Raw genomic sequence first — 57,671 nt, 5'->3', positions numbered from 1 at the left:
GACCCGGGGCCGGCACCGGCAGGGGGCGCAAGCGCTGGTGCCCGTCCCGGCTTCGGGGCGCCCGGTCCGGCGCGTCCTCTCCTCGCTCCGGCCGAGTGGAACGCGCTCACCCGCCCGGGAGCCGCTGCCCGGTCACTGGGACGATGTCGTCTCGCAGGTCGGGATGGGAGTCTCGGAATGAAAAAGGCCATGGCACTGTTGGGGGGAAGAACAACCGTAGTGATTGACCGACCAACGGAGTCCCCGTGTCGTTGCCACCCCTGGTCGAGCCGGCCGCCGAGCTCACCGTAGACGAGGTCCGCAGGTACTCCCGCCACCTGATCATCCCCGACGTGGGGATGGCCGGGCAGAAGCGGCTGAAGAACGCCAAGGTGCTGTTCGTCGGCGCCGGTGGCCTGGGTTCGCCGGGGCTGATGTACCTGGCCGCGGCGGGCGTGGGCACGCTCGGCATCGTGGAGTTCGACGAGGTCGACGAGTCGAACCTGCAGCGGCAGATCATCCACAGCCAGGCCGACATCGGCCGGCCCAAGGCCGAGTCCGCGCGCGACACGATCAAGGGCATCAACCCCTACGTGAACGTGGTCCTCCACGAGGAGCGCCTCGAGGCCGACAACGTGATGGGTCTCTTCAGCGACTACGACCTGATCGTCGACGGCACGGACAACTTCGCGACCCGCTACCTGGTCAACGACGCGTGCGTGCTGTTGAACAAGCCCTACGTCTGGGGCTCGATCTACCGCTTCGACGGCCAGGCCTCGGTGTTCTGGTCCGAGCACGGCCCCTGCTACCGCTGCCTCTACCCGGAGCCCCCGCCCCCCGGCATGGTCCCCTCCTGCGCCGAGGGCGGCGTTCTGGGTGTGCTGTGCGCGTCCATCGGCTCCATCCAGGCCAACGAGGCCATCAAGCTCCTCGCCGGCATCGGTGAGCCGCTGGTCGGCCGCCTGATGATCTACGACGCCCTCGAGATGCAGTACCGCCAGGTCAAGGTCCGCAAGGACCCCGACTGCGCGATCTGCGGCGAGAACCCGACCGTCACCGAGCTCATCGACTACGAGGCCTTCTGCGGCGTCGTCTCCGACGAGGCCCAGGCGGCGGCGGCCGGCTCCACGATCACTCCCAAGCAGCTCAAGGAATGGATCGACGACGGCGAGAGCATCGAGATCATCGACGTCCGCGAGCCGAACGAGTTCGAGATCGTCTCCATCCCCGGCGCCCGGCTGATCCCGAAGAACGAGTTCCTCATGGGCAGCGCCCTGGAGAGCCTCCCGCAGGACAAGAAGATCGTCTTGAACTGCAAGACGGGCGTCCGCAGTGCGGAAGTCCTCGCGGTCCTGAAGTCCGCGGGCTTCGCCGACGCCGTTCACGTCGGCGGCGGCGTCGTCGGCTGGGTCAACCAGATCGAGCCGGCCAAGCCGATCTACTGACCGATCCTCGGGCAGGCCCCGGGCCCCGGGCGTTTTCGGCGGGGGCTTCGCGCACCACGGGTGCGTGAAGCCCCCGCCGTCGTCAAGAGCAGACCTTGCCGTCCTTCGGCACCGTGCCGTCCAGCAGATACGCGTTCACGGTGGAGTCGACACAGTCGCTCCCACTGCCGTACGCACCGTGGCCCTCGCCCTTCCAGGTGAGCACGGTCCCCACGCCCTCGCCCAGCTCGTCCGCCATCCGCTGCGCGCCCTCGTACGGGGTGGCGGGGTCGCCGGTGTTGCCGATCACCAGGACCGGCGCGGCACCCGGCGCGCTCACCTCCGGAGTGTCGTGCTGGCCGGGGACCGGCCAGTCGTGGCACCAGCCGGCCGTGTCCCAGCCGAGGAACGGGCCGAACACCGGTGATATCCGCTCGAACTCCGGCAGCAGTTCCTCCGTCTCGGCCACCGTCATCCGCTGCTTGTCGTCCAGGCACGAGATGGCCCGCTGCGAGTGGGTCGTCGTGCCGTACTTCCCCGACGCGTCCCGTTCGTTGTAGCCGTCGGCCAGCGCCAGCAGCTCCGAGCCGTCACCCTCCTCGGCCGCTTCCAGGGCACTGGTCAGCACCGGCCAGCTGGTCCGGCTGTACAACGGGAGGACGATGCCGGTCAGCGCCAGCGACTGGGTCAGTTCCCGCCCCTGTGAGGACGTCGGCAGCGGCTCGGCGTCGATCCGGTCCAGGAGCTCCGCTATCTCACGCGACCCCTGCTCGGGGTCCCGACCGGTGGACTTCAGATAGTTGTCCAGCGCGCGCTGGAATCCGCGCGTCTGGTTCTCGGCGTGCCCCACCGTGTCGGCGGTCGGGTCCACCACCGCGTCGAGAGTCAGCCGTCCCACCTTCTTCGGGAACAGGTGGGCGTACACGCCGCCGAGTTCGGTGCCGTAGGAGATCCCGAAGTAGTTGAGCCTGTCCTCCCCCAGAGCCTGCCGGATGCGGTCCATGTCACGGGCGGTGTCGGTGGTCGACACATGGGCCAGCAGCTCGCCGGCCGACTCCTGGCAGCCCTTCCCGAAGTCCGCCGCGTCCGCGAGGTACGCCTGCCTCTCGGCCGGGGTGTCCGGGGTGAAGTCCACCGACTCGGCCGCCTGGATCTCCTCGTCGTCCCGGCAGCGGATGCCCTCGCTGGCGGCCACCCCGCGCGGATCCCAGCTCACCAGGTCGTACCGCTCGCGCAGCTGCGAGGCGGTAGTGGCGTAGGAAGGCATCCCGGACACGCCGGAGCCACCGGGGCCGCCGAAGTTGAACAGCAGGGATCCGAGGCGGTCGTCCCCCGTGGCCTTCGCCCGGATCATCGCCAGTTCGATCGTCCTGCCGTCCGGCTCCGACCAGTCGAGCGGCACCTCGAGCGTGCCGCACTGCCATTCCCCACCGGGGGCGGGCGTGTCCCCAAAGGCCTCGCAGCGCCCCCAGTCGATCGCCGTCCCGCCGCTCCTGTCCTGGTCGTCGGAGCCGTCGTCGGAGGAGCCGCCGCTGCATCCTGCCGTCAGCAGCGCGGCACAGGCCGCCAGAGCCGTCCACCGTACGAAACGCGTCATGTGCCACATTCCCCTCGCGGGCCGTCCGCACCGTGCGGCGGATGGCGGTCAGGCCATGGTAGGCAGATCCCGCGTTCACCGCGGAAGCCTGTGGATAGCCCTCTGACCTGCTGCTTTGTGGAGCTCTTCGGTGTCTGTTCGCCGTTGCCCGCCGCAGGGCCTCCCTTACAGGGCTCCCTTGCGGGTGAGGTGGTTGAAGGCCAGCCATCCCGGGAGAACCGGCAGCCACAGGGTCAGCAGCCGGAACAGCAGTACCGCCGGCGCGGCGACCTCGCTGGGCAGGCCGACCGCGATCAGACCGACCGTCAGGGTCGCCTCGACCGCGCCCACACCACCCGGGGTGGGCGCCGCCGACCCCAGCGCGTTGCCCGCGAGGAAGACCACCGCCACGCCGGCGAGGCTGATCGACGTCGTCCCGTCGCCGAACGCCTGGACGGAGGCGTACAGACACAGCATGAAGCAGGCGGTCAGCAGCAGCATGCCACCGATGCCGGTGACCAGCTTCTGCGGGCGCTGCAGCACATCGAGCATCCGCGGCACGACACCCGCGAAGAGCGACCGCACGCGCGTGAAGAGGAACTTCCGCAGGAACGGCACCGAGGTCACCACCAGCACCAGCACCGCCACCGTCAGCAGACCCGCGATGACCGTACGGGACGGCGACAGCGAGGGCGTCTTCTCGGTACCGGTCAGATAGCCGAACGCGAGCAGCATCAGGATGTGGCAGCCCAGCCCGAACAGCTGGGACGCCCCGACGCTCGCCACCGCGAGCCCCGGCCGCACCCCGGCACGCTGGAGGAACCTGGTGTTCAGGGCGACACCGCCCACCGCCGCCGGGGCGACGATCTTCACGAAGGAACCGGCGACCTGCGCCGCCACCGTCCTGACGTACGGCACCCGCTCCGGCACGAACCCCAGCAGCGCCAGGGCGGCGGCGAAGTAGCTGGCCGCCGAGAACAGCGCGGCCGCCGCCACCCAGCCCCACTCCGCGTTGGAGATCAGTGGCCCGAACTCGATATGGGTGAGCTGCGTCAGCAGGAAGTACCCGCCGATGGCGCCCGCGATGAAACTGATCAGCGTGCGCGGACGCACCCGCTCGAGGCGGACCGGCTCGACCGGCGCCTGCGGCCTGATCCGCAGCACCTCGTGACGGATCTGCGTGAGCAGGTCCTCCTCGCGCGCCTCCTCCAGCGCCTCCTCGACCGCCCGCTTCTCGGCCCGTTGTTCGGCGCGTACGGCCTTCTTGTCGGGCTTGCCCTCGAACCGCCCGTCGGCCGTGGACCCCCCGGAGTGGTCCGCGGCCTGCTCCGTGCGCAGCAGCCGGGTCTGCCGGGAGGCCTCCAGCACCGCCTCACGTTCGCGCTCCGCCCGCTCCCGGGCGAGCCGGCGCAGCGTCGCGCGCGTGGAGCGGCTCAGCGCGATCGGCTGGAGCATCGGCAGGCAGTCCGCCACGGCGTCGGGGCCGAGCACGCTCAGCGCGGAGGCCACCGCGCGTTCGGCACCCACCCGGAGCCCCAGCGTCACCAGCAACTGGGAGACGTCCATGCGCAGCAGCACCTCGCCGGCCGCGATCTCACCGATCCGCAGATCGGTGAGGATCACCGCGCCGGAACGGTCCACCAGGATCGCGTCGCCGACCAGCCTGCGGTGCGCGATCCGGCGGGACTGCAGCGCCTGCACCTGATGCCAGGCGCCGCGCAGCAGTTCGTCGGTGATCTCCTCGTCCGGCAGCGAGTCGAGGGTGCGCCCGCCGCTGTGCTCGTAGACCAGCATCACCGCGTCGGGGCCGAGCTCGGACATCGCGATCAGCTTCGGCGCGTTGGCACCGGCCGCGATGGCCGCGTACGCCAGCAGTGCCTCCTGCTCGAGTGCCTGGCGCAAGGACTGGAGGCTGCTGCGGGTGGCGAAGCCGCGCAGGGTCAGATTGCGCCACGCACGGTAGAAGAACCCCTGTGCCTGCTGCTCGCGGTCGACCACCGTCACGTCCAGCGGCGGACCGTCCTCCAGGGTGACGAAGTACCGGCGGCCCCGGTCCCCGGCCTCGGCGGCGTCCGGCGCCTCCTGGCGGGACGCGCTCACCGGATGGAAGCCGACCGTCCGCAGGCCCGCCATCAGGGTCTGTCCGGTGGGACGCACGTTGGGCGAACCGACCGCGTAGAGCGTGCCGTACGCGACGGTCCAGCCGAGCAGCACCGTCAGGATGACCGAGAACGGAGTCGTGTACCCGGTGACCAGCATGGAGAAGGCGTCGAGGAGCAGCACGACCCACAGCACCGTGCGCCACCTGGGCCTGCGGGACATGCCGACGGCCGTCATGTAGGCGATGACGGGCGCCAGATAGCCGTGCACCGGATCGGTGAGGGCGTGGACGTTGCCGGGGGAGGGCTGGGTCAGCGCCTCCTGGATCGAGCCGGGGGCCGCCCGCGCGACCCACAGATCGGTGGCGAGTGTCACTCCGTGCGCGAGGACCGCGGCGAGCACACCGTCCGCGATCCGCAGCCCGTCCCGTTTGATCAGCCGTTCGATGGCGAAGGCGACCGGCACGAGGAGGATCGCGATGCTGGAGGCCAGACCGGCGATCTTGATGAGCAGGTCCGGCGCCTGACCGGTGCCCTTGGTGATGTCCTGTTCCAGCCCCGAGGTGGTGCCGTGGGCGAACGTGGCGATCGCCAGCAGCACCCCGATGGCGAACACGCCCACCAGGAGCCGCATGAGATCGGACGGACGGTGCACGCGCGCGGGGAGCAGGGGCTCGTCGCCCTCCACCTCGTCGACGTGCGCCGGATCGGTGCCGCTCCTGCCGTGGATGCCGTGGGCGCCCGGCTCGGCCCGCTTCCCGGTCCCGGCCGTCCCGGTGACGGCGCGCTGTGGACCGGTGTCGTGCGGATCGGTGATCCGGGGGCCCGGGCGGTCGGTACGACCGGTGTCCGGGCGCGCCGAGGCGTCAGGGGTGCCCGCCGCGTCCCCTGGGTGCGCACCCTGCTCCGTCATGGCCTCGTCTTGATCTCGTATCACCGGTTCACCGCCCGCACGATGGTGGCATGCCGTACCGCCGCACACGGGCGGCAGGGTCGACGTGCGGGGTCGCACAGTCTGCCCGACACATGGTTCCCGGGCGAGGCGTACGTACGCCCCGGTGCGCGGGACAGCGCCGGCCGTGTTGTCGGTGGGGTGGTGCAGGATGGGCAGGATGAGCCAGCAGAGCCTTCCGTCCGACACCGGCCCGGAGCACGCGGGCGCCCTGCCCGAGTACGCCGAGCGGGTCCTCGACGCGGCCGAGCGGATCCCGCCGGGCCGCGTCCTGACGTACGGCGACGTGGCCGAATGGCTGGAGGAGGGCGGCCCCCGGCAGGTCGGGCGCGTGATGGCGCTCTACGGGGGAGCCGTCCCGTGGTGGAGGGTCGTCCGCGCGGACGGGACGCTGCTGCCGGGCCACGAACTGCGAGCCCTCGACCACTACCGCGCGGAGGGCACTCCCCTGAGGGAGGCGGGCCGGGCCGCCGAGCGGCACCTGCCGCGCCTCGACATGAAGCGCGCGCGGTGGGACGGCGGCGGGTCCGCGGAGGACGGCGGCCGGTTCCCGCCGTCGGACGTACCGCCGGACGACCTGTGATCCGTACGGGGGAAACAGGGCACCTCCGGGCCATGACGTACGTTCGTGAAGCGGGTGACACGCGTGCCGCGTGTGCCGGGAGGGAAGAAGCGGACGTCCTGCTTCCGCACTCTCCGCAGGCGCGGCGTCAACCGCACGTGTCCCTCTCGCCCCCGCGGCCACCACCCTCCACCCGCGGTGGAACGGCAACCAGCACACCCACCAGGACCGGCGAACCACGTGAGCTCCTCTTTCTCCACCAACGGCCTGTCGCACCCCCAGGTGCGACGGGGGAACCCTGGCGCTCATCGACTGGTCCGTACCCCGCCGGCCCGCACATCCCCCCCTCGGTTGGACGCCGCCCAGCGTTCCGTGGTTGACCACCGGACCGGACCGATGCTCGTCCTCGCAGGTCCGGGTACCGGGAAGACGACCACACTGGTCGAGTCGGTGGCTGCGCGCATCGCCCGGGGGGGTGACCCCGAACGCATCCTCGTGCTGACGTTCAGCCGCAGGGCGGCGGTCGAGCTGCGCGACCGCATGGCCCTGCGCACAGGGGCCGCGCGCGCCCCGCGGGCGACCACGTTCCACTCGCTGTGCTACGCCCTGATCCGCGCCCACCAGGACAGCGACCTCTTCGTCGAGCCGCTGCGACTGCTGTCGGGCCCCGAGCAGGACGTCACCGTCCGTGAGCTGCTCGCCGGCCAGGTCGACCTGGAGCGCCTCGGCCTGGCGCATGTGCGCTGGCCGGACGAACTGCGCGCCTGCCTGACCACCCGCGGCTTCGCCGACGAGGTCCGCGCGGTGCTCGCCCGCAGCCGCGAGCTGGGCCTCGGCCCCGACGCCCTGGACGCCTTCGCCCGCCGCATCGGACGTCCCGACTGGCGTGCCGCGTCCGCCTTCCTCGCCGAGTATCTCGACGTCCTCGACCTGCAGGGCGTCCTCGACTACGCCGAACTGGTCCACCGCGCGGTGCTCCTCGCCCGCCGCCCCGAGACCGCCCGGCAGCTCGCCGCACGGTACGACGCCGTGTACGTGGACGAGTACCAGGACACCGACCCGGCGCAGGTACGGCTGCTGCAGGCGCTGGCCGGCGGCGGCCGCACCCTGGTCGCCCTCGGCGACCCGGACCAGTCGGTCTACGCCTTCCGGGGCGCGGACGTGAACGGCATCCTGGACTTCCCCGACGCCTTCCCCCGCGCGGACGGCCGCCCGGCCCCGGTCGAGGTGCTGCGCGTCGCGCGCCGCTCCGGCGCGGCCCTGCTGGCCGCCACCCGCCTGGTCACCCAGCGCATGCCGCTGCCCCGCCTGCCCGCCGAGAAGGTCCGCGCCCACCGGGAGCTCGTCCCGGTCCGGGACGGCGGCCGGGCCGAGGTCTACACGTATCCGACCTCCGGCACGGAGCTGGACAACATCGCCGACATCCTGCGCAGGGCCCACCTGGAGGACGGCGTCGCCTGGCGGGACATGGCCGTCCTGGTGCGGGCCGGCTCCCGCACCCTCCCCGTCGTCCGCCGCGCCCTCACCTCGGCGGGCGTCCCGGTGGACGTCGACGGCAACGACCTTCCGCTGCGCCACGAACCGGCGGTGACCCCTCTGCTCACGGCGCTGCGAGCGGTGGCGACGGCGGAGGCGGCCGGCGGGCCGGGGGAGGAGCCGGACGCCTCAGGACAGGAGAAGGAGCAGGCACAGGGGCAACGCTGCTGGCTCGACACCGAGACCGCGCTCACCCTGCTCGCCTCTCCTCTCGCCGGCATGGACACCGCCGACCTGCGCCGCCTCGGCCGGGCCCTGCGCGAGGAGGAGCGGGCCGCGGGCAACGCGCTGCCGCCGCCCTCGGACGACCTCCTCGCGCGGGCGCTGGCCGAACCCGAACGGCTGGTCGTGCACGACCCCGCGTACGCGCGCGGAGCCCAGCGGCTCGGCACGCTGCTGCGCACGGCACGCGAGCGCCTGGCGAACGGCGGCACCGCCGAGGAGGCGTTGTGGGACCTGTGGGACGGCACCCCGTGGCCGACGCGCCTGGAACGCTCCGCCCGCCGCGGCGGCGCGGCCGGACGCAACGCCGACCGGGACCTCGACGCGGTGTGCGCCCTGTTCGCGACCGCCGCCCGCGCGGAGGAACGCACCGGGGGCCGCGGCGCCCTGAACTTCCTGGAGGAGATCGACGCCGAGGACATCGCCGCCGACACCCTCACCCGCCGCGCCGTACGCCCCGACGCCGTACGCCTGATGACCGCGCACCGGGCGAAGGGCCTGGAGTGGCGGCTCGTCGTCGTGGCCGGTGTCCAGGAAGGCCTGTGGCCCGACCTGCGCCGCCGCGGCTCCCTGCTGGAGGCCGACCGCATCGGCCGCGACGGGCTCGCCGAACCGCTCACCCCCGGCGCGCTCCTCGCCGAGGAACGCCGCCTGTTCTACGTCGCCGCGACCCGCGCGCGTGAACGGCTCGTCGTGACGGCCGTGAAGGCCCCCGCCGACGACGGCGACCAGCCCTCCCGCTTCCTGACCGAACTCGGCGTCGAGCCCAAGGACGTCACCGGGCGTCCACGCCGCCCGCTGTCCGTCGCCGCGCTCGTCGCGGAGCTGCGCGCCACCACCGTCGACCCGCGCGTCTCCGGCGCCCTCAGGGAGGCCGCCGCCCGCCGGCTCGCCCGGCTCGCCGCCCTCACCGACGAGGAGGGCCGCCCCCTGGTGCCGTCCGCACACCCCTACCGCTGGTGGGGCATGTACGAGCCCACCCGGAGCAAGGTGCCGCTGCGCAGCCGCGACCAGCCCGTCGTGCTCTCCGGCAGCGCCCTCGACCAGCTCGCCAACACCTGTGCCCTGCAGTGGTTCCTCGGCCGGGAGGTGAAGGCCGACGCCCCCGCGACCGCCGCCCAGGGCTTCGGCAACGTGGTGCACGTCCTCGCCGACGAGGTGGCCTCCGGACACACCCCGGCCGACCTCGCCGTCCTCATGGAACGGCTCGACTCCGTGTGGAACGCGCTCGCCTTCGACGCACCGTGGAAGTCCCGGCAGGAGAAGCAGAACGCGCGCGTGGCCCTCGAGCGTTTCCTGAAGTGGCACGTCATGGACCGCGCCGGCCGCACCCCGGTGGCCAGCGAGCACGACTTCGACGTCCGCCTCGAAGCAGGTGACTACGAGGTCCGCATCCGCGGCCAGCTGGACCGCGTCGAAGCGGACGCCGAGGGACGCGCCTACGTCGTCGACTTCAAGACCGGCAAGCACGCCCCCAGCTCCGCCGAGGTGGCCCGCCACCCCCAGCTCGCCGTCTACCAGCTCGCCGTGCAGGAGGGAGCCGTCGACGAGGTCTTCGACGGCTCCCGCCCCGGGACGGGCGGCGCCGAACTGGTCCAGCTGCGCCGGCCCGCAGCCAAGCGGGACGGCGGAGAGACCCTGCCCAAGGTGCAGGCCCAGGAGCCGCTGGAGAGAGAGGGGGAGCAGGGCGAGTGGGTCGGCGACCTGCTCGCCACGGCCGCCGGAAAGGTCCTCGACGAACGCTTCACCCCGAGCGCGGGCCAGCACTGCACCCACTGCGCCTTCCGCGCCTCGTGCAGCGCACGTCCCGAGGGGCGGCACGTGATCGAGTGAGCGGCCCGGTGGGGGACGTCAGGCCGACGGGGACGCCCACGACCGGCGTGACGCATCGCACCGCCCGCGCCGACCTGCGGTTCTCCGGCCGACGCGGGGCGGTGCGGCCTTCTGTCGGTGGCCGCCGCTAGCCTCTGCGTGTGCATGCACGCATCAGCGATCCCGAGCAGCTCAAGGAGCTCCTCGGGATCCCCTTCACCCCCGAGCAGACGGCCTGCATCATCGCGCCGCCCGCTCCCCAGGTGATCGTGGCCGGAGCCGGTTCCGGCAAGACGACGGTGATGGCGGCACGCGTGGTGTGGCTGGTCGGCACCGGCCAGGTCGCCCCCGAACAGGTGCTCGGCCTCACCTTCACCAACAAGGCCGCCGGTGAACTCGCCGAACGCGTCCGCAAGGCGCTGGTCAAGGCAGGCGTCACCGATCCGGACGCCATCGACCCCGACAACCCGCCGGGCGAACCGGTGATCTCCACCTACCACGCCTTCGCGGGCCGCCTCCTGACCGACCACGGGCTGCGCATCGGCCTCGAGCCGACCTCCCGGCTCCTCGCCGACGCCACCCGCTACCAGCTCGCCGCGCGGGTGCTGCGCGAGGCCCCCGGCCCGTACCCCGCCCTCACCCGTTCCTTCCCCGACCTGGTCGGGGACCTCCTCACCCTCGACGGCGAGCTCTCCGAGCACCTCGTGCGGCCCGAGGACCTGCGCGGCCACGACACCGAACTGCTGCGCATCCTGGAGAACACCAAGCTCACCAACGCCGACCTGCGCAAAGTGCCCGAAGCGGCCGCCGCGCGGCGCGAACTCGCCGATCTCGTCCTGCGCTACCGGGCCGCCAAACGCGAGCGCGACCTCCTCGACTTCGGCGACCAGATCGCCCTCTCGGCGCGGCTCGGCCACATCCCCGAGGTGGGCCGCGCCCTGCGCGACGAGTTCCGCGTGGTCCTCCTCGACGAGTACCAGGACACCTCGGTCGCCCAGCGCGTCCTCCTCGCCGGCCTGTTCGGCGGCGGCACCGGCCACCCGGTGACCGCCGTGGGCGACCCCTGCCAGGCGATCTACGGCTGGCGCGGTGCCTCCGTCGCCAACCTCGACGACTTCCCCGAGCACTTCGCACGGGCCGACGGCAGCCCCGCCACCCGCCAGTCGCTCAGCGAGAACCGGCGCAGCGGCGGCCGCCTGCTGGACCTCGCCAACGGTCTCGCCGGGCCCCTGCGGGCCATGCACGCGGGCGTGGAGGCACTCCGCCCGGCCCCGGGAGCCGAACGGGACGGCACCGTGCGCTGCGCCCTGCTGCACACCCACGCCGAGGAACTCGACTGGATCGCCGACTCCATCGCCCACCTCGTACGCACCGGCACGGCGCCCGGCGAGATCGCCGTCCTGTGCCGCACGGCGACCGACTTCGCCGAGATCCAGAGCGTCCTCGTCGCCCGGGACGTCCCCGTCGAGGTCGTCGGCCTGTCCGGGCTGCTCCACCTGCCCGAGATCGCCGACCTGGTCGCCGTCTGCGAGGTCCTCCAGGACCCCGGTGCCAACGCCTCGCTCGTCCGCCTGCTGACCGGCCCGCGCTGGCGTATCGGCCCGCGCGACCTCGCCCTCCTCGGCCGCCGCGCGCGCCTGATCGTGTCCCACGCGCGCGTGGACGGCGAGGACGACCCCGACCGCCGTCTCGCCGAGGCCGTCGAGGGAACCGACCCGTCCGAGGTGATCTCGCTCGCCGACGCCCTCGACACGTTCCTGGAAACCCCGCTCGACGGCCACGGGGACGACGACGGGCTGCCCTTCTCGCCGGACGCGCGCGTACGGTTCGCCCGGCTGGCCACCGAACTGCGCGACCTGCGCCGCTCCCTGGCCGACCCGCTGATGGACGTCCTGCACCGCGTCCTCGCCGTCACCGGCCTCGAGATCGAACTGTCGGCGTCCCCGCACGCCCTGGCCGCCCGCCGCCGCGAGACCCTGTCCAACTTCCTCGACATCGCCGCCTCCTTCGCCGCCGGGGACGGCGAGGCGAGCCTGCTCGCCTTCCTCGGCTTCCTGCGCACCGCCGCCCAGTACGAGAAGGGCCTCGACAACGCGCTGCCCGGCGGCGAGAACACCGTCAAGGTGCTCACCGCGCACAAGTCCAAGGGCCTGGAGTGGGACGTCGTGGCCGTCCCCGGACTGGTCACCGGCACCTTCCCCAGCGGTCAGGGCCGCGAGAAGTGGACCGCACAGGGCAAGGTGCTGCCGCACGGGCTGCGCGGCGACGCCGACACCCTGCCCGACGTCGAGTCCTGGGACTCCCGGGGCCTGAAGGCCTTCCACGAGGCGATGAAGGACCACCAGCACACCGAGGAGCTCCGCCTCGGCTACGTCACCTTCACCCGCCCCCGCTCGCTGCTGCTCGGCTCCGGCCACTGGTGGGGGCCCTCGCAGAAGAGACCGCGCGGGCCGTCCGCGTTCCTCCAGGCCCTCCACGACCACTGCGCCGCCGGGTACGGCGAGACCGAGGCCTGGGCCGACGAGCCCGCCCAGGACGACGAGAACCCCGCCCTGCAGCGGTCCGGCCAGGACCAGATGTGGCCCCTCCCGCTGGACGACGACGCCCTCGCCCGCCGCCGCGCCGCCGCCGACACCGTCCTGGCCCACCTCGAGAGCCTCGCCGGCCGCCCCCCGGCCGTGCCCGCCCGGGACACGTACGACGACCCGGACTGGCCTTTGCCCCCGGACGACGAGGACGTCCCGCCCGACGACGTCGACCCCTTCGCCGACGACGTGGCCGACAAGGCCGACGAGGACGACTGGCACTCCTGGACCGCCGACCGCCCCACGGACGGCCTCCCCGCCGACGGCCCGCCCGCCGGCCTGCCCCTCGGCGGACTTCCGGCCGGCCGCCGTCCCACCGTCCCGCACCAGGCGACGGCCCCGGAGCCCGCCGTGCCCCACGGCACCCCGGCATCCGCTCCGCGCCCGGAACCTGCTCCGCGCCCGGATCCCGCAGCCCCCGGCCCTGAGGCCCCGGACCTCCGGGCGGAGCCCGCCGCGCCCAGCCTCACCCCGGAGGAGGCCCGTACCGTCGCCTCCTGGGACCGCGACCTCGACGCCCTCGCCGGCGAACTGCTGCGTGCCCGCGAGGGTGTCACCGAAGTCCTGCTGCCCGCGTCACTCACCGCGTCCCAGCTGCTGCGGCTGGCCGCGGACCCGGACGGCTTCGCGCGGGAACTGGCCCGCCCCATGCCACGCCCGCCGCAGCCCGCCGCCCGCCGCGGCACCCGCTTCCACGCCTGGGTCGAGGCCCGCTTCGAGGAACTGACGCTGCCCCTGCTCGAACCGGACGACCTCCCCGGCAGCGAGGCCGAGATCGCCGACGAGCACGACCTCGCCACCCTCAAGGACGCCTTCGAGCGCACCGAGTACGCCCACCGCACGCCCTACCGCGTGGAGGCCCCGTTCCAGCTGGAGATCGCCGGCCGGGTCGTCCGCGGCCGCATCGACGCCGTCTACCGGCAGGACGACAGCGATCCGGGCGAAAACGGCACCGGCGCCGGGACCACGTACGAGATCGTCGACTGGAAGACCGGCCGCGACCGCACCGCCGACCCGCTCCAGCTCGCCGTCTACCGGCTCGCGTGGGCCGAGCAGCAGGGCGTCCCCCTGGAGTCCGTCACCGCCGCCTTCCTGTACGTACGCACCGGCGAGGTCGTACACCACCACGCGCTGCCGGACCGCGCGGCCGTCGAACGACTGCTCCTGGAGGAATCCCCCGCAGACACATCGGGTGACACGTAGGGTGACACGTAGGGTGATACGCCCGGTGAGATACCGCACTCCGAGGACACCCCCGCGGGCCGATAGGCTCGAGGCCATGAGCCAGCCCGTTGACAGTGCTGTCAGCGCCGTCCGCACGTACGTCGAACAGCACAGCGCCGCCTTCCTCGACGACCTCACCGAGTGGCTGCGCAGCCCCTCGGTGTCGGCCGGCCCCGATCACGCACCCGACGTGGGCCGCGGCGCCGACTGGCTCGCCGCCGCACTCACCGCGACCGGCTCCCCGACCACCGAGGTCTGGCCGACCCCCGGCGCCCCCGCCGTCTGCGCCGAACGGCCCTCCGTCGACCCCGGGGCGCCCACCGTGTTGGTCTACGGCCGCCAGGAGGTGCAGTCCGCCGTCCGCGAGGACGTGCAGTCCGCCGTCCGCGAGGACGGCCGGCACAGCGACCCCTTCGAACCCGTCGTCCGGGACAGCCGGCTGTACGCCCGCGGGGCGGCCGACGACAAGGGTCAGGTGTTCCTCCGCACCCTCGGCGTCCGGGCCCACCTCGCCACGACCGGCCGCACCGCCCCCGCAGTGCACCCGGAACTGCTGGTCGAGGGCGAGGAGGAACCCGGCTCACCCCACTTCCGGTCCCTCGTCGAGCGGCACGCGGACCGGCTCGCCGCCGACGCGGTGATCGTCTCCGACACCGGTATGCGGTCCGAGGACACCCCCACCGTGTGCACCGGCATGCGGGGCCTCGCCGAGTGCGAGATCCGGCTGCACGGCCCGGGCCGGGACCTCCACTCCGGTTCCTCCGGCGGCGCGGTGCCCGACCGGGCCACCTCCGTCGCCCGCCTGGTCGCCGCGCTGCACGACGAGCACGCGCGCGTGGCGGCCCCCGGCTTCCACGACGGTGTCGCCGAGCTCACCGACCGCGAACGCGAACTCCTCGCCGAACACTGGCGGCGCGTGCCCTGAACGCTTCCGGGCCGCCCGGCCCCGGCCGCCCGCGCGGGGCACACTGGAAGCACCCCGCCGCCGGGACCGGCCACCCCCGCCGTACGACCCGCCGACCCGACCGCCGACCGCCGATCCCATCCGTTTCACCGGGGGAGTTGGAAACACCCGTGACCACCTGGACCGACCACACCGCCGACCGCCCCGTCTCGCTCACCGCCCCGAACGGCATCAACCGCGCCGCCCACCACCGGCTCGACGAAGCATGGCTCGCGGCGGCCTGGAGCCACCCCTCGACGCGCTGCTTCGTGGTCTCCGGCGGCCAGGTCCTCATCGACGAAACGGCCGACGGCCGTACCGAACTCGTCATGACGCCCTCCTTCGAGGCGCCGCTCACCGAAGCACACCGCTACTTCCTGGGCATCGACGAGGACGGCGTCAGTTACTTCGCCCTGCAGAAGGACGCCCTGCCCGGCCGCATGGACGACTCCGCCCGCCCGGCCGGCCTGCGCGAGGCGGGCCTGCTCCTGTCGCCCCGCGACGCGGGCCTGATGGTGCACGCGGTAGCCCTGGAGAACTGGCAGCGTCTGCACCGCTTCTGCTCCCGCTGCGGCGAGCGCACCGTCATCGCCGCGGCCGGCCACATCCGCCGCTGCCAGGCCTGCGGAGCCGAGCACTACCCGCGCACCGACCCCGCGGTGATCATGTCCGTCGTCGACGACCAGGACCGCATCCTGCTCGGCCGCCAGGTCCACTGGCCCGAGGGCCGCTTCTCGACCCTCGCCGGCTTCGTCGAGCCGGGGGAGTCCATAGAGCAGTCGGTGCGCCGCGAGGTCCACGAGGAGGTCGGGATCAGCGTCGGCGAGGTCGAGTACGTCGCCAGCCAGCCCTGGCCGTTCCCCTCCAGCCTCATGCTGGGCTTCGTCGCCCGCGCCACCTCCACCGGCATCGACGTCGACGGTGACGAGATCCACGAAGCCCGCTGGTTCTCCCGTGACGAACTGGGCGCGGCCTTCGAATCCGGCGAGGTGCTCCCGCCCTACGGCATCTCGATCGCGGCCCGCCTGATCGAGCGCTGGTACGGCAAGCCCCTCCCGACCCGCACCGCTTTCTGACATGCGGACTCGTGGGTGAAGAACGCCTCGCAGCACTTGAGGCCGGGTGCGCACGGCTGGTCCCGCTCGGGGCGGTGCACGTGCGAACGCTGTATGACGGCAATGATTCGTGCATCCCGATGCTGGACATCGAGGGCAACGAGTTCTGCATCGACTGAGGGGACTGCGCCGGATCCGGCGACACCCTGTGCGTGTGGAAGCTCGACCGCTTCGCCCGGTCGCTCGTTGACCTTGTGACCACGGCCGACACCCTTCGAGAGCGGGATATCGGGTTCAAGGTGCTCACGGGTGCGCTGGCCAACATCGACCCTGGTACGGCGGACGGCCTTCTCATGCTTCAGGTGGTTGGCGCCATGGCGGAGTTCGAGCGCAGCCTCTTCGAGGAACGCACCCGCGCGGGACCGGACGCGGCCAAGGCGCAGGGGCGTACCGGCGGACTGCCGACTGCGGTGGATGAGGATGTGCTCACCGTGGCCCGTGCCAGAAAGGCGAAGGGTGAGAGGGGCAGCGCGATCGCCAAGGCGCTCGGGATCTCCCGTGCCACTCTGTACCGCCCCCTCGGCGAGAGCGTCTGAGGTAGGCGTACACAGTGCGTCCCGAACCAGGAGAGGCAGCGATGGCCCGCCGCCGGTGCCTGCTGCTCGCGCTCTCCGGGGCTTTCGCGACCGCAGTTCGGCTCCGGAGGGCGGTGGTCGCGAGCCGTGTCAGACCTGCGTGCAACACTGCGGGCCATGTCTCTCGCTGATCTCACTCTCGGCCAGTGGAGGTCCTTCGAACTGCCTACCGCGCGCCGCGTCGCCGAGGAAGCCGCTGGCTTGGTGGCCGGTCGGGTGACCCTCATCGAGACCACGGAGCACCTCGGTGCCCCGCTGCATCGCGTCCGGATCGAGCGGGACGAGCAGGAATTCGCTCTGATACCCGGAGGGCCGGTGCTCCTCGGCTTCGACCTGGACCGTTGGCAACCGACCCCGCAGCAGACTGCCGACTACGCCGAGAGCCTGGACCAGGGCTTCGGCTACGGACCCGACCTGCGGGCCCACCTCGCGCAGGTGCTCAGCCCCCGCCGGAGCGTCGTCTTGGCCACTGTGCTCATGGCTGTGGAGGACGAGAACCTGACCGGGTTGCCTGTTGACGTGTCGGCTGCTCTCGCGGCTCGTGGCCTGCGGATGCCGAGCTCCGACGAGTGGGAGCACGCTTGTGGGGCTGGGGCAGGGACTCTGTTTCGGTGGGGGAGCGACTGCCCCCTCGACCGCGTCCCGTACGGGGACCGCACCGGCCCGCAAAACCAGCTGAACGCCTTCGGCCTGCACATCGCCTACGACACCTACCGTACGGAGCTGACGAGCGACATTGCGGCGGTCCACGGCGGAGACGGTGGCGAGTCGGTGTGCGGCGGCTATGGTCACCTGCTCGCATGGCTGCCCCTGGCCACCTCCAACCGCAATCCGTTCATGGCCGAGTTTGTGTACGGCCCGGACGGTGAAGACCTTTGCGAGGACTTCTCCACCCGGCCCGTACTCACGCTCTGAACCGGTGGCCCGGCTGTCATGCGCCGGGGACTCCTGTCTGCGACGGCCGCCAAGCCGAGCGCTCGGTCCCGCTGCGTTCCTGCGAGGTGCGCAGAGCTTGACGCCGGGGTCTCCAGGGCACACAAAACCCCCGATCGGCGTCAGGCCGACCGGGGGTTTGCGTCTCGCGAGAGTCAGGCGCCGAGCGCCTGCTTCACCTGGGCGAGGCTCGGGTTCGTCATGACGACCTCAGTCCCACCGTTGGTGGGAACCACCTGAACCGTCGGAACCGTCTGGTTGCCACCGTTCGCCTTCTCCACGAAGGCCGCGGAGGCCGGGTCATGCTCGATGTTGATCTCGGTGTACGCGATGCCCTCGCGGTCCATCTGCCCCTTCAGACGGCGGCAGTATCCGCACCACGTGGTGCTGTACATCGTCACAGTGCCCGGCATGTCTCTCGCGCTCCTTCGGCGACTCGGGAAGTCCTCGCTGAGGGAAGGAACGTAGAGGGAAGCGCCGTCATTCCCAGGGGCCGTGGCCCGCCCACTGGTGTGATGTGATGCCTGCCGCATTGGTACGACTGTGTGGGCGCGCCTGTGGACAACCGGCTCAGCCCTCTCTGGCGACCTGGCAGCATGGCTGTGTGACAGCAGCAACGCACTCCCCTCTCTTCCCGCGGGTACCGGACTCGGCCGACGCGGTGCTCGAAGGGCTCGACCCCGAGCAGCGCGAGGTCGCCACCGCCCTGCACGGCCCGGTGTGTGTGCTGGCGGGCGCCGGTACCGGCAAGACCAGGGCGATCACCCACCGGATCGCCTACGGGGTGCGCGCCGGAATCCTCCAGCCCTCCAGCGTGCTCGCCGTCACCTTCACCAACCGTGCCGCAGGGGAGATGCGCGGCCGGCTGCGCCAGCTCGGTGCCGTAGGGGTCCAGGCCCGCACCTTCCACTCGGCGGCGCTCCGCCAGCTGCAGTACTTCTGGCCGAAAGCGGTCGGCGGCTCCCTGCCCCGGCTGGTCGACCGCAAGATCCAGCTCGTCGCCGACGCGGCCGCCGCCTGCCGCATCCGGCTCGACCGGGGCGAGCTGCGGGACGTCACCGCCGAGATCGAGTGGTCCAAGGTCACCCAGACCGTCCCCGCCGAATACCCGCCCGCCGCTGCCAAGGCCGCGCGGGAGGCGACCCGCGACCCCGCCGAGATCGCCCAGCTCTACGCCGCCTACGAGGACCTCAAGCGGGAGCGGGGGGTCATCGACTTCGAGGACGTGCTGCTGCTCACCGTGGCCGTGCTCCAGGACCGTCAGGACATCGCGGAACAGGTCCGCGCCCAGTACCAGCATTTCGTCGTCGACGAGTACCAGGACGTCAGCCCGCTCCAGCAGCGGCTGCTGGAGCTCTGGCTCGGTGACCGGGAGAACCTGTGCGTGGTCGGCGACGCCAGCCAGACGATCTACTCGTTCACGGGCGCGACCCCCGACCATCTGCTCGACTTCCGCACCCGGCATCCCGGTGCCACCGTCGTGAAACTGGTCCGCGACTACCGCTCGACCCCCCAGGTGGTCCGCCTCGCCAACGGCCTGCTCGCCCAGGCGCGCGGCCGTGCCGCCGACCACCGGCTGGAACTCGTCTCCCAGCGCGGCCCGGGACCCGATCCCGTCTTCACCGAGTACACCGACGAACCCGCGGAGGCCGAGGGCGCCGCGCGCCGGATCGGCGAACTGCTCGGTGCCGGTGTCCGGGCCAGCGAGATCGCCGTGCTGTTCCGTACGAACTCCCAGTCCGAGACCTACGAGCAGGCCCTCGCGGACGCCGGAGTCCCGTACCAGTTGCGGGGCGCCGAGCGCTTCTTCGACCGTCCGGAGGTGCGCAGGGCGAGCAGCGCCCTGCGCGCGGCGGCCCGTTTCGGCGGCAACGACAGCCTCCTCGACGACGTGGTCGACCTGCCCTCCCAGGTACGCGCCGTGCTGTCGGGCGAAGGGTGGACGGCGCAGCCGCCGGCGGGCTCGGGGGCGGTGCGGGAGCGCTGGGAGTCCTTGGCCGCTCTGGTGAACCTCGCCCGGGACTTCACCGCCGCGAGACCCGGAGCCACCCTCACCGATCTCGTCGCCGAGCTCGACGAGCGGGCCGGTGCCCAGCACGCCCCGACCGTGCAGGGCGTCACGCTCGCGTCGCTGCACTCGGCCAAGGGACTCGAGTGGGACGTCGTCTTCCTGGTCGGTGTCGCCGAGGGCATGATGCCGATCACCTACGCGAGGACCGACGAGCAGATCGAGGAGGAGCGCCGTCTCCTCTATGTAGGTGTCACCCGGGCACGGGAGCGTCTCCACGTCTCCTGGTCGCTCGCCCGGTCGCCCGGCGGCCGGGCGAGCCGTCGGCCCAGCCGTTTCCTCCACGGGCTGCGTTTTGGCCCGCCCGCCGCGGCCGGCCGGAACGGCGCGGGAGGCGTCGGTGGTGTGGAGCGTGGTGTGTCCGGGCCGGTGGCCGCTTCCGTGGCCCCGGGTCCGGGACGCAGACAGCGCAGCCCTGCCCGCTGCCGGGTCTGCGGGCGCACGCTGACGGACGCGGGCGAGATGAAGCTGATGCGCTGCGAGGACTGCCCCTCCGACATGGACGAGGGCGTCTACGAGCGGCTGCACGACTGGCGTGGCGAGCAGGCGCGGCGCAGCGGACAGCCCGCGTTCTGTGTCTTCACCGACAAGACGTTGATGGCCATCGCCGAGACCGTCCCCGAGGACGCGCCGGGGCTCGCCCGCATCCCCGGTGTGGGCAAGCGCAAGCTGGACCGCTACGGGGCCGACGTACTGGCCATCTGCGCCGGCGGGGACGGAGCGCAGGACAAGGAACAGGCCTGATTCCAACTCGTCGAGAAAATAGTTTGCGCAGGCCCCAGGAATCCCCATAGGTTCTCAGACACGAGAACAGCGGCCTTCTCGGAGGCCCTGATTCCGTGTTGTACTTGCATATCCGTTGGACCGGCTGACCCCGGTCCCCCGATGCGCCGAGAGGAGGCGAGTCCTGTGATCAGCATCAACACCAGCTCCATCGTCAAAATGACCGATCGCTCGGCCGTCTCCCTGTGCATTCTCGGCGCCTCGAATCAGGGCACCGGTCTGTCCGGCATCCCTGCCGCACGTCCGGCGTCCTCCGTCGCTCCCGCGGGCCTTGCCCTCTGTGAGCGCGATGAGCGACCGATCAAGGCACTGGAAGCGGTAGAGGCACAGGCGAGGGCCTATGCCTTTGCGGCGGCCGGTGCCGGATTCCGGAAGCAGACGACGCAGCACCACCTGATGTGGGCCTTCCGTGGGCCAGAACCCTGGAGTGATCCAGCCTGATTCGCTCAGGCCGGCGCCTTCAGGGCCGCGGAACCCCATCCGGGATCCGCGGCCCTTCTGTTTGTCCCCGAACGGGGACGGCGGACCGAAGCGCCTCGGAACAAGAGCAGGACCCGGTACCAGCCGCCACCCGGCCCACCGGCCGGAAACGACCAGACGAGGAAGACGAACCGTGCAACTCGAAGCGCACGCCACGTCCGTACCGCCTTCCGACACGATCCCCAAGCCCGGCTCCACGGAGGACCCGACCTTGACTCCGCTCACCGCGCTCACCGCGCTCGACGACGCCATCGAGAACCTCGGCGTGCCCGTCCCCTGCCGCTCCTACGACCCGGAGGTCTTCTTCGCCGAGTCGCCGGCGGACGTCGAGTACGCCAAGTCCCTCTGCCGCACCTGCCCGTTGATGGAGGCCTGCCTCGCCGGCGCCAAGGAGCGGCGTGAGCCGTGGGGCGTCTGGGGCGGTGAGCTGTTCGTCCAGGGCGTCGTGGTCGCCCGGAAGCGGCCGCGTGGCCGTCCGCGGAAGAACCCGGTCACGGCATGAACACCCCAGGAACGATCGACCGCCCCCTCACGCACGACCCCCAGAAGCAGGCCCCGATGATGCCGACCGCAGACGAGCCCGCAGGCTCCGCGACCGAAGACTTCACCACCCGTGGCGCGAACGACTCGCGTCAGAACAGGACCCGAGAGATGCAACTCATTCCAGAAGCCCTGGCCCGTGCGCATATGCACGAGCGCCTGCGAGAGGCCGAGCGGGAACGCCGGGTCACACACCTGGTGACCGCTCGCCGGATGCAGCGCCGCGCCGAGCGTGCCTCCCGGCGCGCCCGCCGCGCGCTCGCCATGGCCGTCATGCAGTAACCGATCCGACCGATCCGATGATCCGAACCAACGGATCAAGGTGATCCAGCCCGTCGTGGCCCTTTCCTCGGGGGCCGGTCCGTGCCGAACGGACCGGCCCCCGAGGTACGTCGCGCCGAGCACATGGTGCGGTGCGGGCCGTCCGGTGCGGCGTTGCCGTCGCCGGGTGACGAGCCACTCCGGTGTCGGTGGCGGCGGGCGCGGTCCGCGTTTCTCACCCCTGTGTCGCCGACGCCTCCTCCACCGGCTCGCCCACCTCGTCCTCGGCGGCCGCGTCCGAAGGCTTGGCCTCCGTGGTCTTCCCCTTCTTGTCCTTCCTCGCCGTGGGCTGCCGTTGCGCGGGCTTCTGCTTCGCCGGCTTCTGCTTCGCGGTCCTCCGGCCGGCAGGCTTCTCCTCCGGGGGCTCCTTCGTCAGGATCTCGTCCACCGCTTGCCTCGGCAGCAGCTCCCCGGCTTCCTCCGCTTCCCCTGTCTCCTCCGGTCCCGCTGTCTCCGGATCCGTCTCTTCCGCTTCCGCTGCTTGCGCTTCGTCCCTCTCCTCCGGGGCGAACCCCGGCAGCCACTCCCGCAGTTCGTCGCGCAGCCGTACCGTCCCGCCCAGCTGGCACAGCACGCCGATCGTGCTCAGAGTCACCCGGTGGATCAGCAGATACGCCGGGGGAAGGTTGAGCTGCTTGGCCAACTGGTATGCGGGGGAACGGGGGTCGCCGACGCGGGCTGCCTGACCGCGCATCCAGCCCCGGGTGAACGTGAACTCCTCGACCTGCGCCGGTTCGATGATCGGCAGGAGGTACTCGAGGACCGCGTCGGGATCCAGTTCGACGGTCTCCCTGATGAACCCCTCCGCGCACAGCATCTCGTGGACGGCCTCCGCCTCGCCGTCCAGCGTCATCCGCAGAGCCGCGCCGATGGGGGCCGGCAGCCCGCCCGGCAGCCGGTCGACCGTGCCGAAGTCCAGTACACCCAGACGCCAGTCGTCCTCGCCGTCCGGGCCGCCGGGCAGCAGACGGAAGTTGCCCGGATGCGGGTCGGCGTGCAGCAGTCCGGTGCGGGCCGGCCCGGAGAACAGGAAACGGGCGAGGAGCTGGCCGGCCCGGTCGCGTTGTTCCTCCGTGCCGTCCGAGATGACCTCCGACAGCGGGACGCCGTCCATCCACTCGGTGACCAGCACCTGCTCGCACTGGTGGACCACCGCCGGTACGAAGACATCGGGGTCGTCCGCGAACTCCTCGGCATGGGCCCGCTGGGCCTGGGCCTCCAGCCCGTAGTCCAGCTCCTCCGCGACCCGGTCCTTCAGCTCCGTGATCAGTGGCTTGACATCCATACCGGGAACCAGAGGCCCCAGCAGCCGGGCGAACCGGCTCAACTGGTTCAGGTCGGACAGCAAGGCCTCCCCGGCGCCCGGGTACTGCACCTTGACCGCCACTTCACGGCCGTCGTGCCACACCCCACGGTGCACCTGACCGATCGAGGCCGCGGCGGACGGCTTGTCCTCGAACTCCAGGAACAGGTCGGGCCAGTCCTCGCCGAGCTGCTCCTCCAGCACCGCGCGCACGGTCCGGGTCGGCATCGGCGGGGCGGCCTCCTGGAGTTTCGTCAGCGCCGCGCGGTAGGGCCCGGCGACCTCCTCGGGCAGGGCGGACTCGAAGACCGACAGGGCCTGGCCGAACTTCATCGCACCGCCCTTGAGCTCGCCGAGCACCTTGAACAGTTGCTCCGCGGTGCGCTGCTGCACCTCGCGGCCGACGAGCTCCGCGGACTCGCCCACGATCCGCTTGCCGAGCCCCCAGGTCGCCCGCCCGGCGAAGCCGAGCGGGAGCGCGGCCAGCTTGGCAGTCCGGGTGACCGCCTTCCGGGGAAGATCAGACATGAGCCCTCCAAGTCCTTGCCGGCCGCCCCGCGTCCGCCTGACGGCACACCTTCTTCGACGGCCCGTGCATGGCCATTGTCCCGTGCCTCCGGCCGTGCTCGGAGGTGTGGTGCTCCGACTCCGTTCTCGCAGTGTCCTGGTCCGCCGCTCCGCACGGACAGCCGGGATGGCTCCCGACCGGCCGCGCATGCCAGTGCAGACCCGGGAGGGAAGCCTCCCAGCGGGCACCGGCACTGGACGGAACATGGCCGTCCAGGAAGGCGAGCGCATGGGCACCGGCGAGTCCGGCCACGGTCGCGGCCAGGAGCAGATCACAGGCTCCCACCCGGCGCTGCTGCCCGGAACGCCATTGGGCGACCATACGCGGCCACGTCGGATCCCGGTCGGTCCTGTCCTCCTGGAGACAGCCCGCGCACCCTGTCTCACCGGGCAGGACGAACGGACCGACGACACCGGTCGCCTCCACCACGCCGGCGTAGAGATGGGGTGTTCCCGAGGCCGTCAGGGTCTCGGCCCCCGCCGGGTCCGGAGTGTGCACGGCGCTGTCGTCCCGTGGGGCGAAGATCACCAGGGAGAACCCGGGGGTGCCTTCCTCGGGCGGGGACTGAGCGGTCCGGCGCGGCGGCCGGTCCGGCGCGGCCCGGCGCACGGCACGGCGGGCCGCCTCGTCCCTGCGGTCGCCGACGGCTTCCGGGGGCAGCCCGCCCGGCGCGACGTCCCAGGGCTCGACCCGGCCGATGTCGCGCACGTCGACCTCGCCCACGCCGGCCCCGGACAGCAGTGCCGCCAGCATCGAGCCCACCCGGCCCGCGCCCCTCACCTGCACCCGCGCTCCGCTCCGCGCCGCGAGTCGTCCGAGCGCGTCGCCCGGCGCGGAGGTGGTCAGGGTCAGCGAGGCCAGGTCGGGGCGCAGCCGGTCGAGGACCTCCCGCTTCTCGCGCAGTGCGTCGGCGGCAGGGCCGCCGCCCCGGGAGTCGTCGAGCAGCCCGGCCCGGGACAGCCGAACCACGAGCCGGTCGACATGGCCGTCGGGCAGATCCATCCGCCGGCCCTCCTCGCGCAGACGATCGAGCCCGCGGGTGCCGTTGAGCAGGTCGAGGAAGCTGCCCGTGGCCGTGTCCATCGGCCCCAGGGTCAACGCGTGCGCGGGTGTCATCCCGAACTGCACGGTGTTGAGGTCGCGCCAGCCGCGCCGGAGCGCCGGCTTCACCATCGGATGCATGTCGGGTCCCCCGTGTGCCTGTGTGTCTTCGTGTGTTCCTGAACGGCAGCCGTCGTACCGACGGCTGCTCGCGGGCCGGTCGACGACTGCCAGCATGCCCGGATGCGAAGCGCCTTGCGGAAAGTTTTCCACAGGAAAGGTGATTGATCGCACAAATCCGTCGCATGGTGGGGGGATCGGGCACCGAAGCGTCCCGGAGCCGGGACTTCCCCGTGTGCAGCGGGTAACGTCGGGGCGTGCCCGCCGACCCACCGCACAGCGCCGCAGATCCACAGCGCAGCACGACGAGCCAGCCGACGAGGGGCTCACGGGCGAACGCGATCGAGGTCCGCAGGAGCGCCCGCCGGCGCAGAACGGTCTCCGCGTACCGCGAGGGCGATCGCACCGTGGTGCTCATCCCCGCCCGGATGTCCGAGGCGGAGGAGCAGCGCTGGGTGAACGTCATGCTCGACAAGCTGGCGGCCCAGGAGAGCAGGAGGGCGCTCGGGGACACCGAGCTGGCCGAGCGCGCCGAGCGGCTGTCGGCCCAGTACTTCGACGGACGGTCCCGGCCCCGCTCCGTACGCTGGGTGACCAACCAGAACACGCGCTGGGGTTCGTGCACGCCCTCCGAGGGCAGCATCCGCCTCTCGCACCGGCTGCAGGGCATGCCCGAGTACGTCGTCGACTACGTCCTCTGCCACGAACTGGCTCACCTGCTCGTGCCCGGGCACGGGCCCGGCTTCTGGCGCCTGCTGGAGGCGTATCCGAAGACGGAGCGGGCCCGGGGCTACCTTGAAGGAGTGGTCGCCGCCGCGCGGTCGCCCCACCCGCCGGAGGTCCGCGACGAGTGAGCGTCGCCCGAGGCGAGCGCCCCGCAGGGGGCAGCCGCGCGTTGTGTACCGGGTCTGTACCGACTTCATCCGATGTCCGGGTTTGCGGTTAGCCTGGCGCGACGCACTCACACCCGGGATGGGGGACGGTCGTACGCATGGCCAGGGAATTCCAACGCGGCCACAAGGCCAGGATCAGTGACCTCACCGCGGGCACGGATCTGTACGTAGGCGTGCAGATCTCCGGCCCCGGGCTCACCTTCGACATCAGCTGCTTCGGTCTCGACGGTGACGAACGGCTCTCGGACGACCGGTACTTCGTTTTCTTCAACCAGCCGAAGTCCCCCGAGGAGTCCCTTCAGCTGCTGGGCCCCCAGGCGGGCGACACGGAGTCCTTCCGAGTGACGCTGGACGCGATCCCGCAGCAGATCAAGAAGCTGTCCTTCACGGCGACGCTCGACGGCGCCGGACAGATGTCCCAGATCGGTCCCGGATACATCCGCATCGTCGCGGGCGGCGAGGAAGTGGCCCGCTATCCCTTCAACGGCTCGGAGTTCTCCACCGAGCGCGCGGTGATGCTGGGCGACTTCTACTTCAAGGACGTGTGGCGGTTCGCCGCCGTCGGCCAGGGTTTCGACGGCGGGCTCGACGCGCTGCTGAAGAACTTCGGCGGCGAGGTGGCCGAGGAGGAGCCCGCCGCTCCGCAGCAGCCGCAGCCGCAGGCCGGTGGTGCCGTCCCCGGCTTCGCCCCGCCCGCGTTCGGGGTTCCCGGCAACCCCGCACCCGCACCCGCGCCGCCTCCCGCACCCGCGCCGCAGCCTGCCGCGCAGGGATTCGCCCCTCCCCCCGGCGCCGCCCCGCCGCCCTCCGCGCCGCCGGTGCACGCCGCGCAGACGATCGTCGCGCCCCTGCACACTCCGCCCGGCGGTTCTCCCGTGCCGCCACCGTCTCCGGCGCCCGCCTTCGGCCAGCCCGCACCGAGCGCCCCGCCGCCCCCGGGCTACGGCGTGCAGCCGCACGCACCGCAGGCCCCCGCTCCGCCGCCGGGCCACGGTCGGCCGACACCCCCGCCGGGCTACGGCCAGCAGCAGCCGCCCGGGCAGATGCCGCCCGGGCAGATGCCGCCCGGACAGATGCCGGGTCAGCAGGCCCCCTACGGGGCACCGCAGGGGGCGCCCCGGGGAGTGCCGCAGAGCCCGGGTGTGCTCGGCGCGCTCCAGATGTTCAAGGAGACGCCCACCGGACAGCGCTGGACCGCTCAGAACCCGAAACTGGTCCGTGCCGACCTCGGCACGGACGGACAACCCGTGCTGGCCCGCCAGGGCAGCATGGTGCTCTACCAGGGCAAGGTCGACTTCAGCTACAAGGGCGCCGGGTTCAGCGGCCGTGTCGTCGGCAACGCGACCGGCCAGGAGATGCAGCTGATGCGCTGCACGGGCCAGGGCCAGGTGTTCTTCGCCGAGGACGCCACGATGCTGCATCCGATCGAGCTCCAGGGAGACGCCGTGTGCGTCTCCGCCGAGAGCGTCCTCGCCTTCGACGAGAGCCTCCAGTACGAGGTCCGCCGCATCGAGGGGCACGGCATTCCCGGCGGCGCACTGTTCACGATGCGGTTCCAGGGGACCGGCACCATTGTGGTCAAGACGCACGGTGTGCCCGTGGTCCTGCCGGTCACGCCCACCACCTTCGCCGACGCCAACGCCGTGGTCGCCTGGTCGGCCGCCTCCCAGGTGATCGTCTCCAGCCAGGTGCGGATGCGCCGCAACTCCTACCCCGGCGACACGGGGGAGAGCGTCAACCTCCAGTTCCGGGGCGCGCCCGGCAACTTCATCGTCGTCCAGCCGTACGAGATCTGAGGGAGCCCGTCATGAACCAGCCACTCGCGGGCTTCGCCCCCGCACCGGTCACCGCGCGCATGGAGAACCACGGCGACCACATGCTCAAGGTCGCCATGCAGACCGGGAACGACCTCCTCGCGCGCGTCGGGTCGATGATCGGCTACGAAGGGTTCATCCAGTACGAGCCCAACCCGCCGGCCGTGCGGCAGATCGCCCGGGACTGGGCCACCGGGGAGGGCGCCCCGCTGATGAAGTGCTCCGGCGACGGCCTGCTCTACCTCGCCGACTACGGCGCGGACGTCGTCGTGATCAATCTCAACGGCGAAGGCATCTCCGTCAACGCCACCAACCTGCTCGCCTTCGACGCCGGCCTGACGTGGGGCGTGGAGCGGGTGAAGGGCCTGGCGAAGTTCGCCGGACAGGGTCTGTGGAACACCAAGATCTCCGGGCAGGGCTGGGTCGCTCTGACCTCCCGGGGCAAGCCGATCGTCGTCGACTGCGGCGGCGGTGACGACGAGACGTACGTCGACCCGGACGCCCTGGTCGCCTGGTCCCCGAACCTCAAGGTGAAGGGCAAGCGCAGCTTCCGGGCACAGTCGCTGATCGGCCGCGGCAGCGGTGAGGCCTACCAGATGGCGTTCTCCGGTCAGGGCATCGTCGTCGTCCAGCCCAGTGAGGACAGCACCGACCGTCTCCGGGTCCGGGGCTGAGGGGGAGCAACCACACCATGCAGAGCCCGCTTTTCGCCTTCAACGACCAGCAGACCCAGGAACGCTGGAGCCTGCAGAACAAGCAGATGCTCCGGGTCGCCCTGGGCGGCCACGACGACATCCTCGCCCGCAAGGGCAGCATGATCGCCTACCAGGGACTCGTCGAGTTCGACGCCGAGTACCAGAGCCGTAGCCAGGCGCACAGCCGTTCACACACGGGCGAGGGGCTGGACCTGATGCGCTGCCACGGGCAGGGCACGGTCTACCTCGCCAACCTCGCCCAGCACATCCATGTCATGGACGTGGACCATGAAGGGCTGACCGTCGACAGCAGCTATGTGCTCGCGATGGACTCCTCGCTGCATCAGGAGGTCATCGCCGTCGACAGCCTGTACGGCATCTCCGGCTCCGGGAAGTACCAGCTCAACATCACCGGTCAGGGCAAGGTCGCCCTGATGACCTCCGGCATGCCGCTGCTGATGCGGGTGACGCCGGACACGTACGTCAACTGCGACGCCGACGCGATCGTCGCCTGGTCCACGGGGCTGCGCGTACAGCTGCAGGCCCAGACGCACTCCTCCGGGGTGTGGCGGCGCCGTGGCAGCACCGGCGAGGGCTGGGAGCTCAGCTTCATGGGCAGCGGCTTCGCGCTCGTCCAGCCCAGTGAGCTGCTGCCGCCGCAGAACGCCCGGATCGGCTCCGGCATCGCCGCGCAGTACGGCATGGGACAGCAGGGTGCCCGCGGGCAGAACCAGGGCAACGTCTGGAGCTGACCGGCTTCCGGAGACATACGGGTGAGGGGCGACCACCAGGCGGTCGCCCCTCACCCGTATGCGTAGAACAATCGGGTGCCGGTCTGCCGGTCTGCCGGTCTGCCGGCGGCCATCCGCAGGTCAGACGCCCAGCCGCGTCCGGGTCGCTTCCAGCAGACGGACGACCGAGGCATCCGCCACCTCCGCCACCTCGTCGTAGGGGAACCAGCGCAGGTCGAGTGACTCGTCACTGATGGTGTGCGCGGCATCGGGAGCGGCCACGGCCGCATACTGGACGTCGAAGTGCCAGTGGCAGGGAGACGGGATCGCGTGCCGGTCCAGGCGCACCGGCCCGCCCGCCAGGAGGGTGAGCCCCGCGATCCCCGACTCCTCGGTGGCCTCCCGCAGGGCCGCCGCGGTCAGTGACGGGTCGCCGGGCTCGCAGTGACCTCCCATCTGCAGCCACATCCGCAGTTTCCGGTGCAGGGTCAGCAGCACCCGGCCGCGCTCGGGGGCGACCACCAGGGCGCTGGCGGTGAGATGGCCCGCGCGGCAGGACTTCCACATGCCGTCCGGGTGCGCGGCGAGGTGGTCCAGATAGGTCTGGCGCAGCTCCGGCTGGTCCTCGTACCCCTTGAGTGCGAGCACCGCGTCGTCGTACAGGCTCACTCGGCGCCGTCACCCCTGCGCTCGCCGCCCCGGCCACCGTCGTCCCTGCCGCCGTCGTTCTCGCCCCCGCCGGCGTCCCCGGTGGTGCCTTCGGTGTCCTCTGCCTTGCTCCGCTTGCCGAGGCCGTGCTTGCCCGCCGCCTCGCCGAGCATCTTGTCCAGCTCGGAGAAGTCGACCTGCTCGCGGTGCACGAAGCCGTCCGGGTCGTCCAGGTCGGTGGCCGTCGGCAGCATGTCCGGGTGGGCCCACAGGGCGTCCCGCCCGTCGACACCGCGCGCGTCCGTGAGCGAGGCCCACAGGCGTGAGGCGTCCCGCAGCCGGCGCGGGCGCAGCTCCAGACCGATCAGCGTGGCGAACGTCTGCTCCGCGGGGCCGCCCGAGGCGCGGCGGCGGCGCAGCGTCTCGCGCAGCGCGTCCGCCGACGACAGGCGGGGCTTCGCCGCCGCGTGCACCACGGCGTCCACCCAGCCCTCGACGAGAGCCAGCGCCGTCTCGAGACGGGCCAGCGCCGTCTTCTGCTGCGGGGTGTCCTCCGGCTGGAACATGCCCTGCTGAAGAGCCTCCTGGAGCTGCTCCGGGTTCTGCGGGTCGAACTGGCCGACCACGTCCTCCAGCTTGGCGGTGTCGACCTTGATCCCGCGCGCATAGCCGTCGACCGCGCCGTACAGGTGCGAGCGCAGCCACGGCACGTGCGCGAACAGGCGCTGGTGGGCGGCCTCGCGCAGGGCGAGATACAGCCGTACCTCCTCCTGCGGGACGCCGAGGTCCTTGCCGAACGCCGCGATGTTCACCGGCAGCAGCGCGGCCTTGCCGGCCGGGCCGAGCGGCAGGCCGATGTCGGTGGAGCCGACGACCTCACCGGCCAGCACTCCGACCGCCTGACCGATCTGCGTACCGAACATGGCTCCGCCCATCGAGCGCATCATGCCGATCAGCGGGCCCGCCATGGCCTGCATCTCCTCCGGCAGTACGTCGCCCATGGCGGTGCCGACACGCTCGGCGACCGGGTCCACGAGCTCCCGCCACGCCGGAAGCGTCGCCTCGACCCACTCCGCACGGCTCCAGGCCACCGAGGAGGCCGCACCGGACGGCAGCGAGGTGGCGTCGTCCAGCCACAGGTCGGCCAGCCGGACGGCCTCGTCGACGGCCCTGCGCTCGGCGGGACCGACGCTCGCGTCCTTCGTGCCGTCGGCGGTGCCCTGGGAGACCGTCTGGCGGGCGATCTGCTTGGCCATGTCCCAGTTCACCGGTCCGCCCTCGTAGGAGAGCATCTGGCCGAGCTGCTGGAACGCGGCGCCCAGGTCGTTGGGGTTCAGGGAACCGAACATCGCGGCGAACGGATTGTCCGCGCCGGGCGCGCCGAAGCCACCGGCTCCGGACATGCCGAAACCGAACGGGTTGGCCGGGTCCTGACCACCACCGCTCTGCTGGTCCTTCTTCTTGCCCTCGTCGCCGTCGTCCGGCTCCTCCGGCGGAAGGCCGAATCCGAATGGGGTGTCACTCACGGGATTCCTCGGCTGATAGGGCCACCGGTTCTTTCCGGCGGCGCGATTGCCCGACAACACCACCCAGCGTAGACACCTGGGGCGGTTCGAGCCTCGATGCTTCGCCGACAGAAGGCCTGCGGCAGGATGGATGCCACCTGGTACGCATGCTTCGCATGCGCTCGTACTGAAGACAACCGCTGGAGACGCCCGGTGAGTTCCCCAGATCCACAGGTTCGCGCAGCGCGAAACCGGTCAACCCGCTCGTCGCCCGCACGAGGGCCCGTCGTCGCGGTCACCGGCGCCGCCTCCGGTGTCGGCGCGCTGCTCACCGAGCGGCTCGCCGCCTCGGAGGAGATCAAGCAGGTCATCGCCATCGACGAACGCCGCGGCGAGTGCGCCGAGGCACAGTGGCACATCCTGGACGTACGGGACCCCGCCATCGCGGACCGGCTGCGCGGGGCCGACGCCGTCGTCCATCTGGCACTCGACCTCGACCTGGAGACCGACGCCGCCGCCCGGACGGCCTACAACGTCCGCGGGACGCAGACCGTGCTGACCGCCGCAGCGGCCGCCGGAGTGCACCGGGTGGTGCTGTGCACCTCGACGATGGTCTACGGAGCGCTCCCGGACAACGAGCTGCCGCTGTCCGAGGACGCGGAACTGCGGGCCACCGCCGAGGCGACGGGCGTGGGCGACCTCCTGGAGATCGAGCGGCTCGCGCGCAGGGCACCCCGCGCGCACCCCGGTCTCAACGTCACGGTGGTACGGCCCGCTGTGCTCGTGGGAGGCACCGACACCGCACTGACCAGGTACTTCGAGTCGCCCCGGTTGCTTGTGGTGGCCGGTTCGCGGCCCGCGTGGCAGTTCTGCCACGTCGACGACCTGTGCAGCGCCCTGGAGTACGCCGTCCTGGAGAAGGCCGACGGAGAGCTGGCCGTCGGGTGCGACGGATGGCTGGAGCAGGAGGAGGTCGAGGAGCTCAGCGGGATCCGGCGGATGGAGCTGCCGTCGGCGGTCGCGCTGGGCGCGGCGGCCCGGCTGCACCGGATCGGTCTCACCCCGTCCCCGGCCGGGGACCTGGCGTACACGATGCACCCCTGGGTGGTCAGCGGGAGCCGACTGCACGACGCCGGGTGGCGGCCCGCCCACACCAACGAGCAGGTGCTGGCCGAGCTCCTGGAGGAGGTGTCCGGCCGGCACACGGTGGCCGGGCGCCGGCTCGGGCGCAAGGACGCGACGGCGGCCGGCGCCGCGGGAGCGACGGTGGCCCTGCTGGGCGCGGCGGCGGTGGTGCGGCGGGCGCGGAAGGCCCGGCGGCGGATCTGAGCACCACGCGGCACCCGCCGGCGACAGGACGCCGCCGGGGCGCCGGGGCGCCTTTGCGCCGTCGTGGTCGTGGGGCACGATGGAGGGCATGGCATCCACGAACGATCACCCCGGTGAGCAGCCCGCGCAGGACCCGATCAAGCTGATCGCGATCCGGGACGCGCCGCTGTCCGTCGACGAGGTCTTCCGGGCCGTCGGCGACGAGGCGGCCGGAGGGACGGCACTGTTCGTGGGGACCGTGCGCAACCACGACGGCGGGACCGACGTCGATGAGCTGGGGTACTCGTGCCACCCGAGTGCCGAGGACGAGATGCGGCGGATCGCCGAGAAGGTCGTCGCCGAGTACCCCGTGCGGGCGCTGGCGGCCGTGCACCGGGTGGGGGACCTCGGGGTCGGGGATCTCGCCGTGGTCGTCGGCGTGTCGTGCGCGCACCGGGGCGAGGCCTTCGAGGCCTGCCGGAAACTGATCGACGACCTCAAGCACGAGGTGCCCATCTGGAAGCACCAGACGTTCTCGGACGGGACCGAGGAGTGGGTCGGCGCGTAGCCCCGTCGTGGGCGGGCGGGACCTGCTGGGAGGACACCACTGAGAACCGTCGCACCGCCTCCGTTCCCGTACGTCTGCTCCCGGTTCCACTCCGCTTGCACAACCTCCCCCCGGGTATGAGCGTGGTCACTGCGGATGGTTAATCTGCTGATCAGTCAGTCGCGGACGCTCATGGGGATGGGAGGTCGGCATGGCGGCGCTTGCCTGGTTGCTGATTCCGTTGATGGCCGCGGTCGGCGCGGGCCTGTGGGGCAGTTGGGCCACTCGCACCCGGCGGGTGCGCAGCGACGGCCCCGAGCTCATCGGTTACGCCCGGTTCCGCGAGGCCATGGAGAGGCCTCGGCCGACAGCGGAAGAGGTCCGGCCCTAGGGCCGGAACGGCAGGTCACAGACGTAGGACAAGGTCAGGGCTGCCCGGACGGGCTGCCCTGACAGTGCGCTGACAGACCTGTCCCGTACTGTCGGTGCATGCCACGCCGCACCGCGACGATGCTCGCCTCCACCCTCATGCTGATCGTGCTTCTGTGCGCGGGTGTGTTCATCCCTGTGCCGTACTCGGAGATGTCCCCCGGGCCGACGGTGGACACTCTGGGCGATCACGACGGCGACCCGGTGCTGCGGATCGACGGGCGCAAGACGTATCCGACCGACGGCCACCTCAACATGACCACGGTGCGGGTCACGAGCGCCGATTACCGGATGAACCTGGTCGAGGCCGTCTACGGATGGCTCGCGCACGACAACAAGGTCGTGCCGCACGACACGCTCTACCCCGACGGCAAGACGGAGGAGCAGTCCACCCAGGAGAACGCCGAGGAGTTCAGCCAGTCCCAGGAGAGCGCCAAGGTCGCCGCCCTGAAGGAACTCGGCGTCCCGGTGAAGTCCTGGGTGATCGTCTCCACGGTCGTCAAGGGATCGCCCGCCGAGGGCAAGCTGCACGCGGGTGACGTGATCAAGAGCGTCGACGGCAGCACGGTGCGCGAGCCGGCCGACGTCGCCGAGCTGGTGACCGAGCACGAGCCCGGTGAGGACGTCGGCTTCACGATCGTGCCCGCCAAGGAGCAGGCCGCCGCCGAGAAGGAGAACCGGACGCCGACCGGGACCGAGGAGATCACGATCACCACCGCCGCCTCCGACGACGACGGGGACGACCGCGCCATCGTCGGGATCGCCGCAGGAACCGACCACACCTTCCCGTTCACCATCGACATCAAGCTCGCCGACGTCGGCGGGCCGAGCGCCGGTCTGATGTTCGCGCTCGGCATCTACGACAAGCTCACTCCGGGCAGCCTGACCGGCGGCAGGTTCGTGGCCGGCACCGGGACCATCGACGACACCGGCAAGGTCGGGCCGATCGGCGGGATCGAGATGAAGACGGTCGGCGCGCGCGCCAAGGGCGCCGAGTACTTCCTCACGCCCGCCGACAACTGCGCGGCCGCCGCCGCGGACCCCCCCGAGGGTCTGACGCTCATCAAGGTGGACACCATCGACGACGCCCTCGGCGCCCTGAAGGACCTCGACTCCGGCGACACCGCCGACCTGCCGACGTGCACCGCCTCCTGACCGTGCGGACTGCCCGCCGGGGTTGCTGACGGGCACGCCTCGGACTACGCCTCGAACGTCGCCGTCAGCGCCTCCGCCAGCCCCGGCACCAGGGCGGAACCGGTGAGGACCTCCGTCGGTGAGTCCTTCTCCCGCAGCCGCAGGGCGGAATCGCGGGCACCGTCGCGCAGTACCGCGACCGTCATGCGGACCTCCTGGCGCTTCGGGTGCTTCGCCACCCACGCGGCCAGCGCGTCCTGGTCCAGATCCTGCGGAACCTGGGCCTCCGCGGACGGCGGCAGCATCAGACGCTCCACGGTCAGGGCGCAGCCGGCCACCGAGTCGGGCCAGGCGAGGGTGCCCAGGAACTCGTCCAGCGGCTTGCCCGTTGGAATGGCATCCTGCTCGATCGGGGTGAGGGCGGTCGTCTCCTGCTCGTCGCCCGGACCGAGCCGGTCCGCGAGAGAGGGCTGCTCGGCACGCAGCCGTGCGGTGTCTACGAGGGCGAAGAGCCGGGCGGGCTGGTCCCAGCCGAGGCCGGAGACGTACTCGTCGATCTCGAGCACGGCCCGGGTGAGCGGGCTCGCCGCCATGGGTGTGTTGGACATGGTCACAATCCTCTCTCGTTGGGGGCCGAAATCGGGAACCGAGTAAAGAGTGAGTAAGTTGCATAGGTGTGGGCCCGTGAGCAAAGGGGCCCGCACGCGGTCCACGAACTCGCGGACCTGACGAATCGACAGCGAACTTCGAGGTGCCTACCTTGGCTTTCCAGATGCCGGACCGTGGCGGAGGCCCGACAGGGCCACGGATGAGAGTGGGCCGCCCGTCCCGGCGGGTCCGGACCCTGCTCATGACACTTGGCGTCCTGGCCGTCCTCGGCATGGTGTTCACCATGTTCGCGGGGTTCTGGACCGACTGGCTGTGGTACCGCTCGGTCGACTACTCGTCGGTGTTCACGACGACCCTGTGGACCAAGATCGGACTCTTCTTCGTCTTCGGTCTGCTGATGGCCCTCGCGGTCGGCTTCAACATCTGGCTGGCGCACCGGATGCGCCCGCCGCTGAGCGCCATGTCGATGGAGCAGCAGAACCTCGACCGCTACCGGATGGGCATCGCCCCGTACAAGAAGTGGCTGCTGCTCGGCATCACCGCACTGCTCGGGCTGATCGCCGGTGCCTCGGCCTCGAGCCAGTGGCGCACCTGGCTGATGTGGGTCAACGGGGTGCCGTTCGGCCAGAAGGACCCGCAGTTCAAGCTCGACGTGGCGTTCTACGCCTTCGACCTGCCCTGGTACCGGTTCATGCTCGGGTTCGGCTTCGCGGCCACCATCCTGTCGCTGATCGCGGCCGCGCTCACCCACTACCTGTACGGCGGTCTGCGGGTCACCAGCCCCGGCGCGCGTGCCACGGCCGCGGCCACCGGCCATCTGTCGGTGCTCCTCGGCGTCTTCGTCGCCCTGAAGGCGGTTGCGTACTGGCTCGACCGGTACGGCCTGGCGGTCAAGTCCAGCGACTTCAAGGCGACCGGCAACTGGACCGGCCTGCGGTACGTCGACGCCAACGCCTACCTGCCGGCGAAGACGATCCTGTTCTGCATCGCCGTCATCTGCGCGCTGCTGTTCTTCGCCACCCTGTGGCGGCGCACCTGGCAGCTGCCCATGATCGGCTTCGGCCTGATGGTGCTGTCGGCGATCCTCATCGGCGGTCTGTACCCGGCGATCGTGCAGAAGTTCCAGGTCCAGCCGAACGAGCAGGCCAAGGAAGCGCCGTACGTCGAGAAGAACCTCAAGGCGACGCGTGAGGCCTACGGCATCGACGACGCCCAGGTCGACGATTACCCGGGGACCAGCCAGACCGAGGACAGGACCGAGCTCCGGGACCAGGTCTCCGACACGGCGAGCATCCGGATCATGGACCCGAACGTCGTCTCGCCGACGTTCCAGCAGCTCCAGCAGATCAGGAACTACTACGCGTTCCCGACCAACCTGGACGTGGACCGCTATCCCGATCCCGGGACCGGCACGGAGCAGGACACCGTCATCGGTCTGCGCGAGATCAACCTGAACGGCATCCCCAAGCGGAACTGGATCAACGACCACTTCCGGTACACCCACGGATACGGTGCCGTCGCAGCCAAGGGCACCAGCGCCGACGCCGGCGGCCGTCCGGATTTCACCGAGTCCGACCTGCCGTCCAAGGGTGACCTGGGGACGTACGAGCAGCGCGTCTACTACGGCGAGCGGACGACGACGTACTCGATCGTCGGCGGTCCCCAGAAGGAGATCGACTACTCCGACGACAGCGGCGAGAAGACGACCAGTTACAAGGGCGACAGCGGCGTCAGCCTCGAGAACCCGGTCAACCGGGCCGCCTACGCCGCCGCGTTCAGCGAGCCGCAGATCCTGTACTCCGGTGCCATCGGAGAGGGGTCGCGGGTTCTGTACAACCGCACGCCCAAGGAGCGCGTCGAAGCGGTCGCACCCTGGCTGACGATCGACGGCGACGCCTACCCCGCGGTGGTGGAGGGCCGGATCCAGTGGATCGTGGACGCCTACACGACCACCAACGGCTACCCGTACGCGTCGCGGACGACCCTCGGTGACACGACAGCCGACTCGCTGACCGCCACCAACGACAACCGGGCGGTGGTGGCCCAGGAGAACCAGGTCAACTACATCCGCAACTCGGTGAAGGCGACCGTCGACGCGTACAGCGGCAAGGTCGAGCTCTACCAGTGGGACACCCAGGATCCCGTCCTGAAGACGTGGATGAAGGCGTTCCCGGACACGGTCGACCCGAAGAGCGAGATCTCCGACGACCTGATGAACCATCTGCGGTACCCGCAGGACCTGTTCAAGGTGCAGCGCGAACTGCTGACCCGCTACCACGTGAAGGACGCCACCACGTTCCTCAGCGGCAGCGAGGTCTGGCAGGTGCCGGACGACCCGACGAACAAGACGGGCGACGCGGTACCGCCGTACTACCTGAGCATGAAGATGCCCGACCAGCAGGAACAGGCCTTCTCGCTCACCACGACGTTCACTCCGAACGGCCGTGACAACCTCAGCGCGTTCATGGCGGTCGACGCCGAGGCGGGCAGTGAGGGGTACGGCAAGATCAGAGTCCTGAAACTGCCGACGAGCACCACGGCCGCCGGACCCAAGCAGGTCCAGAGCCAGTTCAACTCCCAGCAGGACATCGCGGAGACGATCAGGCTGCTGAGGGGCGGCGACTCCGAAGTGGAGTACGGCAACCTGCTGGCCGTCCCGCTCGACGGCGGACTGCTGTACGTGGAGCCGGTCTACGTGCGCGGTGGTGGACTGAAGTACCCGCTGCTGCGCAAGGTGCTGGTGACCTACGGGGGCCAGACAGCCTTCGAGGACACCCTGGAGCAGGCCCTCGACAAGATCTTCGGAGCGGAGGGCGCGGCCACCGAACCACCGGAAGGTGAGGGCGAGGGCGAAGGAACCGGCGAGGAAGAAGGCACCGAGCCACCGCCGACGTCCGACGACCCGACGGTCCAGGAGGCCCTGAACGACGCCCAGGAGGCCTTCGAGGCCGGCCAGGAAGCCCTGCAGAAGAACGACTGGGAAGCCTACGGCCAGGCGCAGGAGGACCTCGAGGAGGCCTTGCGCAGGGCCGAGGAGGCCCAGTCCGCGGACGGCAGTCCCGGTCCCGACCCGAGCCCGGGCGGTTAGCGAACCGGCTGGTCAAAGGCCCACCTCGCGCCGTGGTACGGTTGTGCACACAACGGCGCGGGGTGGAGCAGCTCGGTAGCTCGCTGGGCTCATAACCCAGAGGTCGCAGGTTCAAATCCTGTCCCCGCTACTGAAGTCGCGAAGTCGGCGACAGCAAAGGCCCGGATTCCTCAAGGAATCCGGGCCTTTGTGGTGTGCGAACGCATGTGCCGGGAGCTTCTGCGGCCGCGCCGACGAAGGGAGTTGGCGGATCTGTGTTTCACTTGTCTCTCTGTGGGCATGTCGACAAAACGCTGAAGTGACCTCACTGACTGCGGCATACCAGGTGTACCCAGGTTGCAGGTGGTGCGACGATGAATGTGATGGGGGACAGGGCAACTCTGTTCGAGACGGGGCGTATTGAGCAGCCCTCCCCTCGGGAGGAACCTCGCGACGAGACCGCGGAGGCTGCCGACGAGGCGGCCGAGGAGCTGCGCCGGCGGCTCGCTGCCGAAGCCGGCGACGTCGAGGCGATGAGCGTTCTCGGCGCCATGCTGCTGCGCCGCGGCGACTTCGCCGGAGCCGAACCCCATCTGCGCGCCGCCACTGCCGCGGGCGACCGCGCCGCCGCCAACAACCTGGGCGTCCTTCTGTTCCAGCGCGGCTATCCGGAGGAGGCCGCGGCATGGTGGCGGGTCGCGGCCGTCGCCGGCTCGGCCCCGGCGGCGCACGCGCTCGGCCGGTACCACCGTGAGCGCGGCGACGAGCCCGCCGCCGAGTACTGGCTGCGCCAGTCCGCCGAGCAGGACCACGCCCTGGGCGCCTACGCACTCGCCGACCTGCTGGAACACCGCGGGGACGCGGCCGGTGCCGAGCGCTGGATGCGGACGGCCGCCGAGCGGGGGCACCGGGAAGCCGCCTACCGGGTGGCGAGGACGCTGGACCGGAAGGCGGCACGGGAAGCCGACGACGGCGCCTCTTCGTTCCCGGAGGAGGCCGAGCAGTGGTACCGGCAGGCCGCCGCGCGGGGACACCGCCGGGCCGCGCTGCACCTCGGCGCGATCCTGGAGAAGCGCGGCGAACTCAAGGAGGCCGGCCGCTGGTACCTGACGTCGGCCAAGGACGGGGAGGCGCGGGCAGCCTGCGCGCTCGCCTTCCTGCTGCGCGACGCCGGCGACACCGAGAACGCCGCCGTGTGGTGGCTGCGCGCCGCCCAGGACGGCGACGGCAACGCCGCCAACGCGCTGGGCGCCCTGCACGCCGAGCGCGGCGAGACCCAGACCGCCGAACGCTGGTACCGGGCCGCGATGGACGCGGGCGACGTCAACGGCGCGTACAACCTCGCGCTGCTCTGCGCCGAGCAGGGCCGGACCGCCCCTGCCGAGCAGTGGTACCGCCGGGCCGCCTACGCCGGCCACCGGGAGGCGGCCAACGCGCTGGCGATCCTGCTGCTGACGGCCGGTGACGAGAAGGGGGCGGAGCCCTGGTTCTCCAAGGCCGCGGAGGCGGGCAGCGTGGACGCCGCCTTCAACCTCGGCATCCTGCACGCGGGCCGGGAGGAGGAGGCGGCCGCGCTGCGCTGGTACGAGCAGGCCGCGAGCGCCGGGCACACGGAGGCCGCGCTCCAGGTCGGCATGGCCCGGCTGCGCGACGGCGACGAGGGCGAGGCGGAGCGGTTCCTGCGGTGCGCGGCGGGCGGAGGCAGTGCCGAGGCCGCCTACCGTCTGGCGGCCGTGCTGGATGCCCGCCGCCCACCGGAGCCTGCGCACGAACTGGGCGAGCCGGTGAACCGGCGCAGCGAGTGCGAGGAGTGGTACGAGCGTGCAGCCCTGCAGGGCCACCGGCGGGCGCAGGTGCGGGTCGGCATGCTCGCCGCGGCCCGTGGCGACGCGGTGGAGGCGGCCCGCTGGTACCGGGAGGCGGCCGAGGCCGGTTCCCGCAACGGCGCTTTCAACCTGGGCCTGCTGCTGGCCCGTGAGGGCAGCGAGCCCGAGGCGGCCGTGTGGTGGGCCCGCGCGGCCGACGCCGGACACGGGCGTGCCGCCCTGCGGCTCGCCCTGGTCTACGCGCGCCGGGGCGAGCTCGTCGAGGGGCAGCGCTGGGCCGACCGCGCGGCCGCACTGGGCCCGACGGCGGTCATGGAGCGCGCGATCCGCCTGCGTGACGCCCTCCGGGAGGAACTCTCGGCCTGACGTCGTCCCCTGTTCCGTCGGCGGTGGGGCGGGCGGACCGTGCCGCCGCACCTCGGAGGCGTACGGCCGCTCCGAAAGGGATTTGCCTCCGTCCGCGTCCTTGACGTAACGTTGCATTCATCGCCGCGGGGTGGAGCAGCTCGGTAGCTCGCTGGGCTCATAACCCAGAGGTCGCAGGTTCAAATCCTGTCCCCGCTACTGAAGACCGAGGGCCGGAATCCGAAAGGGTTCCGGCCCTCGGTGCTGTGCATCCGGTGCTGTGCATCCACGGATCCGCGGCTCACCCCGCACGCGGGTATCGCATGACGAAGCCCGGCACCGACGGTGCCGGGCTTCGTCATGCGTGCCGGGAGGGAGGGCGGTGGGAGTGCCGGAACGTTACGCCGTCACGCAGTTCGGGCAGACGCCGCGATACGTCATCTCGACGCCCGACACCGTGAAGCCGAAGCGCTCCGTGTCGGGGAGTTCGGCCAGCGGGTTGCCGGTCGGATGTACGTCACGGATCGCGCCGCACTGCGCACACACCAGGTGGTGGTGCGGCCGGTGGGCGTTCGGGTCGTAGCGCTTGGCCCGCTTGTCCGTGGCGACTTCCAGCACCTCGCCGAGCGTGACCAGTTCGCCCAGGGTGTTGTAGACCGTCGCCCGGGAGATCTCGGGCAGCTTGGTGACGGCTCTGGCGTGCACCTCGTCGGCCGTCAGGTGGACGTGATCGCCGTCGAGGACCTCGGCCACCACACGACGCTGTGCGGTCATCCGCCAGCCACGCCCGCGCAGTCGTTCCAAAAGGTCGCTCATGAGCATCAGCCTAACAGCTAGGGGAACGAGGTCCCGAACGAGTGTGACTTTGGAGTCATGCTTGACTTAGACATTGTCTATTGTAGGATCGGGAACGGCTTTGGCCAAGAGGCGCAGTTGGCTGGAATGACGCAGGAGGCGTACGTGACGCAGGGACCGCTCACTACGGAAGCCGGTGCTCCGGTATCCGACAACCAGAACAGTGAGAGCGCGGGCGTCGGCGGCCCGGTGCTCGTTCAGGACCAGCTCCTCCTGGAGAAGCTGGCTCACTTCAACCGTGAGCGCATTCCGGAGCGCGTGGTGCACGCCCGCGGCGCCGGTGCCTACGGGACCTTCAGGGTCACCGCCGACGTGACGAAGTACACCAGGGCCAAGTTCCTGTCCGAGGTGGGCAAGGAGACGGAGACCTTCGTCCGTTTCTCGACCGTGGCGGGCAACCTGGGTGCTCCGGACGCGGTGCGCGACCCGCGTGGTTTCGCGCTCAAGTTCTACACCGAAGAGGGCAACTACGACCTCGTCGGCAACAACACCCCGGTCTTCTTCATCCGGGACGCCATCAAGTTCCCCGACTTCATCCACACGCAGAAGCGCGACCCGTACACGGGCTCGCAGGAGGCGGACAACGTCTTCGACTTCTGGGGTCTGTCGCCCGAGTCCACGCACCAGGTGACCTGGCTGTTCGGTGACCGCGGCATCCCGGCGTCCTACCGCCACATGGACGGTTTCGGCTCCCACACCTACCAGTGGAACAACGAGGCCGGCGAGGTCTTCTGGGTCAAGTACCACTTCAAGACCGACCAGGGCATCAAGAACCTCACCGCCGAGGAAGCCGCGGTCCTCGCGGGCCGGGACCCCGACTCGCACCAGCGTGACCTGCGTGAGTCCATCGAGCGGGGCGACTTCCCGTCCTGGACCGTGGGCGTACAGATCATGCCGGCGGCCGAGGCGGCGACGTACCGTTTCAATCCGTTCGACCTGACCAAGGTCTGGCCGCACGCGGACTACCCGGTCCTCGAGTTCGGCAGGCTGGAGCTCAACCGCAACCCGGAGAACATCTTCGCCGAGGTCGAGCAGTCCGTCTTCAGCCCCGGTCACTTCGTGCCCGGCATCGGTCCGTCCCCGGACAAGATGCTCCAGGGCCGCATCTTCTCCTACGCGGACGCCCACCGCTACCGCGTCGGCATCAACGCCGACCACCTGCCGGTCAACCGCCCGCACGCCACCGAAGCGCGCACCTACTCCCGTGACGGTCACCTGTACGACGGCCGCCACAAGGGGGCGAAGAACTACGAGCCGAACAGCTTCGACGGTCCGGTCCAGACCAATCGTCCGCTGTGGGAGCCCATCGCGGTGACCGGTCCCACCGGCGAGACGGCCACGCCGTCCCACGCCGAGGACGACGACTTCGTGCAGGCGGGCAACCTCTACCGGCTGATGAGCGAGGACGAGAAGGTCCGCTTGGTCGGCAACCTGGCGGGCGCCCTCTCCGGGGTCACGCGCGACGACATCGCCGAGCGTGCGATCAACAACTTCCGCCAGGCGGACGAGGACTTCGGCAAGCGGCTGGAGGCCGCGGTCCAGGCCCTTCGCGGCTGATTCCAGCGCTGGACCGCTTGCCGTGGCGACGGGCCGGACTCCCCCACGGGGGCCCGGCCCGTTCGGCGTGCCGAGCAGGTCCCGGCCCGCTAGGTCACGCCGGTGTGTGCTGGGCCGCCTGCCGTCGTACGGGGGCCCAGCAGCGGATGATGTCGCGCACCGAGACGATGCCGACGGGCTCGCCCCGCTCCAGGACGATCAGATGGCGGAACCCGCCGTGGCACATGGCGTGGGCGGCGTCCTCGAGCGTCCAGGACGGGGCGGCGAAGACGACGTCGGTGGTGGTGTGGGCGTGGGCGCGCTCGGAGTCGGGGTCCTGTCCCAGGCCCAGCGAGTTGAGGACGTCCCGTTCGGTGAGAATGCCGATGCCGGTGCCGTCGGGGTCGAGGACCACGGCCGCGCCGACGCGGCGGGTGGACATCAGGGCGGCGGCCTGGCGGAGGGTGTGGGCGGGGCCGATGGTGAGGACCACCGTGCTCATGGCGTCACGGACGAGCATGGGATGGAGCCACCTCCTACCGGAAACCGTGCCGTCGGACGCCGGGCGTCCGCCGGTCCACGGTTTCACAAGTTCACAAGTGGGCGGGTCCTCAGAGTCCCAGGCAAAGCCGGAGTCAACAAGAGGGCGCGTGCGGCGGATCGAGGGCGCGCAGGCCTCCGCGCGCGAGCCTCATGCACGGCCTCGTGCGCGGGCTTCGTGCGTCTTTGGACGCCGACGGCGCTAGTAACGCTGGTTGAGGTAGCCCAGCAGTTCGTCGTGCAGCAGGCCGTTCGAGGCGGCCGCGTTGCCGCTGTGCGGTCCGGGCCGGCCGTCGAGTCCGGTGAAACTGCCGCCCGCCTCGGTGACGACGATCGAGGTGGCGGCCATGTCCCAGAGCGACAGCTCGGGCTCGGCGCACAGGTCGACCGACCCCTCGGCGACCATCATGTAGGACCAGAAGTCGCCGTACGCGCGTGTCCGCCACACCTCGCGGGTGAGGTCCAGGAAGCCGTCCAGCCGCCCCTGCTCCTCCCAGCCGCTGAGTGAGGAGTACGCGAACGAGGCGTCGGCGAGCCGGGAGACCCGGGAGACCTGGAGCCGGGAGGCCGAGGTCAGGCTGCGGCCGCTGTACGCGCCGTGGTCCTTCGCCGCCCACCAGCGGCGGCCGAGCGCGGGAGCCGAGACGAGACCGACGACAGGCTGGAAGCCCCCCTCGCGGGCCTCCATCAGGGAGATCAGGGTGGCCCAGACGGGAACGCCGCGCACGTAGTTCTTGGTGCCGTCGATCGGGTCGATCACCCAGCGCCGCGGCCCCGTGCCCTCCACCCCGTACTCCTCGCCGAGGACCGCGTCCCGGGGACGGGCACGCTTCAGGTGGCCTCGGACGACGTCCTCCGCGCCCTTGTCGGCCTCGGTCACCGGCGTCATGTCCGGTTTGGTCTCCACCTTGAGGTCGAGGGCCTTGAACCGGTCCATCGTCGCGGCGTCGGCGGCGTCCGCGAGGACATGGGCGAGACGCAGGTCGTCAAGGTAGTCGGGCATGCAACGAACCGTATCTGCCGAGGTGGGACCGGGGCTACAGGGGGGCTTGTGGCCCGCGCGCGGGCAACCGGGCCCCGCACCCCACGCGAACCCTTGACAGTGCCCGGCGGCGCGTCAAATCTGAAGCGCAGAGCCGCTCGCCCGCCCCGAGGGAGGCGATGATGCCTGCAGCGCGGGAGTCCCTGCTGGACGCCGCTCACACGGCCCTCGCGCGCCGCCCGTGGTCCGCGGTACGGATGGTGGACGTGGCCGCGGCAGCCGGAGTGTCCCGGCAGACGCTCTACAACGAGTTCGGAAGCAAGGACGGACTCGCCAGGGCCCTGGTCCGCAGAGAGGCCGACGGCTACCTGGCCGGCGTCGACCGTGCCCTCACGGTCCACAGCGACGTCCGTGACCGGCTCACCGCGGCGGCCGAGTGGACCGCCGCCGCGGCCCGCCAGAGCGCCCTCGTCCGGGCCATGCTCACCGGCTGCTGGAGCGAGCGCCTGCCCTCCCCGGCCCTCTCACCGGTCCGGTCCGGCTCCGCCGTCCCCGCCCAACGCCGCGCCGACGGCCCGCTGCCCTCGCCCGGTGACCTCGTCGCGCTCGTCCGCGACCGCGCGGTGGCCGTCCTGACCGGCCCCGGCGTGCCCGGGCCGGCCGACACCGCGGAGCTGGCCCGCGCCTGCGAGCTGGTGGTGCGCCTCGCCGTGTCCTGCATCGCCGCGCCGCCGCCGGCCGAGGGCGGTGTCGCCGATCTGGTCCGCGGAGCCCTGTCCCGTCAGCCGGTGCCGTAGGGCTCCGGCGCTGCCGCACCTCCGCACCCCCGCGCTCCCCGGCGGGGAGCGCTCAGTGCGCGGACCCCGACAGCTGCAGCCCGATCACGCCGACGATCACCAGGGTGATCGACACGATCTTCAGCGTCGACACCAGGTCACCCAGGAACACCATCCCGTAGATCGCCGTGCCCGTGGCCCCGATCCCCGTCCACACCGCGTACGCGGGCCCGACGTCCAGTTTCTTCAGGGCCAGGGTGAGCAGGCCGAAGCTGCCCAGCGCGAACACGCAGAAGGCGATCGTCGGCCAGAGCCGTGTGAAGCCGTGGGACAGCTTCAGGCTCACGGCGAAACCGGTCTCGAGCAACCCGGCCACCACGACCAGCAGCCACGCCATGTGTCGTCCTCCCCGTCGTCCCGACATGCGGTGGCCGGGTTTCGCGTATGTCGCGTACAGCGACCCGCCTCCGCCGGGTTCGAGAGCTTCGGGTCCGGCTCGGTGCGATTATGCACTTACCGTCCGTGGGCCCTGACAAACACGGGAGGGCCGACGATCCCGCGCTGCGGCCGAGGGGACCCGGCCGCTCCCGGCCGGCCCGGGTCAGTCGCCTTCCGGGTGCTCCCGGGACGCCAGCAGCCGCCGCAGCGAGTACAGCCGCGCCGGGTCCGCGTGTCCCTCGGCGACCCACGCGTCCAGCGCGCAGTCCGGCTCGTCGTGGCTGCACGCGCGGGGGCAGCCCTCCGTCCCCGGACCGAGCTCGGGAAAGGCGAGGATGACCCGCGACGGATCGACGTGCGCGAGGCCGAACGACCGCACCCCGGGGGTGTCGACCACCCACCCCTCGGCGCCCGACAGCGGCAGCGCCAGCGCGGACGTCGTCGTATGACGCCCCCGTCCTGTCACCGCGTTGACATGCCCGGTCGACCGCCGCCGCTCCTGCGGCACCAGCGCGTTCACCAGGGTCGTCTTGCCGACCCCGGAGTGCCCCACGAACGCCGTGATCCGACCCGCCAGCTGCTCCCGCACCCGGTCGGCCGCCGCGCCGCTCTCCAGTTCCGCACGGCTGGTGACGACGTACGGGATGTCGAGGTCGCCGTACAGTTCCAGCAGCTTGTCCGGTGGCGCGAGGTCCGACTTCGTCAGGACCAGCAGCGGGGTGAGCCCGCCGTCGTACGCCGCGACCAGGCAGCGGTCGATCAGACGCGGGCGGGGCTCGGGGTCGGCGAGGGCGGTGACGACGGCCAGCTGGTCGGCGTTGGCGACGACGACCCGCTCGTAGGGGTCGTCGTCGTCCGCGGTCCGGCGCAGTACCGACGTCCGCTTCCCGATGCGGACGATCCGCGCGAGGGTGTCCTTCTCCCCGGTGAGGTCGCCGACGATCGCGACCCGGTCGCCGACCACCGCCGCCTTGCGGCCCAGCTCACGGGCCTTCATGGCGAGCACGGTCCGGTCCTCGACGAGGCAGGTGAGCCGGCCCCGGTCGACGGTGAGGACCATGCCCTCGGCGGCGTCCTCGTGTTTGGGCCGGATGTGGGTGCGCGGCCGGTTGCCCTTGCGGTTCGGGCGGGAACGGATGTCGTCCTCGTCGGTGTGCTTGCCGTAGCGGCGCATCGTCTGCGGTCCTAAGCCCCGAGCATCCCGGCCCACAGTTCGGGGAAGTCCGGGAGGGTCTTCGCCGTGGTCGCCACGTCCTCGATCCGTACGCCCTCCACCCCGAGGCCGATGATCGCACCGGCGGTGGCCATGCGGTGGTCCTCGTACGTGTGGAAGACGCCGCCGTGCAGCGGGCGCGGGCGGATGTGCAGACCGTCGGCGGTCTCGGTGACGTCGCCGCCGAGCTCGTTGATCTCCTTGGTGAGCGCGGCCAGGCGGTCCGTCTCGTGCAGCCGGAGGTGGGCCACACCGCGCAGCGTGGACGGCGAGTCCGCGAGCGCCGCGACGGCCGCGATGCCCGGCGTCAGCTCACCGACCTCGCCGAGGTCCACGTCGATGCCGTGGACCGATCCGGAACCGGTGAACTCCAGTCCCTGCTCGGTCAGCTCGCAGGAACCGCCCATCTCGGTGAAGATCTCCCGCAGCCGGTCACCGGGCTGGGTGGTACGGGCCGGCCAGTCCGGGACGAGGACCCGGCCGCCGGTCACCAGCGCCGCCGCCAGGAACGGCTGGGCGTTGGACAGGTCGGGTTCGATGGTGAGATCCCGCCCGAGCAGAGCGCCCGGGGTGACCCGCCAGACGTTGGGCTCGCCGCCCGACTCCGGAGTGTCCACCTGGGCCCCCACCGCGCGGAGCATGTCGACGGTCATCCGGATGTGCGGCAGGGAGGGAAGCGTCGCACCGGTGTGCCGGACCTCGACGCCCTGGTTGAAACGCGGTGCCGAAAGCAGCAGCGCGCTGACGAACTGCGACGACGAGGACGCGTCCACCGGCACGGTGCCGCCCTCCAGGGCGCCGCCGCCGTGCACGGTCAGCGGCAGTGCGCCCCGGCCGTCGTCGTCGATCCGGGCACCCAGGTGCCGCAGCGCGTCGATGACGCCGTTGAGCGGGCGCTCGTACGACCGCGGGTCACCGTCGAACCGGACGGGACCGTCGGCCAGGGCGGCGACCGGGGGAAGGAACCGCATCACCGTGCCGGCGTTGCCGACATCGACGGTGGCCGGGCCGCGCAGGCCCGTGGGCAGCACCCGCCAGGCCTCACCGGTGCCGTCGGGGCCCACGCCCTCCTCGATCTCGATCCCCATGGCCCGCAGCGCGCCGGCCATCAGCAACGTGTCGCGCGACCGGAGCGGGCGGCGCAGCCAGCCGGGCTCGGAGGCGAGGGCGGCGAGTACGAGAGCGCGGTTGGTGACCGACTTCGACCCCGGCACATGGACCGTCGCGTCGACGGCTCCGCTCGCGTGCGGGGCGGGCCAGAGGGTGATGTGCGCGGGATTAGCGGTCATGCGCACTACTTTAGTGGCGGTCCCGGCCACCGGGTGTGCTCGGGACGCCCCGGACGGCCGGCCCCGAGCCGCTGTCCCCCGGGCCGAGCGCCGCCCCCGGGCCGAACCGCTCCACCGGGCCCCCGGCGGAACGCGGGTGGGGGTCCCGAGCGGCGGGCGCCCCTGCCGACGCGTCGGCGGCCACCGCTTCCCGGTGACTCCTGCGGTGTCACAGCCCCAGCAGCCACCGTCCACCGCCGAGCAGGGAACACAGGGACACCGCGTGGAACAGGAAGAACCACAGTCCCGCCGGTACGTGCGTCAGCCGGGACAACTGGTCCGCGTCCGAGTCGCCCGCGCCCCCGCGCGCCCGTTTGGCCTGGAGCTCGAACGCCGGACGCACCCCGCCGAGCAGCAGGAACCACACCACGGCGTAGGCGAAGGCCGCCTGGACCTGTGGGCCGGCCAGCCAGGACACGAGGACGAACGTGCCGCCGGTGAGCAGCACCGTCAGCGCCCCGTAGGCATTGCGGATCATGATCAGCATCGCCACGAGCAGCACCGTGGCCAGCCACAGCAGCAGCGTGATGCGCCCGGCGCCCAGCAGTGCCGCACCGCCGAGGCCCAGCAGCGGGGGAGCGGTGTAACCGGCCGTGGCGGTGAGGATCATGCCGATGCCGGTCGGTTTGCCGCGGCTGACGGTCAGGCCGCTGGTGTCCGAGTGGAGGCGTATCCCCGTGAGGGTGCGGCCGGTGAGCAGCGCCACGAGCCCGTGGCCGCCCTCGTGCGCGATGGTGACGGCGTTGCGCGAGAGCCGCCACAGTCCGTGTGGCGTGACCACGACGAGCGCGGCGGCCAGTGTGGCGACCACCACCCACAGGTCCGGGTCGGGCTGGGTACCGGTGACCTCGTCCCAGAGGGAGGCGAAGGAGGTGGGTGCGGTGCTGTCCATGTGGGGCGGGGGCTCCTCGTGGTGGCGCGGAGTCTGGCAGTGTTGCATGTATGTGCGGACGGTATGCAGCGAGTCGCAGGCCCGAGGATCTCGCAGGAGTCTTCGAGATCGACAAGTGGGAGCCGGAAGAGGCCCTGGAGCCCGACTACAACGTGGCGCCCACCAAGGAGGTCTACGCCGTGCTCGACCGCGCAGTGAAGGACGCGGACGACCCGCGACCGGTTCGGCAGCTGCGGAAGCTGAAGTGGGGCCTCGTGCCGTCCTGGGCCAAGACGCCCGAGGGCGGGGCCCGGATGATCAACGCACGCGCGGAGACCGTCCATGAGAAGCCGTCCTACCGTCGCGCCTTCGCCACCCGGCGCTGCGTCCTGCCCGCCGACGGCTACTACGAGTGGGTCACCGGCACGCAGGAGCGGGACCTGGAGGTCGAGGGCAAGCGCAAGCGCCCGCGCAAGCAGCCGTACTTCGTGACACCGGCCGACGGCTCGGTGTTCGCGATGGCGGGTCTCTACGAGTTCTGGCGGGACCGGACCCTGCCGGACGACCATCCGCGGGCCTGGTGGGCGACGTGCACCGTCATCACCACCGAGGCGGAGACCACGCCGCTCGCGGAGGCGCCGGCGGACGGCCCGAGGGCTCTGGCCGACATCCACCCCCGGATGCCGCTGATGCTCACACCGGACCGCTGGGACGCCTGGCTCGACCCCGCCCGCGCGGACGTCGAGGAGCTGCGCGGGCTCCTCGCGCCGCCGCCCTCCGGCCTGATGCGTGCTTTCCCGGTCTCCACCGCGGTCAGCAACGTCCGCAACAACGGCCCGGAGCTGCTGAGGGAGCTGGAGGCACCGGAAGAGAGCACACTCTTCTGACGTGACGCCTGTGAAGCACACGAAGAACGCTCCCGCCGCGGCCGGCTCGGCGGAACCACCGTCGGTCGAGACCGTGGGGACCGACGCCGGTCCTGCCCGTATCACCTGGCACCCCGCCCGGCACACCGCGCGCCTCGTCCTCGCGCTGGGGCACGGCGCCGGCGGGGGCATCGAAGCCCGGGACCTGCGGGCCCTGGCCGCCGTGCTGCCCGCGCACGGCACGACCGTGGCGCTGGTGGAGCAGCCCTGGCGGGTGGCCGGCAAGAAGGTGGCCCCCGCGCCGAAGACCCTGGACACCGGTTGGCGCGGCCTCTGGCCCGCGCTGACGGATCCGGGCCTGCCGGTGATCTCGGGCGGGCGCAGCGCCGGAGCCCGCGTCGCCTGCCGGACCGCCGGTGAGCTGGGCGCCCGAGCGGTGCTCGCTCTCGGCTTTCCCCTGCACCCGCCGGGCAGGCCCGAGAAGTCCCGGGCCGACGAGTTGCTCGGGGCCGGGGTGCCCACCCTCGTCGTCCAGGGCGGCAACGACCCCTTCGGCAGGCCCGAAGAGTTCCCGGAGGGGTCGTACGAACTGGTCGAGGTGGCGCACGGCGATCACGGCCTCGCCGTTCCCCGGCGGGCGGACATCACGCAGGAGGAGGCCCTGACGGTCGTCACGGACGCCGTCGTGCGGTGGGCCGGCTCCCTCGTGGAGCAGTGGGCGCCTCCCCTCCGTGCCCGGGCGGGCCGGGCGCCCGGGTAAAGCTTCGGGAATGTCCGGACCCCCTCCGCTGTTGACGCCGACGTGTCCGCCGGTCCGCCGGCGCAGCCGTCGTAGTCGTAGGAGAGGAAGTCCGCCGCATGGGTTCGACCTTCTGCCCGAGCCGCAAGGGCCGCACCGAGCTGGACTGGACGGTGCTGCACGCGGCCAGGACCGTCCCCCTTCGGGCGGCGGACGGACCGGATCGTCGTCTATCCTCCGATTCGAGTGAGACCGTTTCCGGTCCCACGACAACTCTGGAGGAGGTGGGTCCGGTTCCCGGTACCGACGCAGGGACCGAACACGGCCAGGCGGAGCAGCCCGAGGGGCAGGGCGACAAGCGAGTGGAATCGACCGCCGAACGCAGCGCGCGCTTCGAGCGGGACGCGCTCGAGTTCCTCGACCAGATGTACTCGGCCGCCCTGCGCATGACGCGCAACCCGGCGGACGCCGAGGACCTGGTCCAGGAGACGTACGCCAAGGCGTACGCGTCCTTCCACCAGTTCCGTGAGGGCACCAACCTCAAGGCGTGGCTGTACCGGATCCTCACCAACACCTTCATCAACTCGTACCGCAAGAAGCAGCGGGAACCGCTGCGCAGCGGTTCCGAGGAGATCGAGGACTGGCAGATCGCGCGGGCCGCGTCGCACATGTCGACCGGTCTGCGTTCCGCGGAGGCACAGGCGCTGGACCACCTTCCCGACTCGGACGTCAAGGAAGCGCTCCAGGCGATCCCCGAGGAGTTCCGCATCGCCGTGTATCTCGCCGATGTCGAGGGCTTTGCCTACAAGGAGATCGCCGACATCATGGGCACACCCATCGGTACCGTGATGTCCCGGCTGCACCGTGGCCGCCGTCAGCTGCGCGGCATGCTCGAGGACTACGCGCGCGAGCGCGGACTGGTCCCGGCGGGCGCCGGAGAGTCGAACGAAGCGAAAGGCTCGAGGTCATGAGCTGCGGAGAGCCGCACGAGACGGATTGCAGCGAGATCCTCGATCATCTCTACGAGTTCCTCGACCGTGAGATGCCGGACTCCGACTGCGTGAAGTTCGAGCACCACTTCGAGGAGTGCTCGCCCTGCCTCGAGAAGTACGGGCTCGAGCAGGCGGTGAAGAAGCTGGTCAAGCGCTGCTGCGGACAGGACGACGTGCCGGGCGACCTGCGTGCCAAGGTCATGGGCCGGATCGACGTGATCCGCTCGGGCCAGGCCGTTCCCGATCAGGACGTCACCGTCTCCGAGGCGCCCGCACCACGGCCCCAGGCCGCTCCGGCGCCGCAGGATTCCTGAGCCTTCCAGGGGTCCCGGCCGCTCCGGGCCCACTGCTCGAACACCCTTCGAACCGTCGTCCCGGTAGGCACCCTCGAAAGGGGAGCGCCCTCACCCGTACGTGCTAATCCACGGGGCAGGGTCCCGCGGAGGTGCCGTCCGCCCCCCTAGGCTCCAGACCCTGACAGGCGCCAGGCCGAGCGAGGCCGGCACGGTCGGGGGGAGAGTCTGATGGAGGCGTTACCGGCACGGGCCCGTGTGTACGTGGCCGGTGTCACCGTGGCGGGCCTGCTCTGTCTGCTGCCGGCGGTGCCGGTGCGGGCCGCCCCCGCTCCGGACGCCTCCTGGCGGGCCGTCGCCTCGCTCGCCGTGCTGTACGCCTGCTGCGAACGCCTCGCCCGGTCCCGGCAGTTCGGCGCCCCGAACTCCGGCGGCACCTTCCACCCCGTACTGCTCGCCGCGGCCTTTCTGCTGCCGCCGTCCGCCGCAGCACTGGTCGCGCTGCCCGGCGCGCTGCTCGCCCCCGTGGAGCAGCGGCCGTTCCTCGCGCGGCGCGTCTGGCGGGCCGGACAGCTGCCCCTCGCCGTGTGGGCCGCGAGCCGGGCACACCGTGCGGCCGGCGGCGGGGAAACGGTCGCGGTCGGCGACGTTCCCGCGGCGCTGGGCGCGGCCGGCGCCGCGGTGCTGGTGTTCTGCCTGGTGCTGACGCTGCTGGACCGCGGCATCGTGGTGCTGGTGGGGGGCCTGCCGCTTCGGCCCGGGAGCCGGACGACCCGGCGGACGACCTGGTGGCGGCTGTTCCTGCGGTCGCTCGCACCGGTCACCGTGCACGGCCTCGCCGGACTGATGATGGCACTGCTGTGGCGCAGCCCCCACGGGCCCGTGGCCGCGCTGCTCGTGCTGCCGCCGATGTACGTCTCGTGGTGGGCGTTCGCCCAGTACCACCGGGAGCGGGCCGCCCACCAGGCCACGATCCGCGCGCTCGTGCAGGCCGTCGACATCAAGGACGGGTACACACGCGGACACAGCGAGCGGGTCGGCCAGGCCTCCACGATGATCGCGCGCGAGCTCGGCATGGACGACGAGCGGACCGAGGTGCTGCGCTTCGCCGGCATCCTGCACGACGTCGGCAAGCTCGGGGTGCCCACCCGGCTGCTCACCAAGGACGGGCCACTGACCCCCGAGGAGCGGCGGGTCATCGAACTGCACCCCGAGTACGGGCACGAGATGGTCCGGGGGATCTCCTTCCTGGGCGAGGCCCGCGCGGCCGTGCTGCACCATCACGAGCGGCTGGACGGCAGCGGTTACCCCTACGGGCTGGCGGGCGGTCAGATCCCGGAGTCCGCGCGCGTGGTGGCGGTCGCCGACGCCTTCGACGCGATGACCTCCAACCGCTCCTACAGCAGGGCACGGCCGGTCCCCGCGGCGCTGGACGAGCTCCAGCGGTGCGCGGGGGGCCACTTCGACCCGCGGATGGTGGAGGCGCTGGTGCGGGCGATCGGCCGGACCGGCTGGCATCCCGCGGTGACGGCCGAGGACGCCCGACAGCCCGCCGGCCCGCCCGCCCCGCCGGCTGCCGAGCCGGCCGCCGGTTCGCCCGGGGCACGCCGATGACCCCGCGGCCGCACACCCTCGTGCACGCCTGCGCCGCCGTGCTCGCCGCCGGCTGTCTCGGTGCCGCCCTGTGGCACGGGATCGCGGAACGAGGCGTCGCCCTCGCCTTCGGCGTACTCGTCGCGGTCGGGGAACTCACGCGGCACCACGGCCCGCGGCGACCCCGCGACGGACGGCAGCCCGGTGAGGGAGCGCCGCCGGGCGCCGGAACACAGCCCCGCGACGGTCCGCGGGTCCGTCAGACCGCGCCGCTCGCCGCCGCCGGCTCACTGGCGTACGCGTTGCTCGGCGAGGCCGGGGGGCGGCCCAGCCACCACGGCGTGGCCCAGGTGGTCGTCGTGGTCCTTGCCGCTTCCCTGTGCGGCAGCGTGCCGCACGTCGGCCGCGGGCACGGACCCACCCGCGACCGGCTGGCCCGCCGGACCCTCACCGTCGGGTTCGTCGCCGTGTGCTTCCAGCCCTTGTACGGCAGCGGGACGTTCGACGACTGGGGCGGTCCCGCCTACGCGCTGCTGCTGCTCGCCCTGCTGTCGCTGTCCGCCCTGTGCGACGCCGTGCTCGCCGCCGCGCTGGCCCACTCCCGCACCGGCCGGCCCTTCCCGCCGGCGCTGCGCGACGAACTGAGGGCGCTGCCCGGCATCGGGGCCGCCGTCGTCGCGACGGGCGCGGTGATGGCGCTCGGCGTCGTGGCCGTGGGGTTGTGGGCGCTGCCCCTGCTCTCCGTGCCCCTGCTGCTCGCACAGCTGTCCTACCGGCGGTACGCGGCCGTCCGGGCCACCTACCGGCAGACCATCGCCTCCCTCGCGCGGGCCACCGAGATCGCCGGCTGCACCCCGGCCGGGCACGCCCGCAGGGTCGCCGACCTCAGCCGGTCGGTGGGCCGGGACCTGGGGCTGACCGAGCCGGATCTGGTGGTGCTGGAGTACGCGGCCCTGATGCACGACATCGGCCAGCTCAGCCTTGTCGACCCGGTGCCGGCGGGCGCCACCGCAGTCCTGCCGGCCCCGGAACAGCGGCGGATCGCCCTGCTCGGCGGCGCCGTGGTCCGCCAGACCGGGGTGGACCCGAGGGTGGCCGGGATCGTGGAGCGGCAGGCCGAACCGCACCAGGAGCAGCCGCTGGCCGCGCGGATCGTCCGGGTGGTGAACGCGTACGACGAGAAGTCCCGGGCAGGAGGCCCCGACGGGCCGCTGACGGCACTGGAGGAACTACGCCTCGGCACCGCCGGCGAGTACGCGCCCCAGGTCGTCGAATCCCTGGCCCGGGTGCTGGCCAGGGCCAGGGCGAGGGAGTACGCGGACGGCTACGACGACGGGGGCGGCCGGTGGTGAGAGCGGGAGGCCGCCGGGGGACCACGGAGGCCGGGATGTGAGGATCGGGAGGTGAGGATGAGGGCGACGTGGGGGAGCGACGCCGGAGGGGGCGCGGGAACCGGCGTGAGGACAGGCGCCCGACCGCGGCGAGAGCCGCGAACCGGACGGTCTGCCCCGGGCCGGTCCGGGGTAACCCATGGGTAATGAGCGCCCTTCCGGCCGTACGTGGTTGGATGCGAAGGAGACGGTGTCCGGGGGCTAGGCCGCCCACCGCACGGAACTGGCAGGCGGGAATCGTGAGGATCTTCGGCAAGGGACGGAACAGGCCCTCCGCCTCCTGGCGGCAGGCCACGGACCGCGCGTTCACACTCATCGGCGACGGCCGCTACGAGGACGCGGGCGCGCTGCTCACCCGGGCCGCCGATCTGGAACCCTGGCTGTCGGAGTCCTGGTTCAACCTCGCGCTGCTGCACAAGTTCCGGCACGACTGGGAGCAGGCGCGGACCGCGGGCCTCAGGGCCGTGGCGCTGCTCGACCGGGACACCGGCGCTCCGGACTGGTGGAACGTCGGCATCGCCGCCACCGCCCTGCAGGACTGGCCGCTGGCCCGCCGCGCCTGGCAGGCCTACGGGCTGAAGGTGCCGGGGAGCCCCACCGACTCCGGTGAGCCGCTCGGCATGGACCTGGGCAGCGCGGCCGTGCGGCTGTCCCCGGAGGGGGAGGCCGAGGTCGTCTGGGGGCGGCGGCTCGATCCCGCCCGGATCGAGGTGCTGTCCATTCCGCTGCCGTCCTCCGGCCGTCGCTGGGGCGAGGTCGTCCTGCACGACGGGGTGCCGCACGGCGAGCGGAGCACGGCCGCCGGGCACACCTACCCGGTGTTCGACGAGATCGAGTTGTGGGCGCCCTCGCCGGTGCCCACGTGGGTGGTCCTGCTGGAGGCCGCGAGCGAGACCGACCGGGACGCCCTGGAGCAGCTGGCCGCGGACGCCGGGTTCGCCGCGGAGGACTGGTCGTCCTCGGTGCGGCTGCTGTGCCGGTTGTGCTCGGAGTCCCGGATGCCGTCCGACGAGGGAGAGGGCGAGCACCTCGACCCGCACGACCACAGCGAGCCCGGGCACCCCGGACCGCTCGGCCACCGCACCGACGGGCAGTCGTGGGTGCCGGAGCGCGAGTGCGGGCTGGCCGCGCCGGCCGCGCTGGTCCGCGGTCTGCTGGACGGATGGGTCGCGGACAGTCCGGACTCGCGGGACTGGCGGGACCTCGAAGAGGTCTGCTAGGGCGTTTTCCGCACCCGTTCACGGGGCGGACCGCCGGACCGGTCGTCGGCCCGGCCGCGGGCGAGGGCCGGTCGGCGGGCCGTCCGCTCGCCGTACCCTGTATCAGGCACCACACCCCATGTTTTCCAGGAAGGCGTACGTCGGTCATGGTTCAGCAGGACACCGATCAGCAGCACGCGGGCGTGCTCCCCGTCGACGAGGAGGGGTACGTCATCGACACGGAGGGCTGCGCGGAGCGCGAGGCCTCCTGGGTCGAGCGCGGCACCTCGCGGCCGATCACCGTGGTCGGCAACCCGGTGCTGCACAAGGAGTGCCGGGACGTCACCGACTTCGGCCCAAAACTCCAGGAGCTGGTCGCGGACATGTTCGCCAGCCAGCGCACCGCCGAGGGCGTGGGTCTGGCCGCCAACCAGATCGGTGTCGACCTGAAGGTCTTCGTCTACGACTGCCCGGACGACGACGGCGCGCGCCACGTCGGCGTGATCTGCAACCCCGAGCTGGTCGAACTGCCCGCCGAGAGGCGTCGGCTGGACGATTCCAACGAGGGCTGTCTGTCCGTCCCCACGGCGTACGCACCGCTGGCCCGGCCCGACCACGCCGAGGTGACCGGTCAGGACGAGCTGGGCAACCCGGTCAAGGTGCGCGGCACCGGCTACTTCGCACGCTGTTTGCAGCACGAGACGGATCACCTCTACGGCTACCTGTACATCGACCGGCTCTCCAAGCGGGAACGCAAGGACGCGCTGCGGCAGATGGCCGAGAACGAGCCCCGCTATCCCGTGGTCGCCCACGACTGATCGTCCGTCACGTCCGTCACGTCCGGGCCCCTCGCCCCTCTCGGCCCCTGGTCCCGCTGAACTCCCTCACGCGCGGCGCGTGGCCCGGCATCCCTGCCGGACCACGCGCCGTTCGTCTTTCCGGCAGGCGTTCGATCCCTCGGCCGACCGGCGGCCCGAAATCAGACACGTAAGGGGAGCTTCTCGGCACCCTCGGGTGGTGAAGGAGGCAAATGCGTTCCCAGAACGGTCAGTTGTGGTGCTGAATGGAGGGACGGGGATATGCAACGGCGCGTGCCCGGCGCGAGGGAACGGGGCACACGCCAACTGGCGGCTGAGAGGGGATTGTTCGTGCGTGCTTTGTCACACGGCACCACATCGAAACCGACCACCATCGCAGTTCCACCGGCGCTGTCCCTCCCGGTGATCGAGACGGCCTTTCCCCGGCAGCTCCATCCGTATTGGCCGAGGCTCCAGGAGGAAACCCGTGCGTGGCTGCTCGAAAAGCGGCTCATGCCGGCCGACAAGGTGGAGGAATATGCCGACGGACTGTGCTACACGGACCTCATGGCGGGCTACTACACCGGCGCCGCCGACGAGGTCCTCCAGGCGATAGCGGACTACAGTGCGTGGTTCTTCGTCTGGGACGACCGGCACGACCGCGACATCGTGCACGGTCGCCCCGACGCCTGGCGGCGGCTGAAGGGCCAGCTGCACACGGCCCTCGACCGCCCCACGGACCACCTGCGTCACGAAGACGTACTGGTGGCCGGTCTCGCGGACGGTGTGCGGCGGCTGTACTCGTTCCTCCCGGACACGTGGAACGCCCGGTTCGCCCGGCACTTCCACGCGGTGATCGAGGCGTACGACCGGGAATTCCGCAATCGTACGGAGGGAATCGTCCCGACCGTCGAGGAATACCTGGAGCTGCGCCGGCTCACCTTCGCCCA

Annotated in this window: 46 protein-coding genes, 2 tRNA genes and 3 pseudogenes (1 of these 51 only partly in view); 36 read left to right on the top strand and 15 right to left on the bottom strand. The window is 71.8% G+C overall.

The features are described from left to right. The first annotated feature begins 245 nt into the window (after window positions 1-245). Window positions 246-1,424 carry an adenylyltransferase/sulfurtransferase MoeZ gene (gene moeZ, locus ORI94_RS12515; protein WP_266074596.1) on the top strand — a complete coding sequence of 393 codons (1,179 nt, stop codon included), beginning with the start codon at window positions 246-248 and terminating at the stop codon, window positions 1,422-1,424. Window positions 1,425-1,506: 82 nt separating this feature from the next. Here moeZ and ORI94_RS12510 read toward each other — a convergent pair whose 3' ends face one another. Both ORI94_RS12510 and ORI94_RS12505 read right to left on the bottom strand, forming a co-directional pair. Beyond that, window positions 1,507-3,000, bottom strand: coding sequence for an alpha/beta hydrolase (locus tag ORI94_RS12510; RefSeq protein WP_266074595.1), 1,494 nt, complete (start codon window positions 2,998-3,000; stop codon window positions 1,507-1,509). Window positions 3,001-3,165: 165 nt separating this feature from the next. Next, complete coding sequence (locus tag ORI94_RS12505; RefSeq protein ID WP_266074594.1) at window positions 3,166-5,991, bottom strand: lysylphosphatidylglycerol synthase transmembrane domain-containing protein; 2,826 nt, start codon at window positions 5,989-5,991, stop codon at window positions 3,166-3,168. Between the two features lie 199 nt (window positions 5,992-6,190). Between ORI94_RS12505 and ORI94_RS12500 the strand changes: the two genes are divergently transcribed. The 8 genes and pseudogenes from ORI94_RS12500 (at window position 6,191) to ORI94_RS12465 (ending at window position 17,519) form a co-directional block, all read left to right on the top strand. After that, window positions 6,191-6,613 (top strand): MGMT family protein, encoded by a 423-nt coding sequence (locus tag ORI94_RS12500; RefSeq protein WP_266074593.1) that lies wholly within the window; start codon window positions 6,191-6,193, stop codon window positions 6,611-6,613. A 219-nt stretch (window positions 6,614-6,832) separates the two neighbouring features. Next, window positions 6,833-10,183, top strand: coding sequence for an ATP-dependent helicase (locus ORI94_RS12495; RefSeq protein WP_266074592.1), 3,351 nt, complete (start codon window positions 6,833-6,835; stop codon window positions 10,181-10,183). Window positions 10,184-10,323: 140 nt separating this feature from the next. Beyond that, window positions 10,324-13,950 carry a UvrD-helicase domain-containing protein gene (locus tag ORI94_RS12490; RefSeq protein WP_266074591.1) on the top strand — a complete coding sequence of 1,209 codons (3,627 nt, stop codon included), beginning with the start codon at window positions 10,324-10,326 and terminating at the stop codon, window positions 13,948-13,950. A 76-nt stretch (window positions 13,951-14,026) separates the two neighbouring features. Continuing rightward, window positions 14,027-14,875, top strand: a pseudogene (locus tag ORI94_RS12485) (M20/M25/M40 family metallo-hydrolase); the annotation flags it as partial. A gap of 158 nt (window positions 14,876-15,033) precedes the next feature. Beyond that, window positions 15,034-15,990 (top strand): NAD(+) diphosphatase, encoded by a 957-nt coding sequence (gene nudC, locus ORI94_RS12480; protein WP_266074590.1) that lies wholly within the window; start codon window positions 15,034-15,036, stop codon window positions 15,988-15,990. Between the two features lie 11 nt (window positions 15,991-16,001). After that, window positions 16,002-16,148 carry a VOC family protein gene (locus ORI94_RS12475; protein WP_266074589.1) on the top strand — a complete coding sequence of 49 codons (147 nt, stop codon included), beginning with the start codon at window positions 16,002-16,004 and terminating at the stop codon, window positions 16,146-16,148. A gap of 24 nt (window positions 16,149-16,172) precedes the next feature. After that, a pseudogene (locus tag ORI94_RS12470) lies at window positions 16,173-16,565 on the top strand (recombinase family protein); the annotation flags it as partial. 156 nt (window positions 16,566-16,721) lie between these two features. Continuing rightward, entirely contained in the window at window positions 16,722-17,519 is a 798-nt protein-coding gene (locus ORI94_RS12465; protein WP_266074587.1) for a hypothetical protein, read from the top strand. Between the two features lie 173 nt (window positions 17,520-17,692). Here ORI94_RS12465 and ORI94_RS12460 read toward each other — a convergent pair whose 3' ends face one another. After that, window positions 17,693-17,950 (bottom strand): mycoredoxin, encoded by a 258-nt coding sequence (locus ORI94_RS12460; protein WP_266074586.1) that lies wholly within the window; start codon window positions 17,948-17,950, stop codon window positions 17,693-17,695. Between the two features lie 191 nt (window positions 17,951-18,141). Between ORI94_RS12460 and ORI94_RS12455 the strand changes: the two genes are divergently transcribed. The 4 genes from ORI94_RS12455 (at window position 18,142) to ORI94_RS12440 (ending at window position 21,690) form a co-directional block, all read left to right on the top strand. Continuing rightward, on the top strand, window positions 18,142-20,349 hold the full coding sequence (locus ORI94_RS12455) for an ATP-dependent DNA helicase UvrD2 (RefSeq protein WP_266074585.1): 2,208 nt from the start codon (window positions 18,142-18,144) through the stop codon (window positions 20,347-20,349). A gap of 165 nt (window positions 20,350-20,514) precedes the next feature. Continuing rightward, a complete protein-coding gene (locus ORI94_RS12450; RefSeq protein ID WP_266074584.1) occupies window positions 20,515-20,829 on the top strand; it encodes a hypothetical protein in 315 nt (104 codons plus the stop codon). A 172-nt stretch (window positions 20,830-21,001) separates the two neighbouring features. Further along, window positions 21,002-21,370 carry a WhiB family transcriptional regulator gene (locus ORI94_RS12445; protein ID WP_042172790.1) on the top strand — a complete coding sequence of 123 codons (369 nt, stop codon included), beginning with the start codon at window positions 21,002-21,004 and terminating at the stop codon, window positions 21,368-21,370. Then, complete coding sequence (locus tag ORI94_RS12440; protein WP_266074582.1) at window positions 21,367-21,690, top strand: hypothetical protein; 324 nt, start codon at window positions 21,367-21,369, stop codon at window positions 21,688-21,690. The genes ORI94_RS12445 and ORI94_RS12440 overlap by 4 nt, the downstream gene beginning before the upstream one ends. Window positions 21,691-22,195: 505 nt before the next feature. Here ORI94_RS12440 and ORI94_RS12435 read toward each other — a convergent pair. Beyond that, window positions 22,196-23,560, bottom strand: a pseudogene (locus ORI94_RS12435) (ABC1 kinase family protein); the annotation flags it as partial. Then, window positions 23,553-24,782, bottom strand: a complete 1,230-nt coding sequence (locus ORI94_RS12430; protein WP_266074581.1) for a TOMM precursor leader peptide-binding protein — start codon at window positions 24,780-24,782, stop codon at window positions 23,553-23,555. The pseudogene ORI94_RS12435 and the gene ORI94_RS12430, both read right to left, overlap by 8 nt. A gap of 236 nt (window positions 24,783-25,018) precedes the next feature. Here ORI94_RS12430 and ORI94_RS12425 point away from each other — a divergent pair, with 236 nt between their 5' ends. The 4 genes from ORI94_RS12425 (at window position 25,019) to ORI94_RS12410 (ending at window position 28,915) form a co-directional block, all read left to right on the top strand. Beyond that, on the top strand, window positions 25,019-25,615 hold the full coding sequence (locus ORI94_RS12425; RefSeq protein ID WP_266074580.1) for a M48 family metallopeptidase: 597 nt from the start codon (window positions 25,019-25,021) through the stop codon (window positions 25,613-25,615). Between the two features lie 137 nt (window positions 25,616-25,752). Continuing rightward, window positions 25,753-27,450, top strand: coding sequence for a TerD family protein (locus tag ORI94_RS12420; protein WP_266074579.1), 1,698 nt, complete (start codon window positions 25,753-25,755; stop codon window positions 27,448-27,450). Between the two features lie 11 nt (window positions 27,451-27,461). Beyond that, window positions 27,462-28,142: an AIM24 family protein gene (locus tag ORI94_RS12415; protein WP_042172797.1), complete on the top strand. Its 681-nt coding sequence runs from the start codon at window positions 27,462-27,464 to the stop codon at window positions 28,140-28,142. Window positions 28,143-28,159: 17 nt separating this feature from the next. Further along, window positions 28,160-28,915, top strand: coding sequence for an AIM24 family protein (locus tag ORI94_RS12410; RefSeq protein ID WP_266074578.1), 756 nt, complete (start codon window positions 28,160-28,162; stop codon window positions 28,913-28,915). A gap of 120 nt (window positions 28,916-29,035) precedes the next feature. Here the strand turns inward: ORI94_RS12410 and ORI94_RS12405 are convergent, their stop codons facing one another. Both ORI94_RS12405 and ORI94_RS12400 read right to left on the bottom strand, forming a co-directional pair. Then, a complete protein-coding gene (locus ORI94_RS12405) occupies window positions 29,036-29,563 on the bottom strand; it encodes an NUDIX hydrolase (RefSeq protein ID WP_266074577.1) in 528 nt (175 codons plus the stop codon). Beyond that, window positions 29,560-31,068 carry a zinc-dependent metalloprotease gene (locus tag ORI94_RS12400; protein WP_266074576.1) on the bottom strand — a complete coding sequence of 503 codons (1,509 nt, stop codon included), beginning with the start codon at window positions 31,066-31,068 and terminating at the stop codon, window positions 29,560-29,562. Before ORI94_RS12400 ends, ORI94_RS12405 begins: the two co-directional genes overlap by 4 nt. A gap of 192 nt (window positions 31,069-31,260) precedes the next feature. Here ORI94_RS12400 and ORI94_RS12395 point away from each other — a divergent pair, with 192 nt between their 5' ends. The 4 genes from ORI94_RS12395 (at window position 31,261) to ORI94_RS12380 (ending at window position 34,486) form a co-directional block, all read left to right on the top strand. After that, entirely contained in the window at window positions 31,261-32,376 is a 1,116-nt protein-coding gene (locus tag ORI94_RS12395) for an SDR family oxidoreductase (RefSeq protein WP_266074575.1), read from the top strand. Window positions 32,377-32,464: 88 nt separating this feature from the next. Next, window positions 32,465-32,923: a molybdenum cofactor biosynthesis protein MoaE gene (locus ORI94_RS12390; RefSeq protein ID WP_266074574.1), complete on the top strand. Its 459-nt coding sequence runs from the start codon at window positions 32,465-32,467 to the stop codon at window positions 32,921-32,923. A gap of 190 nt (window positions 32,924-33,113) precedes the next feature. Next, window positions 33,114-33,293: a hypothetical protein gene (locus ORI94_RS12385; protein WP_266074573.1), complete on the top strand. Its 180-nt coding sequence runs from the start codon at window positions 33,114-33,116 to the stop codon at window positions 33,291-33,293. A gap of 98 nt (window positions 33,294-33,391) precedes the next feature. After that, complete coding sequence (locus tag ORI94_RS12380; RefSeq protein WP_266074572.1) at window positions 33,392-34,486, top strand: PDZ domain-containing protein; 1,095 nt, start codon at window positions 33,392-33,394, stop codon at window positions 34,484-34,486. A 44-nt stretch (window positions 34,487-34,530) separates the two neighbouring features. Here the strand turns inward: ORI94_RS12380 and ORI94_RS12375 are convergent, their stop codons facing one another. After that, window positions 34,531-35,073 carry a PPA1309 family protein gene (locus ORI94_RS12375; RefSeq protein WP_266074571.1) on the bottom strand — a complete coding sequence of 181 codons (543 nt, stop codon included), beginning with the start codon at window positions 35,071-35,073 and terminating at the stop codon, window positions 34,531-34,533. Between the two features lie 200 nt (window positions 35,074-35,273). Here ORI94_RS12375 and ORI94_RS12370 point away from each other — a divergent pair, with 200 nt between their 5' ends. The 4 genes from ORI94_RS12370 to ORI94_RS12355 all read left to right on the top strand — a co-directional run bounded on the left by ORI94_RS12370 (window position 35,274) and on the right by ORI94_RS12355 (window position 40,531). Beyond that, complete coding sequence (locus ORI94_RS12370) at window positions 35,274-38,162, top strand: UPF0182 family protein (RefSeq protein ID WP_266074570.1); 2,889 nt, start codon at window positions 35,274-35,276, stop codon at window positions 38,160-38,162. Between the two features lie 56 nt (window positions 38,163-38,218). Beyond that, window positions 38,219-38,292: transfer RNA gene (locus ORI94_RS12365), tRNA-Met, on the top strand. Between the two features lie 223 nt (window positions 38,293-38,515). Next, window positions 38,516-40,333 (top strand): tetratricopeptide repeat protein, encoded by a 1,818-nt coding sequence (locus ORI94_RS12360; RefSeq protein WP_266074569.1) that lies wholly within the window; start codon window positions 38,516-38,518, stop codon window positions 40,331-40,333. Window positions 40,334-40,457: 124 nt separating this feature from the next. Further along, a tRNA-Met gene (locus ORI94_RS12355) sits at window positions 40,458-40,531 on the top strand. Between the two features lie 180 nt (window positions 40,532-40,711). On the opposite strand, the gene ORI94_RS12350 is transcribed toward ORI94_RS12355, so the two are convergent. Beyond that, window positions 40,712-41,128 carry a Fur family transcriptional regulator gene (locus ORI94_RS12350; protein WP_266074568.1) on the bottom strand — a complete coding sequence of 139 codons (417 nt, stop codon included), beginning with the start codon at window positions 41,126-41,128 and terminating at the stop codon, window positions 40,712-40,714. A 144-nt stretch (window positions 41,129-41,272) separates the two neighbouring features. On the opposite strand from ORI94_RS12350, the gene ORI94_RS12345 reads away from it, so the two are divergent. Continuing rightward, the gene (locus ORI94_RS12345) at window positions 41,273-42,724 is read left to right on the top strand and encodes a catalase (protein ID WP_266074567.1); all 1,452 of its coding nucleotides are present in this window, start codon (window positions 41,273-41,275) and stop codon (window positions 42,722-42,724) included. A 94-nt stretch (window positions 42,725-42,818) separates the two neighbouring features. Here the strand turns inward: ORI94_RS12345 and ORI94_RS12340 are convergent, their stop codons facing one another. Then, window positions 42,819-43,223, bottom strand: a complete 405-nt coding sequence (locus tag ORI94_RS12340; RefSeq protein WP_266074566.1) for a cyclic nucleotide-binding/CBS domain-containing protein — start codon at window positions 43,221-43,223, stop codon at window positions 42,819-42,821. A 222-nt stretch (window positions 43,224-43,445) separates the two neighbouring features. Continuing rightward, window positions 43,446-44,246, bottom strand: coding sequence for a histidinol-phosphatase (gene hisN / locus ORI94_RS12335; RefSeq protein ID WP_266074565.1), 801 nt, complete (start codon window positions 44,244-44,246; stop codon window positions 43,446-43,448). A 158-nt stretch (window positions 44,247-44,404) separates the two neighbouring features. Between hisN and ORI94_RS12330 the strand changes: the two genes are divergently transcribed. Next, on the top strand, window positions 44,405-45,022 hold the full coding sequence (locus ORI94_RS12330) for a TetR/AcrR family transcriptional regulator (protein WP_266074564.1): 618 nt from the start codon (window positions 44,405-44,407) through the stop codon (window positions 45,020-45,022). Window positions 45,023-45,074: 52 nt separating this feature from the next. On the opposite strand, the gene ORI94_RS12325 is transcribed toward ORI94_RS12330, so the two are convergent. From ORI94_RS12325 to ORI94_RS12310, 4 genes are all read right to left on the bottom strand, one after another. Continuing rightward, complete coding sequence (locus ORI94_RS12325; protein ID WP_266074563.1) at window positions 45,075-45,398, bottom strand: DMT family transporter; 324 nt, start codon at window positions 45,396-45,398, stop codon at window positions 45,075-45,077. Window positions 45,399-45,602: 204 nt separating this feature from the next. Then, the gene (rsgA, locus tag ORI94_RS12320; protein WP_266074562.1) at window positions 45,603-46,613 is read right to left on the bottom strand and encodes a ribosome small subunit-dependent GTPase A; all 1,011 of its coding nucleotides are present in this window, start codon (window positions 46,611-46,613) and stop codon (window positions 45,603-45,605) included. An 11-nt stretch (window positions 46,614-46,624) separates the two neighbouring features. Then, a complete protein-coding gene (gene aroA, locus ORI94_RS12315) occupies window positions 46,625-47,941 on the bottom strand; it encodes a 3-phosphoshikimate 1-carboxyvinyltransferase (protein ID WP_266074561.1) in 1,317 nt (438 codons plus the stop codon). Window positions 47,942-48,149: 208 nt separating this feature from the next. Next, the gene (locus ORI94_RS12310) at window positions 48,150-48,872 is read right to left on the bottom strand and encodes a M50 family metallopeptidase (protein WP_266074560.1); all 723 of its coding nucleotides are present in this window, start codon (window positions 48,870-48,872) and stop codon (window positions 48,150-48,152) included. A 50-nt stretch (window positions 48,873-48,922) separates the two neighbouring features. On the opposite strand from ORI94_RS12310, the gene ORI94_RS12305 reads away from it, so the two are divergent. The 9 genes from ORI94_RS12305 to cyc1 all read left to right on the top strand — a co-directional run. After that, window positions 48,923-49,738: an SOS response-associated peptidase gene (locus ORI94_RS12305; protein ID WP_266074559.1), complete on the top strand. Its 816-nt coding sequence runs from the start codon at window positions 48,923-48,925 to the stop codon at window positions 49,736-49,738. 10 nt (window positions 49,739-49,748) lie between these two features. Then, on the top strand, window positions 49,749-50,477 hold the full coding sequence (locus ORI94_RS12300; protein ID WP_266074658.1) for an alpha/beta family hydrolase: 729 nt from the start codon (window positions 49,749-49,751) through the stop codon (window positions 50,475-50,477). A 263-nt stretch (window positions 50,478-50,740) separates the two neighbouring features. After that, entirely contained in the window at window positions 50,741-51,427 is a 687-nt protein-coding gene (locus tag ORI94_RS12295) for a sigma-70 family RNA polymerase sigma factor (protein ID WP_042167288.1), read from the top strand. Then, window positions 51,424-51,762, top strand: a complete 339-nt coding sequence (rsrA, locus tag ORI94_RS12290) for a mycothiol system anti-sigma-R factor (protein WP_266074558.1) — start codon at window positions 51,424-51,426, stop codon at window positions 51,760-51,762. Before ORI94_RS12295 ends, rsrA begins: the two co-directional genes overlap by 4 nt. Before the next feature lie 210 nt (window positions 51,763-51,972). Beyond that, window positions 51,973-53,355 carry an HD-GYP domain-containing protein gene (locus ORI94_RS12285; RefSeq protein WP_266074557.1) on the top strand — a complete coding sequence of 461 codons (1,383 nt, stop codon included), beginning with the start codon at window positions 51,973-51,975 and terminating at the stop codon, window positions 53,353-53,355. Next, window positions 53,352-54,686, top strand: a complete 1,335-nt coding sequence (locus ORI94_RS12280; RefSeq protein ID WP_266074556.1) for an HD-GYP domain-containing protein — start codon at window positions 53,352-53,354, stop codon at window positions 54,684-54,686. Before ORI94_RS12285 ends, ORI94_RS12280 begins: the two co-directional genes overlap by 4 nt. Window positions 54,687-54,964: 278 nt before the next feature. Next, complete coding sequence (locus ORI94_RS12275; RefSeq protein WP_266074555.1) at window positions 54,965-55,945, top strand: tetratricopeptide repeat protein; 981 nt, start codon at window positions 54,965-54,967, stop codon at window positions 55,943-55,945. A gap of 146 nt (window positions 55,946-56,091) precedes the next feature. Further along, the gene (gene def / locus ORI94_RS12270) at window positions 56,092-56,742 is read left to right on the top strand and encodes a peptide deformylase (RefSeq protein WP_266074554.1); all 651 of its coding nucleotides are present in this window, start codon (window positions 56,092-56,094) and stop codon (window positions 56,740-56,742) included. 330 nt (window positions 56,743-57,072) lie between these two features. After that, window positions 57,073-57,671, top strand: partial view of an epi-isozizaene synthase gene (cyc1, locus tag ORI94_RS12265; RefSeq protein ID WP_266074553.1) — the 5' portion only. The gene runs 487 nt beyond the window's last position; only the first 599 of its 1,086 coding nucleotides appear in the window; it begins with the start codon at window positions 57,073-57,075; its stop codon lies off the right edge, out of view.

Origin of the sequence: Streptomyces sp. NEAU-W12 (genome assembly GCF_026242095.1) — a bacterium.
Classification (GTDB): domain Bacteria; phylum Actinomycetota; class Actinomycetes; order Streptomycetales; family Streptomycetaceae; genus Streptomyces.
The sequence above is the reverse complement of the archived record's forward strand: the minus strand, read 5'-3'. Positions and strand labels throughout refer to the sequence as shown.

Bases quoted from the DNA above. Each gene is read 5' to 3' on its own strand.
- ORI94_RS12430 (WP_266074581.1), bottom strand. From the start codon at position 24,782: ATGCATCCGATGGTGAAGCCGGCGCTCCGGCGCGGCTGGCGCGACCTC.
- ORI94_RS12465 (WP_266074587.1), top strand. From the start codon at position 16,722: ATGTCTCTCGCTGATCTCACTCTCGGCCAGTGGAGGTCCTTCGAACTG.
- ORI94_RS12370 (WP_266074570.1), top strand. From the start codon at position 35,274: ATGAGAGTGGGCCGCCCGTCCCGGCGGGTCCGGACCCTGCTCATGACA.
- ORI94_RS12325 (WP_266074563.1), bottom strand. From the start codon at position 45,398: ATGGCGTGGCTGCTGGTCGTGGTGGCCGGGTTGCTCGAGACCGGTTTC.
- ORI94_RS12420 (WP_266074579.1), top strand. From the start codon at position 25,753: ATGGCCAGGGAATTCCAACGCGGCCACAAGGCCAGGATCAGTGACCTC.
- ORI94_RS12410 (WP_266074578.1), top strand. From the start codon at position 28,160: ATGCAGAGCCCGCTTTTCGCCTTCAACGACCAGCAGACCCAGGAACGC.
- ORI94_RS12310 (WP_266074560.1), bottom strand. From the start codon at position 48,872: ATGGACAGCACCGCACCCACCTCCTTCGCCTCCCTCTGGGACGAGGTC.
- ORI94_RS12330 (WP_266074564.1), top strand. From the start codon at position 44,405: ATGATGCCTGCAGCGCGGGAGTCCCTGCTGGACGCCGCTCACACGGCC.
- ORI94_RS12340 (WP_266074566.1), bottom strand. From the start codon at position 43,223: ATGCTCGTCCGTGACGCCATGAGCACGGTGGTCCTCACCATCGGCCCC.
- ORI94_RS12375 (WP_266074571.1), bottom strand. From the start codon at position 35,073: ATGTCCAACACACCCATGGCGGCGAGCCCGCTCACCCGGGCCGTGCTC.
- ORI94_RS12500 (WP_266074593.1), top strand. From the start codon at position 6,191: ATGAGCCAGCAGAGCCTTCCGTCCGACACCGGCCCGGAGCACGCGGGC.
- ORI94_RS12305 (WP_266074559.1), top strand. From the start codon at position 48,923: ATGTGCGGACGGTATGCAGCGAGTCGCAGGCCCGAGGATCTCGCAGGA.
- ORI94_RS12280 (WP_266074556.1), top strand. From the start codon at position 53,352: ATGACCCCGCGGCCGCACACCCTCGTGCACGCCTGCGCCGCCGTGCTC.
- ORI94_RS12380 (WP_266074572.1), top strand. From the start codon at position 33,392: ATGCCACGCCGCACCGCGACGATGCTCGCCTCCACCCTCATGCTGATC.
- ORI94_RS12440 (WP_266074582.1), top strand. From the start codon at position 21,367: ATGAACACCCCAGGAACGATCGACCGCCCCCTCACGCACGACCCCCAG.
- ORI94_RS12415 (WP_042172797.1), top strand. From the start codon at position 27,462: ATGAACCAGCCACTCGCGGGCTTCGCCCCCGCACCGGTCACCGCGCGC.
- ORI94_RS12350 (WP_266074568.1), bottom strand. From the start codon at position 41,128: ATGAGCGACCTTTTGGAACGACTGCGCGGGCGTGGCTGGCGGATGACC.
- ORI94_RS12505 (WP_266074594.1), bottom strand. From the start codon at position 5,991: ATGACGGAGCAGGGTGCGCACCCAGGGGACGCGGCGGGCACCCCTGAC.
- def (WP_266074554.1), top strand. From the start codon at position 56,092: ATGGTTCAGCAGGACACCGATCAGCAGCACGCGGGCGTGCTCCCCGTC.
- aroA (WP_266074561.1), bottom strand. From the start codon at position 47,941: ATGACCGCTAATCCCGCGCACATCACCCTCTGGCCCGCCCCGCACGCG.
- ORI94_RS12360 (WP_266074569.1), top strand. From the start codon at position 38,516: ATGAATGTGATGGGGGACAGGGCAACTCTGTTCGAGACGGGGCGTATT.
- ORI94_RS12285 (WP_266074557.1), top strand. From the start codon at position 51,973: ATGGAGGCGTTACCGGCACGGGCCCGTGTGTACGTGGCCGGTGTCACC.
- ORI94_RS12460 (WP_266074586.1), bottom strand. From the start codon at position 17,950: ATGCCGGGCACTGTGACGATGTACAGCACCACGTGGTGCGGATACTGC.
- ORI94_RS12510 (WP_266074595.1), bottom strand. From the start codon at position 3,000: ATGACGCGTTTCGTACGGTGGACGGCTCTGGCGGCCTGTGCCGCGCTG.
- hisN (WP_266074565.1), bottom strand. From the start codon at position 44,246: ATGCCCGACTACCTTGACGACCTGCGTCTCGCCCATGTCCTCGCGGAC.
- ORI94_RS12390 (WP_266074574.1), top strand. From the start codon at position 32,465: ATGGCATCCACGAACGATCACCCCGGTGAGCAGCCCGCGCAGGACCCG.
- rsrA (WP_266074558.1), top strand. From the start codon at position 51,424: ATGAGCTGCGGAGAGCCGCACGAGACGGATTGCAGCGAGATCCTCGAT.
- rsgA (WP_266074562.1), bottom strand. From the start codon at position 46,613: ATGCGCCGCTACGGCAAGCACACCGACGAGGACGACATCCGTTCCCGC.
- ORI94_RS12385 (WP_266074573.1), top strand. From the start codon at position 33,114: ATGGCGGCGCTTGCCTGGTTGCTGATTCCGTTGATGGCCGCGGTCGGC.